Here is a 57,671-nt window from a genome sequence, read left to right as displayed (position 1 = left end):
CACCAGATCCGCACGCGGGTCGTCAGGCTCGTCCATGCCTTCGTCCAGCTCGGGCTCTGGTAGCAACATCCGGCTCTTCATGGCCATGAGGCTAGCGGCCATAACAAAATAATCGCCGGCAACATCGAGCGCCCGCTCTTGCATCGCGTGCAAGTATGCGAGGTACTGCTCAGTGATCCGGGCGATTGGGATATCATAAATGTCGACTTTGTTCTCTTTAATCAGGTGCCACAGAAGGTCAAGTGGGCCGGAGAACTCATCTAGCACGAGTGTTAAGGCCATCGCTACCCCTTCTTCGCTTCTTCCCAGCGCATAATCACTGGAGTAATCGCAATCGAACCCATAATCTTGCTCGGCGCAACCTTGGCACTTAGCTCATCGAGCACCGCGGCGTAATCGGCATCAGTCCGGTTAGACGGCGCCATGTCGAGATGCCGCACCAGCACGAAGTCCGGGCCGGTTTCAATCCCCACGATGCCGCTGAAATTACACTTAATGTCGGCCTCTTCCTTGTACAGATAAAGGGCGTGCCCCTCATCGTTAATGTACAGGTCCAGTTCCGTTTTCAGATTCGCGAGGTCCTTTAAATCGGGTTCAAAAGACAAGAAACCCATCGCGATTTTTTGATAGTCTCGCTTATATCTTACTAGCACTAATATCACCTACTTAAAACAAACTTTACCATATCCGGCCGGCCGCAACAACGTCCAAGCAGTTACCCGTGCGGATGGGTCTTGTGGTACACCTCGGCCACATGTTCGTTGGACAGGTGCGTGTACAGCTGGGTCGTCGAGATATCGGCGTGCCCCAGAATCTCCTGCACCACGCGCAGATCTGCCCCATTTTCGAGCAGACGCGTGGCAAATGAGTGCCGCAACGTGTGCGGCGTCACATCCTTAGTGATCCCCACCGCCGAAATGTAGGCTTTGAGGTTCTTCCAGATGCCTTGCCGGGTTAGCTCGTGCCCGTGAAAGTTCACGAACACATTCTCCGGGCCGCGGCCCCGCACCAGGCGGGAGCGCCCGTCCTGGAGGTAGCGGTCAACCCAACTAGATGCCTGCTCACTAACGGGGACGAGACGTTCCTTGTCCCCCTTACCAATGACCTGAATCAGGTGCAACTGCAAATGCAACTGGCTTAGCTGCAGATTAACCACTTCGGACACCCGCATCCCGGTCGCATACATCAGCTCGAAGATTGCCCGGTCGCGCAGGCCGAGGGGCTTAGCAATATTCGGTGCCGCCAGCAGTTGGTCGATTTCAGCAATCGTCAGCGTGGTCGGCAGGTGGCGGGCGGGCTTGGGCGCATCGATGAGTTCCATCGGGTTCGCGCTAATCACACCTTGGCGGAGCAAAAAGCGGTAGAACTTGCGCAGCGCGGACTGCTCCCGCGCCATACTCGTTGCGGCGAGTTCGGTGGCTTCATGGTCGAAGAATGCCGCCAAGGTTTCCCGGTCTTGTGGCACTGCCTGTAGATGTTCTTCCTGCAGCCAGTGGGCAAAGCGGGTCAAATCCCGCGCATAACTATCCTGCGTGGTCTGCGCCAGTCCCCGTTCGGCATCCAGGTAGTGCACGAAATCTTGAATTAAATCGTCCACTAAATGCCTCCACTCTAGTCCTGCTTATCAACCAACTCGATGTAGCCGTCATGCAGCGTAATCTTGCGTGCCTTCAGCAAATGCCCCACGGCCCGCTTGAATGCGCCCTTGCTGATGTCCAGCATCTTCTTGATGTCATCGGGGCTGGACTTGTCGGTCAAGGTGAGTTTGCCATCACGGCTGTGTTCAAGGACAGCAAGCACCATGCCGGCGTCATCGTCAATTGCTTCAAAAGCACGTGGCTTCAGGGAAATGTTCAATCCCCCATCATCGCGGACGCCAATCACGCGGCCGTGGACAACCTGGCCCAGACGTGGTTCAACGTCGCGTTCACTTGGGTGAATGAAGCCGAGCTGGTGTGCTTCGGTGAAGACAAAAGTCCCCACAATCTTGTTGCGGTACACCGTTGCGGTGACATCTTGATTCAGCATATCAGCCCGGGCACGCCGTGAAAGCTGGCTAATGATACTGCCGTCCGCAATCACCGCCCACATCCGGTCCTTCTTATCGATGGACAACTTAACCATCAGTTGGTCCCCGCGCTGCGGCCACAGGTAGGTTTCAAGGGGCAGCTGGTCCAAACTAACCGCGATATCCTTATCGGGCAAACCTGCGTCCACGAACACCCCAAGTTCCCGGCGCGTCGCAACCACTTCACAGTAGGCGTATTGCGATTCGCTGATCTTTGGCTTCTTGGTCGTCATGCGTGGGTGGTGGTGTTCATCCTCGTACGCAAAACCAGTCACGTCAGCCCCGACAGCCGGCAACTTTGCGTCAAACTCGCTGGCAGCCACTGGCATCGTAATCCCAGCATACTGGACAAATACCGTATCGTCGTTCTTATCCGAGACCTTACCGGTAACGAACTGACCGTTAAATTCCATGTGTGTGTATCCTCCACTATCTTTGCGCCCTTGGGCACGCGTAAACAATTAGCATGGCGGGTGTCACACTGCAACACCCGCCATTTATCCTTTATACATTCTACTAACAAACAACCGGCATAGCAAATATTTTCCCCTTGCCGGCACCAGCAGAAAACGCGGGCACAAAAAAAGCGGGACATAAATGTCCCGCCTTTTTTAACAAAGCTCGGTTAAATCTTAGAGGGCGTTAGTAGCACCCTTGTAGATGATACCGCGACGTGAGTCAACGGTGATAACCTGGCCATCGCTGATAACGGTCGTTGCGTTTTCAGCACCGACAACAACAGGGATACCCATTGCGATACCAACAACAGCAGCGTGGCTGGTAAGGCCACCGGCTTCAACAACAACGGCTGCAGCCTTTTCGATAGCAGGCAGGTAGTCCTTGTCCGTGGTCTTAACAACCAGGACGTCACCCTTCTGCATCTTAGCAACAGCTTCACCGGCGGTAGCTGCAACAACAGCCTTACCAACGGTGGTCTGGTCGCCGACACCGGAACCGGAAGTCAGCTTGGAGCCGATCATCTGCACCTTCATAACGTTGGTCGTGCCGGTTTCGCCGACAGGAACACCAGCGGTGATGAGGATGAGGTCGCCTTCTTCAGCAAAGCCAAGGTCAGTAGCGGTCTTGGTTGCAAGTTCGAACATGTCGTCAGTTGAACCTGGCTTGTCAGCAACAACAGGGTAAACACCCCAGTTGATCATGAGGCCGCGACGAGTAATGTCATCGAAGGTAATTGCAAGGATGTCAGCCTTTGGACGGTACTTGCTAATCATACGGGCAGTGTAACCGGAGTTGGTAGCAGCAACGATGGTCTTAACGCCAAGGTTACGTGCAGTGTGTGCAACTGCCTGGCCAACAGATTCCGTAACGGACTGGTTAGCGTAGTTCTTCAGGGCAAATGCATCCTGGTCGGTCATAGCCTTTTCGGTGTATTCGTCAATGCGAGCCATAGCTGCAACGGATTCTACAGGGTATTCACCGTTAGCAGATTCACCGGAAAGCATGGTAGCGTCGGTACCGTCGAATACGGCGTTAGCAACGTCGTTAACTTCAGCACGGGTAGGACGTGGGTTTTCCTGCATGGAGTCAAGCATCTGGGTAGCAGTGATAACTGGCTTGCCCAGAGCGTTGCACTTGCGGATAAGGGACTTCTGAACGAGTGGTACGTGTTCAAAAGGAATTTCAACACCCATGTCACCACGAGCAACCATCAGACCATCAGAAACCTTCATGATGTCGTCGATGTTGTCGATACCTTCCTGAGATTCAATCTTAGGGAAGATCTGAACGTATTCAGCGTGCTTTTCTTCGAGCAGTTCGCGGATGTCAAGGACGTCCTGAGGCTTACGTACGAAGGAAGCAGCAATGAAGTTGATACCGTTGTCCAGACCGAAACGAATGTCATCAGCATCCTTTTCAGTGATACCAGGCAGGTTGATAGCAACACCAGGTGCGTTAACACCCTTACGGCCACCAAGGATACCATCGTTCTGAACGGTAGTAACGAGTTCGCGGTTAGCTTCGTCCTTTTCGGTGATCAGGCAGTCAAACAGACCGTCATCGAAGAGTACGTGGCCACCAACGTGAGTGTCATCGTAGAGACCTGGGTAGGTAACAGCAATCTTGTCCTTGGTCCCCTTGAGAGATGCATCCATGGAAATACGAACAACGTCGCCGGTGTGGAATTCAATCTTACCAGTTGGGGTGTCCTGGACGGTTGTCCGGATTTCGGCACCCTTCGTGTCAAGCATGATACCAACGGTCTTACCGGTGATCTTTTCAGCTTCGTGAACCATGTTCATACGTGACAAGTGTTCTTCGTGGTCACCGTGTGAGAAGTTAAAACGGAAAACATTTGCACCAGCCTCAATCAACTTAACGATGATGTCGGTAGTGTTACTTGCAGGTCCAAGTGTGCTGACGATCTTGGTCTTTTTCATGAAAGAAAACGCTCCTTTGAAATAATGTTTTTATAAAACAGTAGAACCCAATTTAAAAAGTCGGTTAGAACGCAAGGTCCTTAGCAACCTTGTAGAGATCCATGTCGGCTTCGTGCTTGGAATCAAACAGGTCGAGCATGTTGTGCTGAACCAGCTTGTTGTTCTGAATCCCGATGGCAACCCCACCCTTGTCCTGCATCAGCAGTTCAACGGCGTAGACACCCATCCGGGAAGCAAGCACACGGTCAAACGCGGTAGGAACACCACCACGCTGAACGTGACCGAGAGTGGTTGCACGGAGCTGGAAGTCGCCGTAAGGTTCGAGCTTCTTGGCGAATTCAGCAGCGGACATCACACCTTCAGCCAAAACGATGATGGCGTGCTTCTGGCCACGTGCCCGGCTGCTCTTCAGCTTTGCGGCAACTTCAGCAACGTCAAAGTCCTTTTCAGGAATAATAACGTCTTCAGCTGCGCTTGCAACAGCAGCCCACATTGCGATGTCACCGGCGTTGCGGCCCATGACTTCAACGACGAAGGTCCGTTCGTGACTAGCAGCGGTGTCGCGCAGCTTGTCCATTGCGTCAACCGCAGTGTTCAAAGCCGTGTCGAAACCGATGGTAAAGTCGGTGAATGGAATATCGTTATCAATTGTGCCTGGAAGACCAACAGCGTTGAAGCCGTGTTCGTTCAGACGCAGGGCGCCATGGTAAGAACCATCGCCACCGATAACAATAATTGCGTCGATGCCAAACTTCTTCAGCTGTTCAATCCCCTTAAGCTGAACGGGTTCTTCAGCAAATTCAGGGAAACGAGCTGAGTAGAGGATTGTGCCCCCACGGTTGATAATGTCATCAGCCGTCCGGGAGTCAATCTTGAAGATGTCACCAGCCAGAAGGCCAGCAAAACCGTAGTTGATACCGTATGCTTCGAGGCCTTCGTGTTCGGCCTTACGCGTTACGGCACGAACCGCGGCGTTCATGCCAGGGGCATCCCCGCCGCTGGTCATAATACCAATGCGTTTCATTGTTTCACCTCACGTGATTACTCGTGGATATCTCTTTCGTTCCACACAAATGTTAGCTTAACACTTTTCAGAAATAAAGTCGCCCTTATTTACCACATTTCTAATGGCTTCCTCACTCAATCGCAGGCTTCCGAATTGCGACTGCGTTTTCACCAATCATTGTCCGTAAAATTCCCAGCACATCAGCACTCGCATTCACGGCATACCGTCGATCAAGGAGAACCGACTTTCCCCCGCTGGTGACGTAGACGCGGGTGCTGCCGTGGTTGCGCATTAGGACGCGGAGGACTTCTTTTTTCATATTTACATCTGTTTTCATTCCCAGATTCAGAAATAATAGTGCGGGCAAGGTGGCCACGACTGCCGACGCTGGGCGCACCGACTCCGCAATCATTCGGGGCTCATCATTCGTGCTATTACGGTCAGGCCGGACCCGCATCAGGTACACCGTTCCGGTCTGCAATGCGCCACTTTGGAGATATTGTTGCGGGAATAACGTCACTTCACCGGTCGCGGACTCATCCTGAACGGTCAAAAAGGCCATCTTGGTCCCCTTCTTGGTCATTATAACGTGCATATCCGTCAGTACGACCAGCACGTCACCGCTGCGCCCACTTGCAAGCGGCCCGATGTTGAAGAAACCATTCAGAATGGCAAAGCGGGTCACTGGATGCCCGTGCACATAAAAGCCCAACTGCGCGGCAGTCTGCGCGTCTAACTCGCTATTACTCAGTGGCGGGACGGCGCTCTTGGTGATGGCCAGGGCGATATCCATCCCCGTGGCGTTAGCACCAGCGAACTTGACCCCCTCGATGATCTTTTGCAAATCTGCGGCTAGCTCCGCCCGATTCACAGCTACATGGTCAAAAGCGCCGGCCAGCACCAGCGGCATGATGGCGTCAGTGGTGCGCATCTTGGGGTCCAGCCGCAACAAGAACTCTTGCACCGACTGCACCGGCTCCCGGTTCGCCCGACCCGCAACAATCGCATTAATCAAATCTCGGCGCACACCCTTAATGGCGCTCAGGCCCACCTGAATCTGACCTTTAACCAAACGGTACCCACTGGTAGACAGATTAATATCAGGCGGCAAAATCGTGACTCCAGCCTGCTTGGCTTCGTTCACAAACACCTGTGTCTTGGCCTTGTTGCCCAAGGAATCATTGAGTTGCACGGCAAAAAATGCGGCGGGATAGTGCTGCTTGATGTACGCGAGCCAAAATGCCAGCATCCCGTATGCTACCGCGTGACTGCGATTAAACCCATACCCCGCGAAGTTTTCGATGTCCCCGTAGATGGTTTCGGCATCCGCGGCACTGACACCGCGTTTCTGGGCGCCCGCGACAAATTCTGCCCGCCCCGCATCAATCACGGATTGCTTCTTCTTGCTCATCGCGCGGCGCAGGTCATCCGCGGCGGCCAGGCTCATGCCGCCGACACTACTTGCAACCTGCATCACCTGCTCTTGGTAAACAATGATTCCGTACGTCGACGCAAGAATTGGCGCCAGCAGTGGCGTTAGGTAGGTCACCGGCTGACGTCCGTGCATGCGCGCCGCGAACTCGTCGATGTACTGCATGGGCCCGGGCCGGTACAGCGCTGCGGTCGCCACCACGTCTTCAAAGCTAAGCGGGTGCACTTTGCGCAGCACACTGCGCATCGGGCGGCTTTCGAACTGGAACACGCCTGTGGTTTTGCCGGCCGCAAATAGTGCGAGCGTCGGCTGGTCATCCAGGGGAATCCGGGCCAAGTCGAAGTCGGCGGCAAACTGTTGGCGGACAAAGGCCTGCATCCGCACCAACATGCCGAGATTCCGCAAGCCCAAGACGTCAATCTTGAGCAAACCAAGCTGTTCGACATACTCCTTGGTCACCTGGGTCTGAATGCCGATGCCGACCCCGCTGCGTTGCAGGGCCACCACGTCGAGCATTGGCGGGGCAGATAACACAATCCCCGCCGCGTGCGTCGTAATCGTGCGGGGCAAACCGACCACCTTCGCGGCCACGCGCAACACGTGGGCCACCTGCTGGTCGTCCCGCACCATATCCCGCAGCCGCTGATTCTGCTGCAGGGCCGCCGCAATACTGCTGGCCGCGCCCGGAATCTCCGGTGCGAGCGCGTCAATCGCGTAACTGGCCATCCCCAGCACCTTGGCTACATCACGCACTGCGCGCCGTGGCCCAAACGTGCTGGTCGCCATAATCTGCGCCGTGTGCCCGCGACCGTAGCGCTGCTGAATGTATTCGAGTACCTCACCGCGCCGGTCATCTTGCACGTCGATATCAATGTCGGGCATTTGGCCCCGGTTCGGGTTCAAAAAACGTTCAAACAACAATCCGTATTCCAGGGGGTCAACCGCAGTGATGCCCAGGCTATACGCAACTAGTGACCCCGCCGCAGAACCACGGCCAGGACCGGTCATAATCCCCTGCGCATTGGCCGCCTTGATGACGTCCTGCACAATCAGGAAATAATCGGCAAAACCCATCTGCTCAATCACCTGCAACTCGTAGCGCAAACGTTGCTGGTAATCATCTGGCACCGCCCCATCGAACTTGGCCGCCAAGCCAGTTTGGGCCAGCTGCGTCAGGTACTGCACGGTTGTTGCTCCGGCCGGCACCGGAAATGCGGGCAGCTCGGGGGCTTGCACCGTCAGCGCCACCGAGCAGCGAGCCGTTAGTGCGGCGTTCCCCGCCAGCGCGGGGGCCAAACCAGCAGCCTGCAAGACTCCCGTTACCAGGTCACAATTCGGCAAGGTGTAGTCCGTCGCATCTTCGGCCACCTGGGTTAACCGCACGTCCTGGGCGATTGCCGCGAGCACCCGCCGCGTTTCGTCATCATCTGCCGCAATCTCGCGCACATCCCCCAGCGCAACGGGCGTCCAGTCATGCAGTTGGGCAAAAGCAAGCAAATCCGCGTTGGGCTGCACTCCAGGCACGCCAATATTAATGCTTGCAGGCTGCTTGGCGGCCAACTGCTGCACGGCATTGGCCGCTGCGTTCCCGTCTCCGGCCGCAAATGCGTGGTACATCTGTCCGCGTTCGGTCGTAATCACTGCCAAGCCGGTGAATTCGGGCAACTCAGCCAGGGTTAGGTGGTCGAACTGGACCGCACTACTGATTTTCTGCAACTGCTGATAACCAGTTAGGTTTTCTGCAATTAACACCACGTTGTCATCTGGGAGTGCCAGCTGCATCCCGAGCAGCGGTTTAATGCCCGCCTGAATCGCGGCATGATAAAAAGGCACGAGGTTATAAACGACGTTGACATCCGTCAGCGCCAGCGCCTCGTAGCCGTTATTCTTGGCCGCCGTCACTAAATCAGCCACCCGCGTTGGGCTGGCCAGCAACGTCGCACTTGATATTACCCGTAATTGTGTCAAGCTCATCGCGTTCCACCTCACTAAACATTATAGCATGCAGTCTTCGGCCCCCGACGCACAGATTTGCCCCCGGTGGCCGCAGATATATCCCAAAAGCAACCCACGTCTGGTTGCGAAAACGTTAACTTAATCGTTGTTCATTTGCATTGCCGAAAATCCGTGGTAAGATTGCTGAGAAGTGGAAAAATCCCACAATAGTTTCATGCACAGCACCCTAATTCGGCACTGCTGCGAAGAAAGGACGATTCACATGCGCTACGTAGTTACACTTTTTTGGGGCATTATCTTGGGTCAGCTCACCGGCTTCCTTGCCGGCGCGCTGCTCCAGAACAGCTACGATCCTAAGATGTCGCTCATTTTCAGCGTGATCTTCTGCCTCATCTTGTTCGTAATCCCACCAATTCTCGATCACTTCGACGCTGAAACCAAGTAACTAGCTAGTCACTAGTTGCGCCGAAAACTTTAAAGCTTACAAAAAAATCTTTCACGTGTATGCGTGAAAGATTTTTTTGTGCTCCATTTTACTTGGTCAGGTAAATGTACAGCTTCGTAGTTGAGAACCCAACGTCGAACTTGACCCCATTGCTCTTAATGGTCTTCATCGTCGTCTGGGAATCGTTCTGGTCCTTCACGGCTTTGGCGAACTTCTTCATGACCGTCTTGGCGTTGGCCCCGGCAGCATTCCCCAGCAGTGCAAGTGTCGTGCCGAACTCTTTGGCCTGCTGCTTGTTCTTCATCGCCTTAACGGGAACAATGAGCGCAAACCCAACGACTTTGTTGTCCGCAACGTTCGCGCGAATCACCGCGTTCTTGTTGCTTAACACTTCGGTAATTCCCGTTTTGGCCGTCGCATCAAGCTGCTTATCCTTCGTGGCTGCAGTTGCTTTAGCAAATTCGGCCTTCAGTTCCTTGGCCTTGGTTGCCAGCGCCATCTGCTGAACGGGGGTCATCTGCGCAATCTGGGCCTTGGTTGGCTGCTTAGCCGTCATGGCCTTCTGCACGGATGCTGGCAACGCGCTGCCGATAACAGCCTGGTTGTACTTGGTGGCAACAGCCTTGTAGTTACCCAGCGTCTTCCCCGCCTTAATCTTCACCGTCGCAGTCTTGTCGACCACCTTGAGCTGCACGTTTTGCTGCTTGTCGGTCACGGGGATGGTGATGGCGAAGGTGCCGCCGTTGATTTTGCTCTTCTTAGTCGTGCCGTTAATCTTGTAACTAATCTTGTCACTCCCACTAGCATCGCCCTTGACGACGGCAACGAGGCCGCTTTGCTTGTAAGTGGTCTTCGTGGTGGTGAGCTTGTTGCCACATGCGGTCAAGGTCAGCAGTACCCCGAGCCCCATCATGGCGGTAAATAGTTTCTTCATTTCAATATCCATCCTTCAATTTCGCGCCAACACTGGCACATTCATAGTCTGTGCCCAAGTCTAACGCCCCATCTGTGCCCGCGCAAGCAAAAAGCGACTCAGTGTCACATTTTTAACTTTTCGCTACTTTTTCTCGGGTTTTGCGGGTACAGTCAGCTTCGTCATCGTTTCAACAAGCAACTTCTGGATGACCGCATTGATGGACAGGTTCACCATCGCGCTCTGCACCTTAGTCGTGTCCCCACGGGAGATGCCACTAATGACCACTTCCCCGCGAAAATCGGAGCACGCCTTCTGAATCGCACTGGCAAAGGCCAAAATAAAGGCATCATAGGCCTGGTGCGATTCCCGGTTCAGCAGCTGGTACTTAATGCCGCTCGCAATCGTGTCCAGATTGAACACGGACTTCAGGATGGCCACCACGATGATGTTGGCGAGCTGGCTCCGGGAATACTTCTTCTTGGTTGGCGCCTTGATAATCCCCTTCTTAACGTAATTGTTCACCATGGTCGGCGTGAGTTCGTCCAAGCCGGCGGGAATAATTATTTCGTTGGCGAACTGCACCACTTGATCCATGTACAGGTCGAACTGGGGCAAATCGGACCACCGGGGCCAACTAATGGTCGCTAACCGCGTGAGATACTGATCAAACCGTTCTTCTTCATCCATGATTGAACCTCCTGCTGTTCTTGTTGCCTTCATTATAGCAGACTAGCTAGTTTTTAAAACCACATCATCAGGTGTTAAAGTGACACGCAGCCAAAAAAAGAACACCCCAAACGAATTTGAGGTGTTACCTTTTTTAATTAAGCGTTAGCGTCTGACTTGGTGTCAACAACCTGTTCGCCCTTGTAAAAACCTTTAGGGGAAACGTGGTGGGATACGCGGTATTCGCCGGTGGTAGCATCAAAGTGCAAGTTAGGCACATTAAGCTTGATGTGTCCACGACGCATGCGCTTCTTGGTCTTTGAAGTTCTACGTGCAGGAACTGCCATGTTTATTAACTCCTTTATTACTCGGATTTCCTTTTAACTATACAGGACTTTTGAAAAAATGCAAGGCAAATCCGTGTAAACACGCGGATTAAAGCATTTTTTGCGTGAAACTCACGCCACCCAACTACTGTTCCGTTGCAGTTGTATTATTGGCCTGCGCTTCAAATGATAACGTGTTTGAGGCGTCAACGTCAACCGTTACCGTGCTGTTTGGCAAAATTGTTCCCGCAATAATTTCTTTTGCCAGTGGCGTTTCGACTTTTTCGGTGATTAACCGCTGCAGTGGCCGGGCGCCGTATGTCGGCTGGTAACCCTCTGTTGCCAGCTTGTCGAGGGCCGGATCACTGAATTTGAGCGTAATCTGTTGTTCCTGCAATCTTGATTGCAGACCGGCGACATCCTTGACCACAATCTGGCGAATATCGGACTGCTTGAGCGGGTTGAAAGTGACGATGTCGTCAATCCGGTTGAGGAATTCTGGCTTGAAGTGACTGTGCACGAGAGCCAGCACCTTGTCCTTAGTCGCCTGCGTAATCTGGCCGTCTTCCATCCCGTCGAGCAGCAACTCGCTCCCCAGGTTGGAGGTCATAATGATAATCGTGTTCTTAAAGTCCACGGTGCGCCCCTGACCATCCGTCAAGCGGCCGTCATCCAGCACCTGCAGCAGAATATTGAACACATCCGGGTGCGCTTTTTCCACTTCATCCAGCAGCACAATCGTGTACGGATTGCGGCGCACGGCCTCGGTGAGCTGTCCGCCCTCTTCGTAACCGACATACCCTGGTGCCGCCCCAACTAAGCGGGACACGCTGTATTTTTCCATGTACTCCGACATGTCGATCCGCACCATGTGTTTTTCGGAATCAAAGAGGTTCTCCGCCAGCGCCTTCGCCAGCTCCGTTTTCCCGACCCCAGTGGGGCCGAGGAACATGAAGCTACCAAGTGGCCGGCTCGGGTCCTGGAGGCCCGCACGCGAGCGCAGAACGGCATCACTGACTGCCTGGACCGCTTCATCCTGCCCAATGACCCGTTTGTGCAGGTTATCGCTCAGGTGGAGCAGCTTTTCACGGTCGCCCTCAACCAGCTTGGCCACCGGAATCCCGGTTTGCCGGCTAATAACCTGCGCGATTTCTTCTGGCGTCACTGATTCCTGAACTAACCAGGTGTCCGGCCGGTCCTGCTGTTCCAAATCAGTCAGTTCGTGTTCCAACTGCGGAATTGTGCCGTGCTGCAGGCGGGCCGCCGTTTCGAGATCGTACTTAGACTGTGCGTCAGCGAGTTGCTGCTTGGCTTTTTCGATTTCGGACTTCTTGTCGTTTAACGCGTTGATGTCCTTCTTCTCGGCCTGCCACTGCGCCTTCAGCCGGTTGACCTCTTCCTTGACGTCCGCCAGTTCACTTTGGGTCGTCTTGAGGCGCGCCGCACTAGCCGCATCGGTTTCTTGCTTCAGGGCCTGCTCCTCGATTTCGAGCTGCATCTGCTTCCGTTCGGCCACATCCAGTTCGGTTGGGCGCGAATTCATCTCAACGTTGATGTTGGCACTAGCCTCGTCGACCAAGTCAATCGCCTTGTCGGGCAAGAAACGGTCGGTGATGTAACGGTTGGCTAACGTTGCCGCGGACACTAGCGCCGCGTCGTGAATGCGGACGCCGTGGTAAATTTCGAACCGTTCCTTGAGGCCGCGCAAAATACTGATGGTGGCTTCCACGCTTGGTTCTTGAACCAGCACCTTTTGGAACCGGCGCTCCAGGGCCTTGTCCTTTTCGATGTTCTCGCGGTATTCATCCAGCGTCGTGGCCCCAATCAGGTGCAATTCCCCGCGGGCCAGCATTGGCTTGAGCAGGTTGCCGGCATCCATGGACCCCTCAGTCTTCCCGGCGCCCACAATCGTGTGGATTTCGTCGATGAAGAGTAAAATCTGGCCTTCACTCTTCTTGACTTCATTGAGCACGGACTTCAGGCGCTCTTCGAACTCACCACGGTACTTCGCTCCCGCAATGAGGCCCCCCATATCGAGGCTGATGATGGTCTTGTCCTTGAGGTTGTCCGGCACGTCCTGGCGCACGATACGTTGGGCCAAGCCTTCAACAATCGCGGTTTTCCCGACCCCTGGTTCCCCGATGAGCACGGGGTTGTTCTTGGTCTTGCGGCTCAGAATGCGAATTACATTGCGGATTTCTTCGTCCCGACCGATGATTGGATCCATCTTGCCCGAGCGCGCTTCGGCAACCAGGTCTGTCCCGTACTTCTTGAGCGCCTGGTACTGGTTTTCCGCCGTCTGGCTCGTCACGTGCTGGCCGCCACGAATGCCGTCAATGACCTTCCGTAGTTGCTTCTCGTCCGCCCCGTTTTTGGTCAAAAATTCGGCGATGGGGTTGTACTGCTGGCGCATGAGGGCCAGCACCAACGTATCGGTCGCGATAAACTGGTCCTGTAATTCCGCCCGCACCTTGTCGGCATCCTGGAACAGTTGGTACAGGTTACGGCCCATGTTCTGGCCCCAGTTGGCGACGCCTTCGACCACACTAATCTTGTCCAGTTCCGCATCAATGACGTGATTGAGCTGCGGCAGGTTAATCCCCGACTCCGTGTAGATCTGGGCAGTCAATTCATTCGGCTGCACCAAGGTCCGCCACAAGTGCGGAATGTCGATGTCTTGGTGGTGCCGCGTTTGGGCAATCTGCTGCGCACCGTTCAGTGCTTCGGTAACTGCCTGAGTTAATTTATCTGGATTCATACATTCGTCCTCCTCAAAATCACGAACTGTGGCGCCTGGTGCGCCCATTTACAATGCAAATTATACCAACTTGCATTTGGTCAGTAAAGGTCAAATGGTTAAGTTTCACTCAAAGTTCGGCGCCGGTTGCAGTGCAGCCAAAAAAGAGACCACGCCAAGCGCAGTCTCTCCTTCAGTTGTTTATTTGTCTTCATCCGCAGGGGTTTCAATGACCTGCTTGGCCTTCTTCGGCTGATTGCGCAGGCGGTTAACTTCTTCCTGCAAGCGCGCGGTCGTCTTGCGTGCCGCCGCAATGCTGGACGCTGACAGCAGGAGGGTAATCAAGGCCCCAAGCAGCAGGCTGCCCACAATCACGATAATCAGCGGCCACTGGAAATGCGCCATTAGCGCGTTAACTACGACCGGCTGGCTATTTTGGAGGGCAAAAATCACCACAAGGAGCACAAGCACGAGAATGAGCACAAATCGACGTTGATTTTTCATTTCAATCACTTCCGGTTAAATATTGTTCCAGCCAACCAATCACCCACCCGGGGAACCATCGGGTACGCAATGGCGGCAACGTTCATGATGACGGGCGCATTGATTTCACGGACCCGCCGGCCAAACGCGCCGACGATGCGGGCGGCCAGTTTTTCGGGATCAAGTGTAAACATCGCTACCTTGGCTTCGTAGTCCTCCGCCTTAGCCGTCTTGAAGAAGTTCGTGGCCACGGGTCCAGGGTTAACGGTGGTCACCTCAATCCCGTGTGGCCGCAGTTCAAGGCGCAGCGCGTTGTTGTAGGCAATAACCGCGGACTTGGTTGCCGCATACACCGCCGACTTGGGCGTTGCAATTTTACCGGCCATGGAGGCAATGCTGATGATGTGCCCACTGCCCTGCGCCAGCATCTGCCGGCCCGCCAGGCGGGTCATGTAGATGAGCCCCAAAACGTTGGTGCGGAACATCTTCTCCGTTGTGGCCATTGGCGTGTCCAGTGCTTCGGTGAACACCCCGAAGCCGGCCGCATTAAGCAGCACATCAACGCGCGGCACGGTTTCGAGCACCTGGTGCCAGACCGCATCAATATTCACCGGATCGGACACGTCCAGCTGGAATGCAAACGCGGGCCGGTGCGCCCGGGACTGCGCCGCAACGCGGACTTCTTCCAGCTTCGTCAAGTTGCGCGCCAGGAGCACGATTGTTGCCCCCGCACTTGCAGCCTGCAGTGCTACGGCCCGGCCAATGCCACTGGAGCCGCCAGTAATCACGACAACTTTGCCGCGCAATGAATTATTGGTCATTGTCATCAGTATCCTCCGCATGGGTTTTGATAAACGGAATATCGAATTCGTTCAAGTCCGCAACCACCCGCGTGTTCGCGAAGATCTTGCGGGCTTCCTTCTCCAAGTCGCGGGCCATCTTGCCCACATAACGAGCAGAAATATGGTTCAGCAGCAAGCGGTGAACACCCGCCTGCTTCGCCAGCCGCGCCGCCTGGACGTTCGTGGAATGGTAGTACTGCTTAGCCATCCGGGCCTCTTCGCCCGCAAACGTGCTCTCATGCACCAGGACGTCCGCATCCTTGGCCAGGGCCAATTCGGATTGGGTCTGCCGGGTGTCACCGAAGATGGCCACGGTCCGGCCATGCTGGGCGGGACCGATGAAGTCCTGCCCGTTAAACGTCCGCCCGTCAGCCAAGGTGACCGTCTCGCCCGCCTTCAAGCGTGAGTAGGCGGGACCGGCAGGAATGCCTGCTTCCCGGACCTTATCAATCAGCAGTTCGCCTTCATGGTCCTTCTCGGCAATGCGGAAGCCGAATGCTTCAATCCGGTGGTCCAAGTGATCACAAGTAACCGTGAACGTCTTGTCATCAAGCACCACGCCGGGCTTTAAGACCTCAAACTTAAGGCGGTAGGACAACCGGGTCTGTGTCACCTTGAGGCTTGTCCGGACGAAGTCTTCAATTCCCTTGGGCCCATAAATCGTTAGGGGTTCGGTGCCGCCTTGGTTGGCGCGGCTAGCCAGGAAACCGGGCAAGCCGAAAATGTGGTCCCCGTGGTTGTGGGTGATGAAAATTTTGGTGATTTTACGGGGCCGAATCGTCGTGCGCAAGATTTGGTGTTGGGTTCCTTCACCGCAATCGAACAACCAGATTTCGTTCCGTTCATCGAGCAGTTTCAGAGCCAAGCTACTAACGTTTCGCCCGCGCGCAGGTGAACCAGCGCCGGTGCCTAAAAACAAAATTTCCATTTAAGTATTGCCATCCATTTCTAGGAGTTCCGCGACCAGCCGCGTGGCGCCAGGCCAACGGGCAACGCGCCGCGCGGTTCTTGGCGGCTGCGGAACATTACCATCCTCAGTGCATTTTAGCTTACCCTATATCATAACATACCGAAACAAAAGTACGCGGACGTGATTGCCCCACAGCCAAAAAAATCCGGATTGACCGCACTTACGCGGGCCAATCCGGAGCAAGATATTTATTTATTTGTTGCAGTTCCCACTAAGTTCTTGGCAATAAACGTCGCGTAGTACTTAGCCCCACTCGGTGTCGGGTGGACACGATCCTTATAGAACCATTCATCGTGGCTGTTGGCGTAAGCATACCAATCGATCACGTGCAGGTTCGGATAGTGTGCCGCCCCCGCTTTGAGGGCCGCGTTGGTCGTGTTTTGCCACTGCTTCGTCGGCACGCGGACACTAATCCAGTACACCTGCCGCTTAGGCGTTGCAATGTGCATCACTTGATCCAAGTACTCCTTGGTCAGCGGGCCATTGGTACCCAAACCAACGAGAATCGTGTTCGCCAGTGCGCCCGTCGTCGCATATTTCTTCATTACAGCCACACCGTCGCTGACTTGCCGTGATGGGACGGCATCAACGTAGGCTTTCGGGAAAATCTTCTCGAGCAGCGGTTCGCCGTCCTTCATGACGGAATCCCCAACGGCAACAACCCGCAAGTTCTGTGCCCGCGCCGTCTCCGCCGCGGTCAGGCCCGCCACCGGCTTAGTCTTCTGCGGCTTAGCGCTCGACGAACTGCTTGGCTTAACCGCGCTGCTCGACTGCTTGACCGTACTACTCTTGGTTGAATCAGACTCCTTGAGGGCCTTCTTCATGGCCGCCAATCGTTTGCGGTTAGCAGCCTTATCCTTTTTGGTGTCAGTCAAGCGCTTTTGCAGCGGCGACTCGCCGACCGCCTTTGCAGACGGCGCCTGCATGACGCCGACCAGCCCAATCACCGCGATGAGGGCAAGGACTCCAGTGCGGATGAGCTGCGCGCGGTTAACGCGCACTGCCTGGACGTATTTTTTAAAGCCAGCGAATGAATAATCTGCGTGCGCCAGTGGCTGTTCAACAAAGCGGTACGAGAACTCAGTAATCAAGACAATCAAGATGACTTCAATTACCGGGTACAGGACCGGGTGATCAGCGATGTTCGTGGCCTTAGACTCCATGAACACCATCACCGGCAGTTGGTACAGATACAGTCCGTAACTACGCCGGCCGACCCACGTAAAGACGGGATTACTCAGCAGTCGATTGAACACCGCCCCTGGGTGCGCCACAACGGCCACCAACAGGGTCACGAAGATTGAAAAGATGAACATACCGCCGCGATACAAGAACGGACTCTGGTCGGTGGTGAAAATCACCATTGCCAGCATGCCGATTAGCGATACTGTCCCGATGCCATTTAGCACCATCTTGTCCGTACGCGGTACGTCTTCGGCCAGGCGTGAACTTGGCCACACAAAGGCGAGCGCGGCGCCCAGCAAAATGCTGAATGCCCGCGTGTCCGTCCCGTAATACAGGCGGCTTGGGTCAAACGGAACCCCGGTCTTCGGCTGGTACAAAATCGCCATGAGTAAACCAGAAATCACCGCCAGAATCAGGGCGAGCTGCATGCCCCGCTTCTTGTAATCCTTCTTGGTGCGCCGCAAAATCAACAGCATCAGCAGCGGCCAGATTAGGTAGAACTGCCCCTCAATCGACAGCGTCCATAAGTGGGTGAACGGACTGTCCCCCTGTGCAAACCGCGCAAAGTAGGACTGACCGTTGGCAATTTGCCACCAGTTATAGACGTACAGCAAGTTGCTGAGCACAATCTGGTGCAAATTATGCAGTAATCCCCGCGCAAATAAAGTAATGTACGCGCTTGTTGCCAGCAGCATTAACACCAGTCCTGGATAGAGGCGCTTAATCCGCCGCTGCCAGAACCCGCGGAAGTCGAACCCATTACTGCGGTCGAATTCCATAATCAGCCCGTCCGTAATGAGGTAACCGGACACGACCATAAATATCGGCACACCGAGGTACCCGCCCCGGAAAATGTCCGGACGGATGTGATATAAAATTACCCCCAGTACCCCGATTGTGCGTAACCCATCAAAGCCGGTAATATACCGACGCTTCTTTCGCTGCTCCATGCGCATTACTCACTATCTTCTAAAAATCTGTTACAACGTCACTATTCTTCGAAGGTGAAGGTCAATTCGCCAATCGTAATCTCATCGCCGTTTTCGGCCCCCGCATCACGCAAGGCTTGGTCAATCCCCATAGTCCGCAATGTCTTGGCAAAGCGGATAACCCCATCATCGTGATCCAAGTTAGCCATGGCGACGGCCCGTTCAATGCGTTTCCCAGTTACGGTAAAGCCGTATTCAGAAGGCGTGACTTCGAAGGCATTTTCGTCCTTCAGTGCGTACGTCTTCTCGTCCGCATCGTGGTGGTCATCCGCAATTGCCGGTGCACTGGCCAGTAGTTCCGCCGTCTTGTGCAGCAATTGTTGCAGGTTGCTGTGCGTAACACTGGAGATGGCCATGATGTGGTCTTCAGCAAACCCAGCGGCAATCAACTGGTCGTGAAATTCGGTGAAGCGCTCGTCGGCCCCCGGTGCATCCATCTTGGTTGCCACGATAATCTCGGGCCGGTCCAACATGTTGTCATCGTAAGTCAACAGTTCCTTTTGAATCTGCTGGAAGTCGGTGTACGGGTCGCGCCCGTTCAGGGGATCCATCTCGACCAGGTGCAAGATTACCCGCGTGCGTTCAACGTGGCGCAGGAACTGCATCCCGAGACCCACCCCGGTCGCAGCACCTTCAACCAGCCCAGGCAGATCGGCCATGACAAAGTCAGACCCATCATCCAGGCGTACCATCCCGAGGTTCGGGACCAAGGTGGTGAAGTGGTAAGCCGCAATCTTCGGCTTGGCCCCGGTCACTGCGGCCAGCAAGGTGGACTTACCGACAGAAGGGAACCCAACCAGACCGACGTCCGCGAGCACCTTCAGTTCCAAGGTTACGTAGCGTTCCTGGCCTGGTTCACCATTTTCGGCAATCTCGGGTGCAGTGTTCTTCGGGGAAACAAAGTGAATGTTCCCGCGGCCACCACGGCCACCGCGCGCAACCACGAGCTCCTGCCCGGGTTCCGTCAAATCGCCAATAAATTCACCGGTATCCGCGTCAGTAACGCTGGTGCCGGCAGGAACGGCAACACGGGTGTCCTCCGCGGCCTTCCCGTACATCGCCTTTGCCAACCCGTTGCTACCACGGGTCGCCTTAAAGTGCTTGTGGTAACGGAAATCCATCAGGGTGTTCAGTCCGGAGTCAACATAGAAAATAATGCTCCCCCCACGGCCACCATCACCACCGGATGGGCCACCGAACGGAACGAATTTTTCGTGACGGAAGGCAACGGCACCGTCGCCCCCCTTACCGGCACGTACTTCAACTGTGACTTGATCTACAAACATTTTTTTATGTCCCGCACGCAGCGGGAACTCTCCTTTTAACCAATTTTCAAGGGGTGCGCCCCAGTAACCGTAGTCGGCCGGAATCCCGGCGGTTAAAATCGGCGAAGCGGGCCGCACCCACCGGTTCAGCCTGGTGGATGTGCTCCGCTTCGCAATCGACTGGGAATAATCCCCACAATCTTTCCTAATCTTAGGATACAGACCTAAGCTGCAAAAAGCAATGCAAACCCGCACCATTATGCCATTTCTTCAGACAAACATCTGGTAAAAATAACGGTTAGGTTAGGGCCAATTTGATTGTCTGGGCGGTTGTCTTGCTGATGCCGACCGCCTGCAACTCCGCCACGCTCGCGGCCTTGATGTTGTTAATCGTCTTGAATTCCCGCATCAACTTGGCGCGGGTCTTCGGGCCCACACCCTTAATCTCCTCCAGCCGACTCGTCAGGCTGGTCTTACTGCGCAGCTGGCGGTGGAAGGTGATGGCAAAACGGTGCACCTCATCTTGAATTCGTTCCAGCAGATAGAACCCCTGGCTACGCGGGTCCAGATCAATCGGTTGGTCGAAGTTGCCATATAGCAACGCGGCCGTTTTGTGCTTGTTGTTCTTCACCATCCCCGCCACCGGAATGTCCAAGTTCAACTCGTTTTCGAGCACATCCTTGGCGGCGTTCATTTCAATGGCGCCCCCGTCCATCAGGATTAGGTCGGGGAACGGGTGGTGTTCCTTGAGCAGCCGCGTGTACCGGCGGCGGATGACCTCACGCGTGTTGGCGTCTTCGTTCGCACTGTGGTCACCCTCATCTTGGGCCAACTTGTACTTACGGTAGTTGTTCTTCTCCGGTCGGCCGTCAACGAACTGCACCATGGCACTGACGGGTTCAGCGCCCTGAATGTGACTGTGGTCGAAGGCTTCGATGACGTGGCCGTCCCGGGGCAAGCCCAGAGCCTCCATGATTTCGGCCTGTGCGTCCACCGTCTTGCGGTTGTCCAGTTCCAGTAAGCGAAACTTTTCTTCCAGCGTGATGCGGCTGTTCTTGGCGGCAAGGTCCATGAGGGCGCGCTTTTCACCGCGCTGCGGGGTGCGCACTGGCACGCCAATCACGTCGCTAAGCACGTCGTTGTTCATCCCCGCGGGTACGAGCACTTCCCGCGGTTTCACGTTGTTCTTCCGGTCATAGAATTGCAGGATGAAGGATTCGAATTCTTCTTCTGCCGTGTTCACCACGGGGAACAGCCGTTTTTCGCGTTTCATCAGCCGCGCCTGGCGGATGAAGAACACCTGAATGGAAATCCAGCCCTTATCCATATAAAAATTGAACAGGTCCCGCGTGGTGTGATCCGTCGAGATAATCTTTTGCTTTTCAACGGTGGCTTCGATGTACCGAATCTGGTCGCGAATTTCGCCCGCCCGTTCATACTCTTCCTTATCCGCCGCCACCTGCATCTGCTTGGTCAGTGTGGCCTTCACCTTGGCCGTATTGCCGTTCAAAAAGCTCTTAATGCGGGCAATCTGCCGGTCGTAATCTTTTTGCGGTACGTCCTTGAAGCACGCCCCCAGGCACTGACCCATGTGGTAGTACAAACATGGCCGGCCCTGATAGCCATTGCAGCGGCGCAGTGGGTACACGCGCTGAATGAACTGCAAGGTTTCTTCGGCGGCATACACGTTGGGGTACGGGCCAAAATAATACGCACCATCCTTGCGCACATCACTGACAATCATCGTGCGTGGGTCCTTCTCGTTCGTAATCTTAATGTAGGGGTATCCCGTCCCCTTCTTCAGCTTAATGTTGTAGTACGGCTGGTATTTTTGAATCAGCGTGATTTCGAGGAGGAAGGCCTCCTTGTCCGTACTGGTGACGATGAAGTCAAAGTCGGCGATTTCGGATACCAACTTGGCCGTCTTCCCGTCGTGGCTACTCTTGAAGTACGAGCGTACCCGATTCTTCAGGTTCTTCGCCTTCCCGACGTAGATAATCTTGCCCGTGATGTCCTTCATCTGGTAACTACCAGGCAAATCTGGCAGCAACGCCAGCTTCTGTTCGATGTGTTCCGACGCCATTGCTGCGCCTCCTTGCAAAACGTTTGTTCGTAGTTACATTCTACCGGTAATGCTGGCTAAGTTCAACCTGCACGAACAGCCCAATTGTCCCCCCGTAGACGCAAAAAAGCAGGCAACACACGTGGTGTCCTGCCTGCTTCCTCAGGGGTTTTGTTACTGCTATTACTGGGCCAAGACCTTGCCTAAGAAGTCCTTAGTCCGTTCTTCCTTCGGGTGGTCGAAGAGTTCTTCCGGCTTACCCTTTTCAATAATCTGGCCGCCGTCCATGAACCACACTTCATCGGCAACCTTGTGCGCAAAGCCCATTTCGTGAGTCACCACAACCATGGTCATCCCGGAACTAGCGAGGTCTTGCATAACCTTCAGCACTTCGCCAACCATTTCGGGGTCCAGTGCGGAGGTTGGTTCGTCAAAGAGCATCACGTCTGGTTCCATAGCGAGTGCCCGGGCAATCGCCACACGCTGCTGCTGCCCACCGGAAAGGCTTGCAGGGAATGCGTCCGCCTTGTCTTCAAGCCCAACCTGCTTCAGGAGTTCCTTGGCCTTTTTCTGCGCCGCCGCAACGTCCAGCCCCTTAACCTTGATTGGTGCCAGGGTGATGTTGTCGAGCACGGTCATGTGGGGGAACAAGTTGAACTGCTGGAACACCATGCCCATCTTTTCCCGGATCTTATCGAGCTGCTTTTCGCCCAGGCCCACCAGGTTCGTGCCTTCGAAGAGGATTTCGCCGGAGGTTGGTTCGCCCAACCCGTTCAGGCTCCGCAGGAAGGTACTCTTCCCACCACCAGAAGCACCGATGACAACAATCACGTCACCCTTGTTGATGGTTTCGGTAATCCCGGTCAAAACTTCATTTTCACCAAAGGACTTCTTGAGGTCCTTAATCTCTAACAATGCATTATCCAACATGTTTCATCTTCCCTTCGAAGTGTGACAGAACCTTGCTGAGTGTGAAGGTCATAATGAAGTACAAGACCATCGCAACGGCAATTGGGGCAATCCCCCGGTACGTTGCGGTCTGCACAACCTTCAGCTGGTAAATCAAATCGGAAACCCCGATGATGGAAACAATGGAGCTTTCCTTAATCAGTGAGATGAATTCGTTACCCAGTGCGGGCCAGATGTTCTTCACGGCCTGGGGCAGGATAACACTCTTCATTGTCTGGCCTTGAGACAACCCGAGTGAACGGGCTGCTTCCGTCTGGCCAACTGGGATACTGTTGATCCCCCCACGGATGATTTCGGCAACGTATGCGGAGGAGTTAATCCCAACCGCGATGATCCCGGAAACAAGGGCAGGAATCTGCACAACCATCCCAATCCCGAAGTAAACGAACATGATTTGGACCATCAGCGGTGTGCCCCGAATGAATTCAATGTAGGCAACGGCGATGGCGTGGAGCACCTTGTTCTTACCCAAACGCATGAGGGCAAACAGAATCCCGAGCACAATCCCAAAGATAACGGCAATGGCGGTAATCAGCAGCGTGTAGCCAACCCCGAGGGCGAAGTACTTCCAGTAGTGAATCATGGAGGTGTTCGCCGTGTTGCCAGCCATGTAGTTACCTGCTGTCTTCAGGTAGTCCGTGGTCTTGTCGCCCTTCTTGATCTTGTCCAGGGTCTTGTTTACGGCATTGACCAGGGTCTTGCTCCCCTTGTGGAACCCAACCGCAGTCCCCTGCATGTCATCGCCAAGTTCGTACTTACCGTCGATGGCAACAAGCTGGTTGTCGTTCGCCGCGTAAGCTTCCGCAACTGGCTTTTCCACGTTGACCGCGTCGACCTTGTGGCTCTTCAAGGCCAGAATCAGGTCAGTAACCTTGGACAGGCCCTTAACCTTAGAATCCTTCACCTGCTTCTTCGCCAGCTCGTACTGCAGGCTACCAGTCTGGGCCCCGACGTTCTTGCCCTGCAGTGCAGTGTGGCCCTTGGCGTAGAGCTTAGCGTCGGCCTTGTTGACCAGAATGTCCTGCCCACCAGTGTAGTAAACGTGGGAGAAGTCAACACTCTTGGCCCGTTCGTTGGTTGGACTCATCCCGGAGAGGACCATGTCCACCTTACCCGTCTCGAGCGCAACCAGCAGTTGGTCGAAGTCCATTTGCTTAATCTTGAGCTTCACGCCGAGGTCCTTGGCAATCTGCTTCCCAACTTCAACGTCCATCCCTTCAACGCGGTTCTTACCCCCGACGTTAACCAGGAATTCGTATGGTGCGTAGTCAGGACTGGTCCCCATGATGATGGTGCCCTTATCCTGAATCTTCTGTAAGCTGTCGTCCGTTGCCGCGTTGGTCTGGTTAGCGACGGTAAGGCCCAGCGCCGCAATCAGTCCCAGCATTAGGGCAAGGACGAAATGTTTAATCTTCTTCATGAACAAAATCCCCTTCGATTTCTTTATGTAAATTACTATACACAGAAATCATTATTTATGCAACAAAAAATGTAAGAAAATTCACGATATTCATGAAAAATTCAGCTGCAACCGGTGCCAATTCAAAAAAATTCTGGTGCCACCGGCGTTCGTGCTATAATACTCTCTGAAAACATTCAGCGCGCCAGAAGCCGCCACGAAGGAGAATGCATAATGGGACTAAAAGTTAACCGCCAAACGGATATGGACAAGCTTTTCGACCAGTTCGCATCATTACCTGATGACAAGAACAAAAAGCTGGAAGTAGATCCACGCAAGAAGGAACGCGAGGCTGAGCGGGACGCCGCCTACGCCCGGTTGAAGAAAAATACGGACACCAAAAAGTAACTTAGCGGTACAAAAAGAGCGGAACGTCATGTTCCGCTCTTTTTGTATATATACAGTTAATGTTGCATACTATCTTTTGATTTTTGGATATTTTTTCGCCAAGCTAGCAATGTTGGCCTGCGCAACATCGTCAAAGTCAATGTCCGCCCACAGCGCAATCTGACTGAGGTACCAGAGAACGTCCCCCATCTCGTGCTTGAGGTCGTCCTTATTGAGCTCGGCGCCCTGGAATGTGTACTTCTTAATCAAATCAATGGCCTCGCCAGTCTCACTGGCCAGTCCGAGCGACAAGTTCGTCAGCACGTGCTCGTTCCCCTCAAGTGTCCGGTTCGCAAGGTGTTGGTATTCGTTAAATTCCATGGTATCCGTCCTCTCTTATTGCTGGTCTAAACCACACTGCTGTTCAATCCACGCCCACACTTCGTCATACCCAACTTTGGTTTGGGAAGAAAACGGAATCCACGGGGTGGCCGCATTCAGGTGTAAACCCTTGCGTGCCTGGGACTCGGTTTTGTTCCACTGGTTCTTCTTCACCTTGTCAATCTTGGTGCTGACCACCAGCGTTGGCACCTCGTAGTACTTGAGGTACTGGTACATGGATTCATCCAGTTCCGTTGGTTCACGGCGCCCATCGACCAGCTGCACGACCCCAGCGAGTTGCTTGCGGGTTTGCAAGTACTGCTCAATCATCGTGGCGAACTTGGCCCGATCCGCCTTACTAACCTTCGCGTACCCAAAACCAGGAACATCGACGAAGTGTAGATCCTGGTTCAAGCGGTAAAAGTTAATCGTCTGGGTTTTCCCCGGGACGGAAGACGTCCGCGCGACCTTGTTGCGCTTCAGCAACGTGTTGATCAGTGAGCTCTTCCCCACGTTTGAACGGCCGACAAAGGCAATTTCGGGTAGCCCCGTTTCTGGATACTGTTCAGCGCGCACGGCACTGATAATGATTTCGACATCGTTAACTTGCATAATCTCCGTCCTTTCTACTTGTTACAGTTTACCATACGCACCGGCTCAGTGCCCCGCCCGGCAATTAAATATTCTGCCGGCAAAGGCAAAACAAAAGCGGCCAAACTAATGAAAGTTTGGCCGCTTGCTAGAAGTGCTGCTTAGGATGCCAGAATCAGTTCTGCATCCGCCGTGCCGGCAACGGTGTCGGCAGTAATAACAGCTTTGGTTACGTCCTTACGACTTGGCAGTTCGAACATAATGTCCTGCATTACTTTTTCGATGATGGACCGCAGACCACGCGCCCCAGTATCCCGCTCAATGGCTTCGTGGGCAATCGCGCGCAATGCGTCCGGCGTGAACTCGAGCTGCTTGCCATCGAGTTCCATCAACTTGGTGTACTGCTTGACCAGCGCGTTCTTCGGTTCGGTCAGAATCCGCACGAGGTCATCTTCAGTCAGTTTTTCCAGTGATGCCAGGATTGGAATCCGGCCGATGAATTCAGGGATAATCCCGAACTTCATCAAGTCTTCAGGGATGACCTGCTGCATGAGGCTCTCATCTTCATCGATTTCCTCGTTGCTGTCAGTGCCAAACCCAATTGTCTTCTCGCCGATGCGGTTCTTCACAATTGATTCGATGCCGTCAAAGGCCCCACCAACGATAAACAGGATGTTGGTCGTGTCAATCTGAATGAGTTCCTGCTGCGGGTGCTTACGACCACCCTGTGGCGGAACGGAGGCAATCGTGCCTTCCAGAATCTTCAGCAGCGCCTGCTGAACCCCTTCACCAGAAACGTCACGCGTAATCGACACGTTCTCGCTCTTCTTGGCAATCTTGTCGATTTCGTCGATGTAGATAATCCCCTTCTGCGCGCGTTCAACGTCAAAATCGGCGTTTTGCAAAAGCTTGAGCAGGATGTTTTCTACGTCTTCCCCAACATACCCGGCTTCGGTCAGCGTCGTTGCGTCCGCAATGGCAAATGGCACCTGCAGGATGCGGGCCAGACTCTGCGCCAGGAAAGTTTTCCCACTACCAGTTGGGCCGATAAGTGCAATGTTACTCTTCTGCAGCTCGGTATCGTCCTTCTTGGCAATCGCCATCTGGTTAATGCGCTTGTAGTGGTTGTAAACTGCAACCGCCAGCGCCTTCTTCGCGGCATCCTGGCCAATCACGTAATCATTCAAGATCTTCATGATTTGCAGTGGCTTTGGTACTTCAGTCAGGTTTTTAATTGACTCTTCTTTGAACTCTTCGTCTACGATTTGCTTGCACAAGTCGATACATTCATTACAAATATATACTCCAGGGCCCGCAACGATTCGCTTAACCTGGTCTTGTGACTTGCCGCAGAAAGAACAGGTCACGGTCTCCTTGGTATCTACGTCGTCATACATATAGTTTCACCCCTCAAATTAATCGGAACACATCTGTATCCCCATCGTCAACCAATGCTACCATATGTCCCGGCTAAGCGGAAGCGGACACGCAATTGGGTCTGTCCCGCCGCTGGACACAAGCGGCCAACTGCCTTGTTGACGCAAAAACACCCCGCAACCGCAAAGTCACGAGGTGCTTCAAACACGTGCTAAATTGAATTAAGCTTCAACAGCTGCATCGCGGATGCTTGCAATTGCCTTCTGCATCGTGATGTCGTGTGCCAGCATGTCATCGCTAAGGGCGTTGCGGACAGCGTCCTTTTCCATGCCGTAGTCTGTTGCCAGGTGGTCGATCTCGGCGTTCAGTTCGTCTTCGTCAGCCGTGATGTTGTCAGCAGCAACGATGGCTTCGAGAACCAGGTTGGTCTTAACACGCGTTGCGGCGTTTTCCTTGAACTGGTCGCGCAGGGAGTCTTCGGTCGTACCGGTGAGCTTGAAGTACATGTCAGTGCTGATACCCTGACGCTGCATGTTGCCCAGGTACTGGTCCATCTGCTGCTGCACGTCGGTGTCGATCATTGCGTCCGGAATCTGTTCAACTTCGGCGTTGTCAACAGCGGCCTTAATTGCAGCTTCTTCCTTAGCTTCCTGAGCATCGGCAGTCTTCTTGTCTTCAAGGTCCTTGCGAATCTTAGCCTTGAGTTCATCAAGTGTGTCGACGTCTTCGTCAGCATCCTTAGCAAATTCGTCGTCAAGTTCAGGAAGTTCCTTAACCTTAACTTCGTGGATGGTGGTTGCAAATTCTGCATCCTTACCAGCAAGTTCCTTAGCGTTGTAGTCCTCAGGGAAGGTAACCTTAACCGTTACGTCTTCGCCAGACTTGTGCCCAATGAGCTGGTCTTCAAAGCCAGGGATGAATGAGCCTGAGCCAAGTTCGAGGGAGTAGTTCTTAGCGGAACCACCATCGAATTCCTTGCCGTCAACGGTCCCGGTGTAGTCAATAACAACGGTGTCGCCAGACTTGGCAGCATCTTCGCTAACAACCATTTCAGCAAGATCCTGGCGCTTTGCTTCCAGGTCCTTGTTAACATCTTCATCAGAAACGGCAACGTCCTGCTTAGGTACGGTTACGCCCTTGTATTCGCCAAGCTTAACTTCAGGCTTAACGGTAACAGTGGCCTTGATGCCCCATGGCTTGCCAGCTTCCATGCTTTCGATGTCAATCTTAGGCTGGTCAACAGGTTCGATCCCAGCTTCGTCAACAGCAGCGTCGTAAGCGTCTGGAAGGACGATGTTCAGAGCGTCTTCGTAGAGTGCGGATTCGCCGTACATCTTGTTGAAGATAGCGCGGGTAATCTTACCCTTACGGAAGCCAGGTACGGTGATGTTCCCGCGTACCTTAGCAAATGCCTTGTCCAAGCCATCCTTAATTGTTGCTTCGTCAATTTCAAAAGTCAGGTCGCCAGTGATGGCGTCCGTCTTGTTCCACTTTGCAGTCATGGTATTCCTCCGACATTGGTTGTCAACGTCACCCTGCTGGTAACGTTGCGTTACATACCGTACTAGTTTACATGAAATGCCTGCAATTGTAAAATCATTTTCCCCTTCTAGTAAGGTTTTGAAGAAAGAAATCTGGGGATTACCCACTACTTTAGCCACCACGAATATTTTTTACCCCTTAACGCGGCAAAAATCAGAATCAAAATCTAGGCTAATTGCCCTAAGCAGCAGCCGGCAATCCAAAATATGTAATAAAAAAGCCTCCGCAAATGCGGAAGCTTCTTTAATGGTAACGGTAATGTTAGTCGAGGATTTCGGTAACAACACCGGCACCAACCGTACGGCCACCTTCACGAACGGTGAACTTCGTACCGAGTTCGATAGCAACTGGTGCAATCAAGTCGACTTCGAAGGTCACACGGTCACCAGGCATAACCATTTCAACGCCGTCTGGGAGGGCGATGACACCGGTAACGTCAGTGGTGTGGAAGTAGAACTGAGGACGGTAGTTGGAGAAGAATGGCGTGTGACGGCCACCTTCGTCCTTGGTCAAGATGTAGACTTCACCCTTGAACTTGTTGTGGGTTTCGATGGAACCTGGCTTTGCCAGGACCTGTCCACGTTCAACCTGGTCGCGGCCAATACCACGAAGCAGAACACCGACGTTATCGCCGGCTTCACCAAGGTCAAGCGTCTTACGGAACATTTCAAGACCGGTAACAGTGGACTTAAGAATGTCAGGCTTCAAGCCGACAATCGAAACTTCGTCACCAATCTTAACCTGCCCACGGTCGATACGACCTGAAGCAACAGTACCACGACCAGTGATCGTAAATACGTCTTCAACAGGCATAAGGAAAGGCTTGTCGGTTTCACGAACTGGGGTTGGGATGTATTCGTCAACCGTGTCCATGAGTTCTTCGATAACCTTAACCTGTTCAGGGTCGCCTTCAAGAGCCTTGAGAGCGGAACCCTTGATAACAGGAATGTCATCACCAGGGAAATCGTATTCGGAGAGAAGGTCGCGAACTTCCATCTCAACCAAATCGATCAATTCGTCATCGTCAACAAGGTCAGTCTTGTTAAGGAAGACAACGATGTAGTCAACACCAACCTGACGAGCGAGCAGAATGTGTTCACGAGTCTGTGGCATAGGACCATCAGTTGCGGCAACAACGAGAATAGCACCGTCCATCTGAGCAGCACCGGTGATCATGTTCTTGACATAGTCAGCGTGTCCTGGAGCGTCGATGTGCGCGTAGTGGCGCTTTTCAGTTTCGTATTCAACGTGGGCCGTGTTGATGGTGATACCACGTTCCTTTTCTTCTGGTGCTGCATCGATGCTGGCAAAGTCAGTAGCCTTTGAAAGCCCCTTGTCTGCAAGTACCTTGGAAATAGCAGCGGTCAGAGTGGTCTTACCGTGGTCAACGTGACCAATCGTACCAATGTTAACGTGTGGCTTGGTACGGTCGTAGTGTTCTTTTTCAGCCATGAAAAAACGAACCTCCTGAGTATTTTGTAAGAAACCAGGACAGTCGTCTATCCCGAGAATTCTTTACATTCTAGTGTACTACACATAAGCGGAAATACAAAGTGTAAATCCTGTGTTGGAATCAATATCCGAAAAAGATTATAACTATTTTTCGACGCCGTGTAAACCGGAGCATAGCCGATTTCACACGATTTTCAAGCTAATTATTCACTATTTGGCCCATAATCGTCATTTGCTGGTCCATCCAGGCCTGTAGTGCGGCGTATTTTGTTTCTTTTTGCGGATTGATACTCTGTTCAGCAAACACGTGTGGTTCTTTAATTATTTGGTCAAGCGCCGGATAAATCAGCGAAATCTTGATTGCTTGCACCTGCATGAATGCCAAATCAGCGCCAAATTGTTGTTCATATTCCGTCATAATCTGTGCCATCGTGTTATCTGCAAACGGACTGCGGGTCTTGCTGGGGTTAAATACGTAGAGACCATCATAGACATACACGCTAATCTCCTCGTCTAGGTGCATTCGCTGCAGCCAGCTGGCGAGCGTTGTGCGCATGAGCGGAAACACGTCGGCGTCGGTCAAGGCGCGCTTCACCGCATCCGTAGCCGCGCTAAGGGGAATTCGCGGTAGAATTTCATTCACCACGCGTTCTTGATCCACAAAGGTGCCAGCACCAACGTGGGCAATCTGTTTTTGGGCCTGCGCAATCACGTCCGCGTGTTCCCGGGTGTACTGCGACTCAAACTCAGCGGCGCGCCGCTGCATTGATTCAGCCTGCGCCGTCCCTTGTGCCACTTGCAACGCCGTGTCGATGACGGTGAAGTCCGGGGCCGCAATGCCAGCCGCGAGGATTAATTCCCGACCCGATTCGCTCTTACGCAATTGCTGGCCGTAATCGTCAACCAAAGCGAGCGCATCCCCGAATTGTTTAATGTTGATGTACCCCTGCCCCAGCTGCACCAGGGCTGTTGCATCAATTGGTTCGTTGTTGTTTTCCGCCACCAGCAAGTACTTCTCGTACAACTCAACGGCGGTCTTGTTGTTACCCGCCGCGAACGCCGCAAATGCGCGCTCTTGCATCTCCTTGTTGCTAACCGCGTGCTGCGGAAAGTTGATTACCTTACCCATTTTGATCCTCCATGCGTCGAAAAACAAAAAGAGGCTCTGACCTAGGTCAAAGCCTCAACTGTCAATGTTCTTGTGTTACTGACGTTTTGCGCTGTTCTGGTTTACTTCCATGATTACCGGCAGAATAACTGGCCGGCGCTTCGTCTGGTCGAAGAGGTACCGGGCCAGGCCATCACGAACGTCTTGCTTCAGGTGACTCCAGTCGAATTCCTTGTTGTCCAAGTTCTTCTGCACTGTGTCAGCCACAATCTTGCCACATTCAGCGAGCAAGTCCTTGCTTGTCTTCATGTAGACAAAACCGCGGCTTTGAATCTTCGGCCGGGAAACAATGCGCTTCTTCTTCCGGTCGATGGTCACAACGGCAATCATAATCCCGTCTTCAGAGAGCATCTTGCGGTCGCGCAGAACAATGTTCCCGATGTCGCCAACGCCAATCCCATCAATCATGGTGTTACCGGCTGGGGCGCTCCCGGAAACATGCAGCTGCCCCTTGGTGTAGCTGATGATGTCCCCGAGTGCAGGAATGATTACGTGGTCGGCCGGAATGCCAACTTCTTCGGCAATTTCAGCGTGGGCTGCAAGCTGACGGTATTCACCCTGCACCGGAATCAAGTATTCGGGGTGCAGCAGGTTAATCATCAATTGCAAGTCCTGACGCGCACCGTGTCCAGAAACGTGCTTGTCATCAAAGACGGCCTTCACTTCACCGCCAACCCGGTAAATCATGTCCTTGGTCCGGGCCAGCGTGGTTTCCATCGCGTGGGACGGGGTGGAAACGATGAACACAAGGTCCCCTTCGCCGATGTGAATCAGGCGGTGCCGGGAACTAGCCATCTTCTGCAGGGACTTCAGTGGTTCCCCAATGCGGCCGTTTTCCAGGATGACCGTTTCTTCTGGCGCCAAAGTCTTGAGTTCCTTGGTCGTCGCCAGAATGTCTGGGTTAGGCAGAACCAGGTAGTTCAAGTCCAGGGCCGTACGCACAATCTTCTCGGCATCGTGCCCAGTCAGCACAACGCGCCGGTTGGTGGCTGCAGCGGCGTTCAGCACCTGCTGCACGCGCATGATGTTGCTGGCAACAGTGGCAACGATAATCCGGCCAGTGTGGTACTTGAAGGACTCGTTGATGCTGTCAGCAATTTCGCGTTCACTCGCCATCTGGTATGGGGATTCCGCATTCGCAGAGTCGGAAAGCAGTGCGAGCACTTTGCGGTCACCAATGTGGGCGATGCGGCCAAAGTTGGTCTTGTACATTTCGCTGGCACTCTGGTCAAACTTGAAGTCACCAGTGTAAACAATCTGGCCATTCGGCGTGCCAATCACAATCCCCATTGACCCTGGAATGGAGTGGGTCGTGCGGAAGAAGCTGACGTAGGTCTTGCCGAACTTCAGGTTGGACTTCTCGTCAACGACGTGGAAGTTCTTGAACTTGCGCGTCTTCGGGTTCTGCTTGGTCACAATGCGGGCCAGAGCGATGGTCAGTTCACTACCATAGACGGGGACGTTATGTTCACTCAAGAAGTACGGGAGTGCCCCAATTGCATCTGCGTGCCCGTGGGATAGGAAGATACCAGCTACCTTATCGATATTGTCCACTAGGTAAGTTGTGTCTGGAATAACGATATCGATTCCCATCAAATCATTGTCTGGATATTTCAATCCAAAATCACATACAAAAATTTGGTCGTCTACCTCGACGGCGTACATGTTTTTTCCGTTTTCACGTACCCCCCCGAGGGCGACCAGATTGATCTTAGCCATTATTTCACCTCAGAGATATAATTCCCGTTTTATCGGGCTCGAATCTAAATACTTAGTTTCAGTCTACCACAAGGCGTTATCATTCTAAAGCATAAGTGCATGCAATGATAATAATGACGACACAAAAAAGCCGCCCCAAAATGAGACGGCCTTTTGCACCATTACGGTACAAGGTATTAGAAACGTCAGCTGACGCGTTTAATTACTTGTTGTTAATTGCTGCGAGACGGCTCTTGTCGCGACCAGCCTTGTTGGCGTGGATAAGACCCTTGCTCTTAGCCATGTCGATTGCGCGGGTTGCGGCCTTGAACAGGTCGTTAGCGTTGTCGGCATCGGAAGCCTTCGCGGTCTTGAAGCTCTTAACAGCAGAACGCATTGCGTTGCGCTGTGCAGCGTTACGCTGACGAGCTGCTTCCTGAGTCAAAACGCGCTTCTTAGCGGATTTAATCTGTGGCATGTGATTCACCTCCACACTGAGTGGTTTTTATTAAGTTGCAAACTGCCAAGTTTCAACATACGCCATTATACAGAAGGTTTGCATGACTTGCAACGCTTATGCCGCGATTTAATGAGCTTTCCTTGCAAGAATGCTTGATTTCATGTAAACTAACATCTGTATTGCGAACCCTCACTTAGTTTTACGCTCCACCGGCGTATCACTCAGTCTCGGGCAATAACAAATATTATGTAAGGTGGTAATAGCACAATGGCTATTTCTCAGACACAGAAGAACGAAATCATCGCAAAGTACGCTCGTCACGAAGGCGACACCGGCTCCGTTGAAGTTCAGGTTGCAGTTTTGACTGCTGACATCCTGGCACTTAACGACCACCTCAGCGTACACAAGAAGGACCACCACTCATACGTTGGTCTGATGAAGAAGATCGGTCAGCGTCGTAACTTGCTCCGTTACCTGCGGAACTCCGACGTCGTTCGTTACCGTGACCTCATCAACAGCTTGGGCCTGCGTCACTAGACAACGGTACAACAAAAAAAAGAAGGACTTTTGCGGTCCTTCTTTTTTTATGCTCTTTTTGGGGTTGCTACTTGGCAAACTGCAGGACAAAGAGTTCAAAGCCCAACACCTTGTCGACTGTCCCCCGCTTCATCGCTGCTTCCGTGTTGACCAGCATGACGTACGCCGCATCCATATCTGCCCGGCGCAATTTGCGCACCTCACCCCAGGCCAACTTCACGCGGTACGGATGGACACTGAGCTGCTCGGCCGCCGCCCCCTGCGTGTAACCCCGACTGACATAGGTCTCCACCTGAAGAAGCAGGCGGAATTGGCTCTCAAGCAGACTAATGAGCCGCAGTGGTTCTTCCTTCTGGGCGAGCAGGTCCCGGTACAAACCGAGAGCCTGCGTCACGTCCCGCCGCAGCACCGCACTAACCAGGTCAAAAACACTGTCATTTAGCTGCTTAGGCACCAACCGTTCAACATCGCGGGCAGTCAAGCGACCACTGGACATTGCGTAAGTGCGCAAGATGGGCACCGCTGCGACCATGGCCGAGTAATCGCCCTGCGTACGACTAAACAGCACTGACATGCCGTCTGGATCCAGTTCCACCCCGGACGCCCGCAACTGCTGGGTGATGTTACTGCGCGCCTGCCGTTCGTCAACTGGTCCCGCATCAATGAACTGCGCCACCTTTTTGAGCGCCTTCACGACCTTCTTGCGCGCATCAAGTTTGGCGTAGTCCGCAATCAACACCAGCACGGTTGATTCTGCTGGTGCCTTCAGGTAATTAGTCAGTGCGTCGACATCCCCATCTGCCTTACCACCCCCGGTGAGAAAGTCTGGATTACTTATCATGACTTCGCGAAAGTCACCAAAAAATGGCGGTTCCGCCAGTTCGTTCAGCGCGTTGCCCAGGCTGACTTCGTGCAGGTCATACTGGGCGAAATTCATTGACTGCATGTCTTCCGGAATGATTTGCCGCAGCTGCTCCTGGGCCGCTTGCACAAGGGCGCGTTCTTGTCCCTGCACGACGTATACCGGGGCAATCGTGCCCGCACGCAATGCTTTTGTTAATTGGTTGATGTTCAAATTATTCACTCCCTGCATTTTCCCCGGTCTCCGGGTGCAAAAATGTGTTGACGATGTGGGCCTTGCGATCAGCATCCACCCAAATCATCCCCGCCGAACTCGTCAGGACCAACGGAATATGGGCCTGCGCAAAGGTGGCCAGCGTTTCCTGATGCGGATGCCCATAACGATTATTGGCCCCAACAGAAATGAGGCCCAGTTGCGGCCGAATTTGGTTGATAAATTCTGGCGCCGAGGCGGTTTTCGAACCGTGATGGCCAACCTTGAGCATATCCACCGCCAGATTCTGCGGCAGCAGTTGCTCCTTCTCCACGGTTTGGTCAGCGTCGCCGGTGAACAACCATTTGCTGTCCCCAATTGTACCATAGAGCACGACCGAATTTGGGTTGGTGTCTTCCGTATCCGCGTGATTCGGGGCCACCACCGCCAAATCGAGCGGCCCGTAGCGAAGATGGTCGCCCGCCATCACCAGGTGCATGTGGGTGTGCCCCAGTTTTTGCGCCGCCACAATGGTTTCATCCCCAGCAGAAATCGGCGCGGTAACAATCTCGCGCACCTTAATACCGCCCGTAATCACCGCCGCATCGCCCACGTGATCCGCATCCGGGTGCGTCAACACCAACGCGTCCAGATGGGTGATGCCCCGCGCCGCCAAGTAATTGAGCGTCGCGCGCTTCGCCGGTGGGTTACTGGATTGACCGAAGCCGCGCCCCCCGGTGTCAATCAGCACGCTTGCCCGCTTGAACGGCGCTTCGATTAAGATTGAGTCCCCCTGACCCACATCAATCATCGTCACCCGCCATTTGGGGTGCACATTGACCACCGCAAAACAAACGAGCGCGGTCAGACCGCACAGAACGTATTTGCGTTTCGCCACCGCCCGCACCACTACGTACGTAAAAATCAGCGTGAGCAGAAATGGTAATGCGCCAAACGTCAGGTACCCGGGAAGCTGGGCCAACCAAATTAGACCCGACTCACCCCGCCCGATTAGCCAGTCCAGACCTGACACAAGCGGACAGGTTGGCCAGACACACGCAAACAGCAAGGCCGGCATGAGCACCGATTCAAAGACGGGCATGAGTAGCCAGTTGAACACAAACGTGAGCAGGTGCAAGCCAAACACCGCGTGCAATAGCGGCGGCGCGCTGACCAGTGCCATCCGCAAACTTTGAGCAAATGCGGGGACACTTGGCGCGGCAATCAGCACAAATGTGAGCAGGTAGGTCATCTGGCCGCCGAGCGTCCACAAGACGCGGGGCTGCATTAACAAATTGCCGCTGAAAACCAAACACAGATAATCAAACGTGGAAAATGGCGCGTGCAGTTTGTGGCCCACCACCTGGCTCAGCCGCAGCCAGACCGCGCGGACAATGCCGGCTCCGGGGGGAATGATGATCAGTAGCGCCGGCAAGACAAGCAGCAAGCATAGGTCCGTATACTCCCGCGGGATTTTCAGCCGGTTGGTCAAGGCGTACAGCATGCCGACGATTGCAAAAATGTGCAACCCGGAAACCGAGAACATGTGGATGATTCCTAACCTGCTAAAAGTTGAGCGCAAATCTCCGCCATCATCGATAATGCCCAGCAGCAGCGCCTTTGCGTACAGGGCCACGTGCGCCGGCAGCGTGTCCATCCGCCAAATCAGCCAGCGGCGTAAGTTGTACAGTGCATCAACTAGGCCACGTTTGGCCACCGGCCGCACCACTAGCTGTTTGGCCGTGGCCCGATATGCCTGGTGGTACTGCGCCCACGCAAACGCGGCATAATCAAACTCAGCCAAATTTGTCGGTCCAGCAATCCGGGCATAGCTGCCGGGTGCATCCAGCATGACGGGGCTGGTTAAAGCGGCCAAAACATGCGCGGTCTGTGCATCAACCGTCCCCCCACCAGTGACCGGTACCCCGTTAGCCGCCGTCCCCGTATAGGTCGCAAACCCATTCTTGACCTTAATGGCAGTTGGCTGCACGCGTACGGCACCCTGCGGCACTGGCGGCTGCCTGGTGGCCTGCAGCTCATAGCCTGCCGTTGTCAGGCCCAAGATTGCCGCCACAACCAGCGGCAGTTTGCGGCTGCGCTGACCCTTAAGCACCGCCAGAATCACCAGCGCGCCACCGAGCCACCAGGGTCCCAGCAATAATAACTGCGTCCCAAGCACCATCAACATGGCGGCGAACACCCAGCTCATGGGCTCACCGTTACGCTGGGCGCTAAGTCGGCAAAAATTTTGTCGCCAATGCCACTAATCTCCTTCAACTCGTCGACCGTCTTGAACCCGCCGTGCTGGTCACGGTAATCGATGATGTCCTGCGCGCGCTTGGGGCCAATCCCCGAAATTGTCTGCAAGTCGGTCACAGTTGCCGTGTTGAGATTGATCTGGGTGCTACTGCCACCCGCACTGGCACCGCCAGCGGCCGTCGTTTGCCCGCTGCCACTAACGGGCGCGACTGTCGCGACCGTTTCGCCGCGCACCGGCACCGCCATGTTTTCTTCATCATGGGCAATCTGGGCCAGATTCACCTGCCCCGGATCGGCGTCCTTGGTTAATCCGCCTGCCGCCTGCACCACATCGGCCCAGCGCGTGGTGGGCCCCACGTGGTACAGCCCCGGGTGCTTCACCGCCCCCGACACGTACACGTAGCCACTACTTGGTTTACTGTTGGCGCTCGTACTACCACTGACAGCAGAAGAGCTACTCGTATACACGGACGAATCCGCCACGGACACCGTTGATTCCGCCGGTTTACGTACCGCCGTCAGCCACACGATTGCGGCCGTCAGCGCCAAGAACGCGAGGGCACCATATTGCCAATACGCCAGGACATACTCCTTAATTTTCGCCATAAAATATCACCTCACTATAGATTTCGCCAAAAACCGGCAAAACCCCCGAAAATTGGTGAAATTTTTTGGTATCAGGCCGCTTTTTGTCCCTAGACACAAAAAAATCCGGAACTTTTGGGGGTGTCCCAAAGTTCCGGATGTCTTTATCTTGCCCGCAGTGCTTGCAGCGCGTCGTTCAAGTTGTGCACGGGCACAATCTTCATCTTCGTGCCCAGCTTCTTGGCCGCGCGTTTAGCTTCCACGTAGTTATTCACGTACGTTGGGTCTTCCCGGCGCATCGCCTTGGTGGCCGGCACGTCGGGCGCCAAAAAGATTGTTGCCCCCGCCTTGTTTGCCGCCGCGACCTTCTTATCGATGCCGCCAATGACCCCAACCTTGCCGTTTTCATCAATCGTGCCCGTCCCGGCAATGGTGCGTCCGCGCCGGAGATTCTCCCCCGTAACTTGGCTGTAGACCTGGAGGGTGAACATCAGCCCGGCACTTGGACCGCCGATGCTGCCGGCATTAATCTTGACTCGCGGCTTGCTGGTGACCGTCGTGTGGTCAGTCAGCGTAATGCCGAGCCCCGCACGCTTAGTTTTAGCCAGCGGCACGAGCGCCCGGGTTGCCTGGTGCTTTTTGCCATCGTGCAAATACGTGATGGTGATTTTGGTGCCCGCCGGATACTTCTTGATGGCGTTCACGTAATCGTTCGCACGCACGTAATGCTTGCCGTTCACCGCCGTGATGGTGTCGCCTAAGTGCAACACGCCGCGAAACTTGGAATTCGCCATGATGGACATGACATAAATGCCCGCATACTTAACGGTCACCGGCTTTTGGGCCGCCCGCATCGCCGCCACGACCGCGGAGTTGGCCGCACTCTTGATGTAGAAGTTCTGCAGCTGATTGTATTCCGCCGACGAGGAACTACCCATGAGTGCATCCTTGCTGATGGTATCAGCGAACGGCTGGGTCTTACTCCACAGAATGACCGCCGGGGATGCCGGACCGATAATGCCCACGGTCATGAGGCGAAAACTACCTGCACGCTTGTCCCGCTTGCCGTCAACCTGAACGAACTTACTCAGCGCATCCGCCCCGCCTGGCACTTCAACGTAATACTTTGTCGGGAAGAATACCAGGCCGGCCAACACAACTATCAGCGCCGCTACGAGCCAGAAGCGGCGGGAATGGCGTTTATTTTGCCGTTTGGTCATCAATCACGGTCACCCAGCTTTGCTTGCAGGGCGAGCACAATGTTCTGCGGTACAAACGGGGTCAAGTCGCCCCCGAACGCGGCGATTTCCTTCACGATACTGGAGGATGTCCCCACGTTATTGGGTTCGGCCGGCAGGAGCACCGTCGTAATCTCGGGAGCCATCTTCGCGTTGGCCACAGCAATGGCGCTCTCGAAGGTGTAGTCAGAGGTATCGCGTAGACCCCGAATAATCACGTTCGCCCCCATACTGCGCGCGAAGTCGATGGTCAAACTCCGCGGCGCCGCCACCACCCGGACCCCGGGCATGCCAGCGGTCGCCTGCTCAATTTGCGCCACACGCTCGGTCGCGGTGAACAACGCCTTTTTTTCCGTATTGGTCATGACCGCAATCACCAATTCGTCGACCAGGCGCAACCCTTGGCGAACCGTCGCCAGGTGCCCGAGGGTGAAGGGATCGAAGCTACCCGGAAAAATACCGATGCGTTTCATCTTACTCCGCCTCCAAAATAATGACTTCCGCCACGCCGTACGTCTGCTTCCGTAGCAGCGTGTACCCAGGAATGGTTTCGGGATAGGCTACTTCCAGCCCCGTTTCGATCATGATGCGGCCACCAGGCACTAACAGGTGCCCCGCGCGAATCTGTTCCAGCTGCTTTAAGGCCTGCTGCTTCGCGTAAGGTGGATCCATCATGATGAGGTCAAACTGCTTTTTTTCCGCAATGAATTCGTCGAGTGCGCGCTGCACCGACATCTTCTTGACGGTGAACCGCTCGGCCGCTTTCGTCAATTCCACGTTCGCCTTGATGGTTTTGATGGCCGCAAACGCTGAATCCACGAGCACAGCATGGTCCATCCCCCGCGAGACCGCCTCGATGCCCAGACCGCCGGTACCGGCATAAAAGTCCACGGCCTGACCGCCATCGAAGTACGGGCCAAGCATGTTGAACATCGACTCCTTAACCTTGTCGGCAGTCGGTCTGGTTGTGGTGCCGGGCACCATTGCCAGCCGCCGGCCCCTGAATTCTCCACTAATAACGCGCAGTTTAGACACGTCCTTTCTGTTTGAAGCAAATGCTAGTCGTCATCGTCAGCCCCGGTATGAGCACCGGCAAGAGTTCCGCGCTCAATTGCCTTCCCCGCGTTCGGGTCCAGCTCATTGCGGTGGGACAGCTCCACGCTACGGACAAAGCGTAACTTGCTGATTTTGTCCATCAAATCGGGCGCATCTGCTGCGTTAACATATAACAGCACGTATTTCATTTGCCGCGAAGTGTACAGCACACTCCCATAACGGCGCAGTTGCCGCACCTGGCGCAAGCTGTGCACCCAAACGACGATTTCTTGGCGCTGATTTATTTCCACGATAACCTTCACACTCCTATGTAAACAAATTTGCACCCGCAGACGGTGGGATGCAAATTTGTGGGTCACTATTCTTTGATTTGGGCGAGCAGTTCACCACTAGCGACCAGTGCGCCCGGCTCCACGTAGACGTGGGTCACGGTCCCGGCAACTAGTGCATGGACGGTTGTTTCCATCTTCATGGCTTCAGAAACGAAGAGCTCGTCGCCCTTGTTCACCTTCTGGCCCGGCTTAACTAATACCGTCAGCACCCGACCGGCCATTGGTGCACCGACTTGCTGCGGATCGTTTGGCTCAGCGAGTTGGTGCGTGCCGCTGCTGTGCTTGCTGCCGCGGTCAATCACTTCGATTTCTCGCTTCTGGCCGTTGACCGTGAAGTACAGGTTGCGCAATCCGGTTGCGTCCGCCTCACCAACAGCGTCCAGGCGAATCACGTAGGCCCGGCCCGGTGCAACCGTGATGTTGACCTGTTGGCCCACACGCATACCTTGGAAGTACGTTGGCGTATCCAAATGGGTCACTGGTCCGAACTTTTTCTGATTCTGCAGGTACTTCTTGAAGACGTCGGGGTACAAAACGGCACTCAGAACGTCTTGCTCTGTCGGCTCGAGTAAGCCCAGGTTGCGCAATTGGCTGGCAACCTGATCCAGGTCGACCGGTTCAAGCACTTCACCAGGCCGACTTGTCAGTGGTTCAGCCCCCTTCAGCACCATTTTTTGTAGCTGCTTGGGGAAGCCAAATGGCGGCTGACCCAATTCGCCCTTGAAGAAGTTGACGACGGATTCGGGGAAGTCAAGTTCCGCCCCATGCGCCATCACGTCATCCGCATCCAGGTCGTTTTGCGCCATGAACAGGGCCATGTCGCCGACCACCTTGGAACTTGGCGTTACCTTAATGATATCGCCGAACAGCTTGTTCACTTCGGCGTACTTGGTCATCACCACGTTGAAGTCCGATACCCCAACCCCCTGCGCCTGTTGCTGCAGGTTCGTGTACTGACCACCAGGCATTTCCACATCGTAAATCCGGGTCAGGGGCCCGGAAACGTTGTTGGCAAAGTCCTCGTAGTACGGCCGCACCTGCCGGAAGTAGTCGTTCACGTGCTCGGCCGCCGCAATATCCAACTCTGGCTGCCGCTTATCACCAGCCAAGGCGTGGTACAGACTTTCCATACTTGGCTGACTGGTGGTCCCGGAGAAGCTGGATTGGGCCACGTCCACGACGTCCACGCCCGCATTCGCCGCGGCAATGTACGTCGCCAGCCCAGTACCGGTGGTGTCGTGCGTGTGCAAGTGCACCGGAATCGTCACGGCATCCTTCAACGCCGCAATCAGGACGCTGGCCGCACCTGGGGTGAGCAGTGCCGCCATGTCCTTGACTGCGAGCATGTCCGCACCGGCCTTTTCCAGTTGCTTGGCTAGGTCAACGTAGTATTGCAGCGTGTAGTGCGGGTGAGCGGCACTCAGAATATCACCGGTGTAGCAAATCGTCGCTTCGGCAATCTTGCCGGTTTCCTTCACCGCCGCAATGCTTGGTTCCATCTGTTTGACCCAGTTCAGGCTGTCAAAGATGCGGAAAACGTCAATCCCGGTTTTCGCTGCCTGGTTGATGAATTCCTTAATCACATTGTCTGGGTAGTTCTTGTAACCAACCGCATTACTGCCGCGGAACAGCATCTGGAGCAAGGTGTGTGGCAGGGCCTTACGCATCTGCGCCAGCCGCTGCCATGGGTCTTCGTTCAAGAAACGGTACGCAACGTCAAAGGTCGCCCCACCCCACATTTCGGCAGAAAAGAGGTTTGGCAATGCGTTGCTGTACTCGCCCGCAACCCGCAGCATGTCGTGGGTGCGCATGCGGGTGGCAAAAAGGCTCTGGTGGGCGTCACGGAAACTGGTGTCCGTCAGCAAAAGCTGGGGCTGGTCACTAATCCAATTAGTGACCGCCTTGGCCCCGCCGTCATGCAGCAGCTGCACCAAATCGGTTTTGGGCTGCGTCTGCGGCAGTTCATTCTTAAAGCGCAATTCTGGGTAGACGCGGGGCTTCTTCGGGTCCTTGCCCTGGAACCCGTTGACCGTCACGTCCCCGATGTAGTTGAGCACTTCATTGGACATACTGGTCTGCGGACGGAAAGTGAATAGTTCCGGACTGTTGTCGATGAAGCGGGTTTCGGCCTGCCCGCTGCGAAATACGGGGTGGCTAATCACGGTTTCGAGGAACGGCAGGTTCGTCTTCACGCCAATAATGCGGAATTCATGCAACACGCGATCCATCTTGGCGCACGCGGCGGCGAAGTTGTACCCCGTCACGCTGGCCTTAACGAGCAGTGAGTCAAAGAACGGACTGACAACGGCACCTGCATAGGCATTCCCTACGTCCAGCCGCACACCCAAACCACCTGGGGAACGGTACGTGGTAATCGTCCCGGTGTCGGGCATGAAGTTGTTCAGTGGGTCCTCAGTCGTAATCCGGCACTGAATCGCAGCACCGTGCGCCGTCAGTTCATCCTGGTGCGGCCAGTCGAGGTCGGCAAATAAGTCCGCACCGGCCGCAACCCGTAACTGTGCCTGGACAATGTCGAGTCCAGTGATGGCTTCGGTGACGGTGTGTTCAACCTGAATCCGGGGGTTAACTTCGATAAAGTAAAACTGCCCGTTTTCAACCAGGAACTCAATGGTCCCGGCGTTTTCGTAGCCCATTGCCGCCATGAACTTAGCGGCGGCGTTGCAGATGTCCTGGCGCAGCTTGATGGGCAAGCCAACTGCAGGGGCAATTTCAACTACTTTCTGGTTGCGCCGCTGCACAGAACAGTCACGTTCAAACAGGTGGAGCAGGTGGCCGTGACCATCCCCCATCACCTGCACTTCGATGTGCTTCGCGTGCTCGATGTAACGTTCGATGTACATCCGGTCGTCACCAAAGCTGGTCAGTGCCTCGGACTTGGCCAGTGGGTACACGTGCTCCAGCTCAGTCTGGTTGCGCACCACGCGCATCCCGCGACCACCACCACCACTGGCGGACTTCAGCATCAACGGGAAGCCGTACTTATCGGCAAAGGCCTGGATTTCGGCAAAATCACGGGTGGGTTCTGGTGTCCCCGGAATTACCTGCAGCCCGTTCGCAACGGCCGCTTCCTTAGCGGCAACCTTGTCACCGAAGACCTTAAGCAATTCCGTGCTGGGGCCGACGAAAGTCAGACCGGCTGCACGCACTTTGGCCGCAAATTCGGCATTTTCACTGAGTAGACCGTAACCGGGATGAATTGCATCCGCGCCACTTTCCTTGGCAATGCGAATAATATCGTCCATGTCCAGGTATGCCGCGATGGGTTCCCGGCCCGCACCGACCTGAAATGATTCCTGCGCCTTGAACCGGTGAATCGATAGGCTGTCTTCCTTGGCGTAAATGCCGACAGTTTTGAGTCCTAATTCCTCACACGCACGGAAGATTCGGATGGCAATTTCGCCACGATTAGCAACAAGCACCTTTTGCATTAGTTGTTCGACTCCTTCGCTTCTAATAGTCGCATCCGGTCCCGCGTCTCCGCGGCCGATACGTTCAACACAATCCCAATTGACGCCGCCAGCACCAGCATACTACTCCCACCATAACTGATGAACGGCAGGGTCACCCCGGTGATTGGCAGCAACCCGAGCACTGCCCCGACGTTAACGAACATCTGCACGAAAATCATGGTGGCAATCCCGTACATCAGCATGGTCCGGTACGCACTGTGCGACCGTGCCCCAATCTGAATGATGCGGCACACCAGGAAGACCAGGAGGCAGATCACCGTCATGCCCCCGACCATGCCCAGTTCCTCACTGATAACGGAGAGGATGAAGTCCGTGTACGGTTCGGGCAAGTAACCGAGTTTCATCTGGCTATTCCCCAACCCGACGCCGAACAGGCCGCCGTGGTTGATGGCGTACATCGAGATGACCAGTTGGCGACCCGCCGTCTTCTGCATTTCAAACGGCTGCAAAACTGCCAGCAGCCGCTGCCCCTGATAGGACTTGCTGAGAAAACCCGCGAAGTGCGTCACGACGAAGTAATACAAGGCACCGATGAAGCCAATACCCCCACCGATGAAGCCCAGGCCCCAACCGATATGAAAGCCACTAGCCACCACCATTACGAGCATAATCACGCCAAGGATGAAGAACCCCCCGGTATCAGGTTGAGCAAGCACCAGCAAGGCGATGAACACGAGCAAGCCCAGCGGCCACCCCAGCATCTTAATCGCGGTCGGAAACTTGTAGCGGCCAATCACCCGCTGCCGTCGGTCCAGAATCCGCGCTAAGTACAAAATAATCAATAACTTGGCAATTTCAGATGGTTGAATGTTGAAGCCACCAACCGAAATCCAGGCACTCGCACCGTTGACGGACCGGCCGAAGAACAGCAGGTAAATCAACATCGCCATATCGATGACAATCCCAATTGCTAGTAACCCGGGGCTTTTCCACACCTTTAACTTCGAGAAGTACACCACCGCACACACGGCAAACCCGGCAACGATGAAGATTAATTGCTTAATCAAAATGGTCGTGTTCGTGGCTGATCCGTAGCCACGCAGACCGCTGGCAGAGAAGACCATAATTGCACTTATTAGGCACAGGACCAGGTACGGCACGAGCACGTAATAGTCTATGTAACGGATTTTCCAATTCACCGGAAATCGCCCTTTCGTCAATCGTCTACTGAAAACTAATTAGGTTATATTATAGCATACGCATGGCGGCGACATGTGGCTACAGCGCCCGAGAGCTCCGGGTTATTACTAAAAATTTGGCCAAACAGCCGCTTGTGCTAGTTTCAACACGCAAATTCCGGATAATTAGCCAAAAAAAGCCCCTTGCAATCGGCAAACCAACTGCAAGGGACCCAAAACCGCTACTTATTCCGGGCGGTAAACCGGTGCATTTCGTTTTGCGGCTGCTCCAGCTCATTCAGCAATGCCACTGCTAGTGTGCCGCTGTTTAAAACTGACTGCCCCGCCGCATCCGCGAGCAATTCATCATGGCCCAGCACAAACTCGGTTGCTGGGCCGTGCTGGAACGTCGCGCTAGGTGAAATCGCCGTCCAGCGTACATTGTCCACGTGGCGCAGGAACTCAAGCTCTGCTGCCTGGCTGCGCGGAATGCTGATGAACTGGTCCGCATTCGGCGCCTTAGCGATGTCCTGAACGAAGGCGTGGCCATTATGCTGCAGACTACCCGCACCCGTAATGAAGGCCATGTAGGGTGCCGTCGATTCCCGCAGCTCATGAATCAGGTGCGCTGCTAGATCGACATGCAGGTATGCTTTTGCCGGGGGCGCGCTGATTGCATCCACCACCGCGTCAAACTGCGTTAACTCTTCCCGCCGCAGTGCAAAACCGTCACGGGCCTCAATCTTGGCCTGCGCGCCCAGAACCGCTTGGGCCCGCTGCACGTTGCGGGCAAACCCGGTCACATCATGGCCACGGCGCACCGCCTCTTGATAAATGGCGCTGCCGGCATTCCCCGACGCACCAATAATTGCAATCTTCATCATTTACCTCCATGCTTATCTATTCACTTACTATCAATAAGCATAACACCAATTATAGCCCAAGTGTACGGCCGATTTGCACACAAAAACACCACCAGTGCCAGGCACCAGTGGTGTTCATTAGTAGCGAATATTAGTTGTTGGAAGCCATCTTACGACGCTTGTCCGCCTTGGTCCGTTCGCCGGTGTTCAGAATCTTCTTGCGGAGACGGATGCTCTGTGGCGTTACTTCACAGTATTCGTCTTCGTTCAGGAACTCGATTGCAGATTCAAGCGTCATCTTCTTAGGCGTCTTGATTGCAGCCGCGTGGTCCTTACCTGAAGCACGGGTGTTGGTCAGGTTCTTACCCTTGGTGACGTTGACCGCGATGTCAGCTTCACGGGAGTTCTGCCCAACAATCATCCCTTCGTAAACTTCAGTCTGCGCGTCGATGAACAACTGCCCACGGTCTTCAACAGACTGCAGGGAGTACGTCGTCGCGTTCCCGGCGTTGATGGAAACCAGGGCCCCGTTTTGACGGCCTGGTTCCCAGTTGCGGATAACTGGTCCGTATTTTTCGAAGGTGTGGTTCATGATCCCGTAACCACCGGTAGCGGAAAGAAATTCGGTTGAGTAACCAATCAGACCACGGGAAGGAACGAGGAAGCTCAGACGAGTCTGGCCGTTACCTTCGTTTTCCATGTTCTGCATTTCACCCTTACGCTGAGCCATCGCATCGATGACAGAACCGGTGTACTGTTCTGGGGTGTCAATCTGGACAGCTTCGTATGGTTCGCAGAGCTGACCGTCAATCTCGCGGTAGATAACCTGTGGCCGGCCAAGCTGCAGTTCGTAGTTTTCACGACGAAGTTCTTCAACCAGGATGGACAGGTGCAGTTCACCACGACCAGAAACTTCCCACATGCCGGCAGTGTCGGTGTCTTCAACACGCAGGGAAACGTCGGTCTGGAGCTGCTGCTTCAGACGGTCGCCAAGCTTACGGGCGGTAACGTTCTTCCCTTCGCGACCAGCAAATGGACTGTCGTTCGCAACGAAGAGCATCTGCAGGGTAGGTTCGTCGATACGCAGGATAGGCAGAGCTTCCTGATGGTCCTGTGCGGTCACAGTTTCACCAACGAAGATGTCGTCCATCCCGGAAACAGCGATGAGGTCCCCGGCCTTAGCTTCGTTGATTTCAACCCGGTGCAAACCGAAGAAACCAAAGAGCTTGGTTACACGGAAGTTCTTGGTTGAACCATCGAGCTTCATAACGGTAACGGAATCACCAATCTTGATCTTACCGCGGAAGACACGGCCAATCCCGATACGGCCAACGTAATCGTTGTAGTCAAGCATGGAAACTTGGAACTGCAAAGGTTCGTCGGAGTTGTCGATTGGGGCAGGAATCGTCTTCACGATGGTGTCAAACAGTGGGTCCATGGTGTGCTTCTGGGTGTCAAGGTCTTCATCCAAGCTGGATGTACCGTTGATAGCGGAAGCGTACACGATTGGGAATTCAAGCTGGTCATCGTCAGCGCCAAGTTCGATGAAGAGTTCAAGCACTTCATCAACTACTTCTTCTGGACGAGCACCAGGACGGTCAATCTTGTTGATAACAACGATTGGGGTCAGGTGCTGTTCAAGGGCCTTCTTCAGAACGAAACGCGTCTGAGGCATGGTACCTTCGAATGCGTCGACAACGAGGAGCACCCCGTCAACCATCTTCATGATTCGTTCAACTTCACCACCGAAGTCAGCGTGTCCTGGGGTGTCCAGAATGTTGATGGTCGTGTCCTTGTACTTAACAGCGGTGTTCTTACTAAGGATAGTAATCCCGCGTTCCTTTTCAATCGGGTTTGTATCCATAGCACGATCCCCGATTTGGGTGTGCTGGTCCAGTGTATCGGACTGCTTAAGCATTTCGTTAACCAGGGTTGTCTTCCCGTGGTCGACGTGGGCAATAATCGCAATGTTACGAATGTCGTCGCGTGTTTTCAATGGTGGCCTTCCTCTCAGCGTATCTATTTTCCGTTAATATGGGGTTCGCTGACCCCAACATACAAATTAGCAGTATAGCACAGTCACGGTGAAATGTACTACTTACTGAAAATAATATTACAAATTCACCTGAAACTTTCACTATTTACTGCGGTTTGGTACATGCATGTGTACCGTCGTGCCCGGCGCTGCTTTGCGGGCCGCCTGCACGGTGCGGTACGTGGAGTAGTCAGTTAGTTCTGCAAACTCCTTGTCGTATTGCTTCTCCGTACCCTTGTCGGGGATTACCTGCTTGAACCCATTGTATGCTGCCAGCAAGTTCTCGCGGTTCACCCCCCGCTCATATGCGTCCTCAACGAGCGAATAGAACGTCGTGACCGCAACCATTTCGTCTTTGGTCCAGTCAAAATCCAGCGGGTACGTGTAGTTTGGTTTCACTAATTAACACTCCTTTGATTATAGCGCTTTTACAAGGCCATTTACATGCGGCCCAGCAAAGCCTCTGACCAGCAACATGTTGCTGGTCAGAATAAAGGGCCGCTCAATCACGGCGACCCTAACTTAAACGCAATTAACTTGGTAATGCTGCATGTCTGACGGGCGACGTGGCAATCGTGCCTTGATTTTGCACGAAGGCAACGGCCAAACGTCTACTATCAACGTGCTTGCTGGCAATTGGACCAGCATTCAGTGCTGCAAGCACGTGCTGCACGAGGTGGTGCAGCCGTCCTGCACCCAAGCGCAGGCCGCCAAATACAATGCGGGGCAAAATCATGAGTGGGCTAAACGCCGCAACCAGTGCCCGCAAAACTGCCTGCACGTCTTCCAGTGTCAACGCGTGGCCCTGCACCGTCAGCTGCTGGGCCACTGCGCGGTCGCTGCCAACTGCAACCGCAACGCCAGTGACATTCTGGCGGGCAACACTGCCGGTTAGCAGCACCTTGCCGTTTGCGGCAACATCCACCGGCACAACTTCACCGGCGTGGAGTACCACAACATCACGGACAACCACTTCACCAGCGGTAATCTGGCGTACCAGTCCCGCACGGATAACCTGCACCGGAACTGCGTCGTTGCGAATCACTTTCATTTCCGTAGCGATGCGCTGAGCAACGGCTACGGTGAGCACGCCCAGGGCAATGCTCATTACTACTGCTGCAATCATCCCCAAGAATAGTTCGGTCAGCACGGCAATGCTCACGCCGCAAGCAATTGCGACGGCGAGCACACGCCAAACGTGCACAACCGTAAGTTCGCCGCTGTGCTGTGCGTGTGCGCGCCGAACTTCAGTCTGGGAGAGACCGCTGTTTACAAACTTCAACATCGTCATACCCTCCTTTTACCGGAGGCGTGGCGACGACCGTCTGCCTAATTTAATTGTGTACTACTGCCACATTAAGGCAGGCGGTACAACGCCATTACTTCCGGGATCTGCGTTGTCCGAACTATTTCCAGGCTTGGTTTCATGTGTCATTGTACTCACCTACCTTTCATGTTTGCAGTTGACACACTGCGAACATCTTAAAGTTTCTACTCTGTTATTATAACGCCGAAGTTTTGCCCTGGTCAAACTTTTCGGCGGACAATCCGCATTAGATAGGGCTTTCAAGCGCACAAAATTCGCAGTTCCCCGTTTTTTGTGCTATTCTTGATTACAGAATTTAATGCAGGAGGCAATCGCCGTGTTTTTAATGAAAGATGTCGTCCGTGACCCCAATCCCGTGTTGCGTGCAACCGCAAAAGAATTAACGTTCCCTCTCAGTGACGCCGACAAACAGTTGGCTCACGACCTGATGGAATACCTGGTCATCAGCCAGGACGAAGAGGAAAACAAGAAGTACAAACTGCGTCCCGGTGTCGGCCTGGCTGCACCCCAAGTTGACCGCTCCGTAGCCATGACCGCCGTTTTGATTCCCGACGACGATGGCGGCATCTTCCTGAAAGACGTGTTGGTCAACCCCCGCGTAGTGAGTCATTCCGTGCAGACAGCGGCACTTGCTGAAGGCGAAGGTTGCCTGTCAGTTGACGAGCCCCACCCCGGCTACGTTGTCCGCCACGACCGTGTCACCATCAAGTACAACACGATTGATGGCGAAGAAAAGAAACTGCGGCTGAAGAACTACCCGGCCATCGTGGTTCAGCACGAAATCGACCACCTGAACGGCATCCTCTTTTACGACCATATTCGCAAGGACAAGCCATTCGAACTGGAAGATCCAAACGGCGTACTGCTCGGCTAAACTAATCCAAAAAAGGGTCAGGACATTGTCCTGACCCTTTTTGCTTGCCCGCAAATTACGATAGCCGGTGCAAATCGCGCACGTAGCCCTTGGTCGCCATGTTGAGCATTAAGGCCACGTCCAGGTGCACGTAACCATCGCGAATCCACACATCGGTCAGCTGCAGCAGCTTGTCGTCTTGACTCGCGAATGCCGCCCGGATGGTGCCCACTGAGGTCGCCGTAGTCGCCGGCGTCTTGTAGCTAACCAAAGCGAGGCTGCGACCCCACACGCGGTCCACCGGCTGGCCGGCAACTGGCTGGAGGTGCAACTCGCGGAGAATTGGCCGCACAAGGTTGTTGGCGGTGAGCAACCACTGACGTTCTTGGCGCCGCTGGATTAGCCGCACGCATACGTACGCCACTACCAGCACCAGCACGATTGCAACGATGAAGATAATTTTCCCGCTCATAATCAGCCCCCCATTTCTCTACTTTCATTATCGCACATCGCCATGCCCGGACCCAAGCTACCACCTTGAATTTTAGATAACCTGAACATCTCTGCTCACGGCGAGATTGCGTGCAGCAATTCACCATTTGGCCGTCAGTGGCGCCGGTCATCTGCTCGCCGTGTTTACCGCCTTTTATCCCCCCAAACATTATGATAGAATGGATGTAACGTTTGGCTTTGTGCCAACAATGTGCGGTTATAAACACAAGCATCCTCTCATTGAGGACGATTTTTGTGTATTTGAAAGGAGAACCATTATGATTTACAAAGTACTTTTCCAGCCTAACAAGATTGAAAACCCTCGCCGGGAGAACACCCGCTCAATCTACCTCGAAGCCGAATCTTCAGTCGCTGCACGCGCACTGGTTGAAGAGAAGACCGAATACAACATCGAACTGATTCAGGAAGTCACCGGCGATTTTCTCGAATACGAACAGAAGTCACCCGATTTCAAAATCACGGAGCTCTAGTCTATGAAGCTCAACATTAAGAAAAACGAAACCGCGGCCTTTGCCGTCGGTGGACTAGGTGAAATTGGGAAGAACACGTACGGCATTCAGTACCAGGACGAAATTGTCGTCATCGACGCCGGAATTAAGTTTCCTGAAGACGACCTCCTGGGGATTGATTACGTTATTCCTGACTACTCTTACCTGGTACAAAATAAAGACAAGATTAAAGCCCTCGTTATCACGCACGGGCACGAAGACCACATCGGGGGGATTCCTTACTTCCTGAAGGCCCTGCCTGATGTTCCCGTCTACGCGCCACCACTGGCTGCCGCATTAATCCGTGGGAAGCTCGAAGAACACGGCATTTTGCGTTCAACTAACCTGATTGAAATCGGCGAGGACAGTGTCCTCAAGTTCGACCACATGTCCGTCGACTTCTTCCGCACCACGCACAGTATCCCCGACACGCTCGGGATTGCGGTACACACGCCAAACGGGGTCATCGTTGAAACCGGTGACTTCAAGTTTGACCTCACCCCAGTTGGTGACCAGCCCTCCCCTAACCTGCAGCGCATGGCGCGGCTCGGGGAGGAAGGCGTGCTACTGCTCATGTCAGACAGTACGAACGCCGAAATTCCGAACTTCACGAAGTCTGAACGGTTCGTCGGCCACTCCATCCGCCACATCTTCGAAGGCATTGAAGGACGCATCATCTTTGCCACCTTCGCCTCCAACATCTCGCGTGTGGCGCAGGCTGCTGAGGCCGCAATGAACAACGGTCGTAAAATCGCCGTGTTCGGCCGGTCAATGGAAACGGCGATTGTGAATGGCCGTGAACTTGGTTACCTCGACATCCCCGATGACGTCCTGGTTGACGCGCACGAGCTCAACCGCTTGCCTGCCGACAAGGTCATGATTCTGTGTACCGGTTCGCAAGGTGAACCAATGGCTGCCCTTTCCCGGATTGCCAACGGGACCCACCGCCAGATTAGCATTCAGCCTGGCGACACCGTGGTCTTCTCCAGTAACCCAATTCCTGGGAACACGACCAGCGTTAACGCGGTCATCAACCAGCTTGAGGCTGCCGGGGCCAACGTTATCCACGGTAAGGTCAACAACATTCACACTTCCGGTCACGGTGGTCAAGAAGAACAGAAGCTCATGCTGCGGCTGATCAAGCCAAAGTACTTCATGCCTTGCCACGGTGAATACCGGATGCAGAAGATTCACACCGAACTTGCTGCTCTGTGTGGTGTGCCGCAGGAGAACAGCTTCATCATGGAAAATGGTGACGTGCTCGCGTTGACCGCGAACTCCGCACGGCGCGCCGGCCACTTCCCTGCTAGCGACGTCTACATTGACGGTAGCGGCATTGGGGACATTGGGAACGCGGTTATCCGCGATCGCCGGATGCTTTCTGAAGAAGGGCTGGTCGTGGTTGTGGCCACCATCAACATGCAAAAGCACACTGTCTTGGCGGGTCCCGACTTGCTGTCACGTGGGTTTGTCTACATGCGTGAATCTGGCGAGCTGATCAACCAGGCCCAGCGGCAGATTTACAAGACCATCAAGAACACCTTCAACGATAACGAGAAGATTTCTGAGGCCATGCTGAAGGACGCCATCACGAACTCCTTGTCCGAGTTCCTGTTCAAGCGGACCGAACGCCGGCCAATCATTATTCCAATGCTGATTACACTCTAGTAACCGCACCAAACGGCTCCGTGACATGCACATTTGTCACGGGGCCGTTTTTGTGTGCCTGCTCGGGGCTAAAATTTGGTAAAAGTGGCCCCAATCCGCTTAACCACGCCGTTTCGCGGCTCCGTTACAGTTGTGTTTCAAGCAGATGACAGGTATACTCGTAATTAGAGTTTAAAAAAATCGGAGGTTCATCATGCCCTACCTGTATGTCATTTTTAATCCAGGCGCTGGGTCACGGACAGCGAATTCTGCGTGGCAAGTGGTCAAAGAAAAGTTGGTCGCTACCGGCACTGAGTTCGCGGTGCGCGTCGTCCAGCACCACGGACACACCGAGCAGCTCGCCCAGCAGGTCGGCAAGTTTGCGGCGCACAAAGATGGCGTGATGGTTGTGATTGGTAGGGATGGCACCCTCAACCAGGCAGTTAACGGGCTGCGCAAATCCGGCAACACGATAATGCCTGTTGCCTACATTCCCGCCGGCAACGACATCGACTTCGCTACGGCTGCGGGCATCAGCACCGACGCTGGCGAAGCAATCGACCAGGTCCTCGCAGCTACCACAGCGCGCACGGTGTACATCGGTCATTATAACGAAAAGACCTACAGCTCCTCCGGCTACTTCGTCAGCACCCTGGGCGTCGGACTGGATGCGGCAGTTGTCTATGCCAGCGGCGGCGCAACCAGCATGCGCCTCTTGCACCGCAAGCATTTCCACCGCGGCATCCGCGTGGCGCAGCTGATTAGCGCCTTCTTCAACCGCCAACCATTCTCCGCGGCGATTTACCTCAAGGGCAAAAACGAATTGCTCGGGAACCTGCTCATCTGTACCGCCATGGTGCACCCGTACTACGCGGGCATGAAGCTGAACAACGCCAGTGAGTTGGCCAAACCAGGACTGGACCTACTTACCGTCCAGAACGTTAACCTCATCCACCTGTTGTACCTGCTGCTACGGGTGGTCATTGGCAAGCCCGTCCAAACCAGCGCGGTGCACAAGTACCAGGGCCAGAACCTGCGCTTCACCACCAACACGCTGGAATTCGGCCACGTTGACGGCCACGAACTGGGCAGCCGGCTATTCGATATGGAACTCACCACCGTGCCCCTATTATTATGGCAATAAAATAATCCTGACCCGCAGCGTGCGGATCAGGATTTTTTATTGCTGCATAAACATTTCCGGCGTGATGCCATCCATCCCAATTAAGGGGTCAACGTCGCCACGCGCAACCATTTCGTTCGTCAAGTAGGTGCTGGGGACCTCAGCCTGAATGGGCGTTGGCTGCACTTTGACCACCGCTTCCGGCGCATCATCGTATTCCGGCTCCGCGGTCGTCTGGTCGCCAGCTGCCGCCTTAACGCCGAACGCCTTTTGCAGCTGCTCCACCAGCCCCGTGTTGCGGTTGGCGGCCAGCGTGGTTGCAGCCAGGCTGAAGGCACTGGGTTCGCCCACTAGAATCAGGAAGCGTTTGGCCCGGGTGATGGCCGTGTAGACGAGGTTCCGCTTCAGCATCCGCCGGCTTTGCAGGGTCAGGGGCAAAATGACCATGTCAAACTCGCTCCCCTGTGCCTTGTGGATGCTGGTCGCGTACGCCAGCGTAATTTTCGACCAATCCGCGCGGTCGTACTGCAGTTCGTTCCCGTCAAAATCAAGCGTTAGCGAATCACCGTGGCCCTTTTCGGCCTTAGTGATGCCGACCACCTTCCCGATTTCACCGTTGTAGACGTTCTGCTCCGGATTGTTGACGAGCTGGAGCACCTTATCACCGATGCGAAAGACCATCCCGCTGGCCGTTTCCACCTGCTTGCTGTGGTTTGCAGCGGGGTTGAAAATTTCTTGCACCAACGGGTTGAGCCGGTCAACGCCAGCATTGCCCCGGTACATCGGCGCCAGTACCTGCACCTGCAGCGGGTCGAAATGCTTACGCGCCGCGGCCGCCACCACCTGCTGCACCACTTGCGGTACCTGGTCAGCAGAGCAGGCAAAGAAACTGCGGTCGGGCTTGCGCTGCAGCAAATCTTGCGGTAATTCCCCCTCATTAATCGCGTGCGCCAAGGGCACGATGGAGGAGTGATCATCTTGCCGGTGAATGTGGGTCAACTCCACGCTTGGCACCGCGTGGCTCGCCAAGATATCCGCGAAGACTTGCCCGGGCCCAACTGATGGCAGCTGGTCCTTGTCCCCCACCAGCACAATGGTCACACCGGGGTGGGCAGCATTGAGCAGGGTGCGCAGCAAATACGTGTCCACCATCGAGACCTCGTCCACAATCAGCAAACCGTCGGGCAGGTCCCGTTCTTCATAAGTGGCGTCGTCAATCCCCATCCCGAGCAAGCGGTGAATCGTGCTGGCCGGCAGGTTCGTGGTCTCCGCAATACGCTTAGCGGCGCGGCCGGTTGGCGCGGCGAGCATGATGGGAAAAGTCTCGGAACCCTTGTACTTGTTCGGATTAAGTTCAATGTCGTGCAATTCCGCGAATCCGTGGACAACCGCGTTGATAATGGTGGTTTTCCCGGTTCCGGGGCCCCCAGTGAGTACAAACACAGCGTTCGTGAGTGCCATTTTGATTGCTTCCAGCTGCGTTGCGTCGTACTCCAGGCCCAAGTTCGCTTCAGCGTTCTTAATCGCCTCAGCCACACGCTCCGTACTGGGCACGTGCTCCTTAACGCTGGCCAACCCCGCCAGTTGCCGGGCAATCTGGACTTCGGCATCATATAAGCGCTTCGGGAACAAGTGGCCATTGTGGCTCACGAGACGGTGGTGCTGCACTAGGTCACTAACTGCCTGGAGCAACACGTCATCGCTAACTCCGCGGTTCCCCAGCAGACGCCGCGCTTCGTTGAACAAATCGTCCGGTTCAACGTAGGTGTCGCCCTCCGTTTCGGTGCGCTCATCCAGCGCGGCCAGCAATGCCCCCGCCACTCGTTGCGGTGCATCCGCAGCAAACCCTAAGGCCGCCGCAATCCGGTCCGCGGTGGCAAAGCCAACACCGAGCACGTCACTCACGAGTTGGTACGGATTGGCTTTGATAATTTCCAGCGCGTCCTCGTGGTACTGACTGAACACCTTGCTGGCCAGACTGCCGGTAATCCCGAACTGACCCAGGCCAATAACGACCTGCTCCATCCCCAGGTTTTCCTTCAGTCCGGAGATTAACATCGTTGCCCGTTCCGCCTTCAGGCCCACCTGATCGAGTGCTTTCGGATTTTTGAGGATTTTGTCGATGGCATTCAGGCCCAGCACGTCGACAATCTTCGTCGCCGTTTTCTTCCCGATGCCGGGGAACCGGTCGCTGGCCAGATACCCTATCAGGCCGTCTTTACTGGTCGGTTGCTCGCTCTTGTAGCTAGTCGCGGCGAACTGCTGGCCATACTTCGGGTGGTTTTCCATGTGCCCCGTGAAGCTGTAGGTTTCGTCTTCCTTCATGTCGGCGAAGTCACCCTTGACCACAATCTCAGGTTCCGTCCACTTAACCGAAATGGCGGTGATTTGAATTAACAGGATTTTGAACAGGCCATTGGGACTGGCAAAAAAAATACTCTTCAGTTTCCCGCTAACCGTTTCGCTATCACTGTTCATCATGATGCTCCTGTTCCGTTAAAAAGTGCACTAACTCACGCGCACGCTTGTACGACTCCGGATCCGCCGTTTGCGCCGCATTCAGGTACTGCGAGCCGTCTTCACCCATGGCGCTCACTGCCATCCCGTATGCAAGCAGCACCCGCGCATCCTTAGTCTTCAGCAGTGGGGCCAGCAAATCCTTCACCTGGTCATTCACTCCCTGACCCAGCAATAGGTTAGCCGTGAGCACGGCGGCGTCGATGGCGTCAGGATTCAGGTCGTGGGCGGTGAGAGCAAAGGCGATGGCCCGAATGTTATCACCCAACTCCTGGTAGGCCAGCGCCACCATGTATGCCGCATCCGCGCGCAGTGACCCCGTGATGCTTTTATCGGTGAGCGGCAATAAGCGCGCCAAAGCATCCTTAAAACTGCCCTGCTGGAACGCGGACAAACCCCAGTTGTAACGCAATTCCGGATCATCATGGAACAAACCGAGCGCCTTGACAATCAATTCGTCCGCCTGGTCATACGCCTTCATGTTGATCAGCATTGCCGCGAGCATCCGGTACGCGTCGACCGCGTGTGGGTGCTCATTGATGTAATGCACCGCCGCGCTGATGGCCGCTTCCTTATCGCCCTGATTGAATTGGTCAATAATGTCCTGCATTGTGTCCTCCTAGCTGAATAAGCAAAGCGCAACCAGATGTCCTCCGGTTACGCTTCACCAATCTTGTTGTCCTTAAATCGTGTCTGACGCATCCCGTTTGCCGGGCAGAAAATGCGTGTCGTTCCACTTCACAATCTTGTACGGCAAGTTCGCGCCGTCTGTTGTCTCAACAATCGTCAAGCTGCTATTGGTCAACCCGCCATCCTTACGCAATTGCGCAATCGGCGTGCCAACTAGGTGCTGAATGAGCGCCGCCAGCGAGGCTCCGTGCCCGATGAACAAGAGGTTAGCAACCCCCGTTTCATCGCGCGCAACTGCCTCCTGGATGGCCGGCGTCATCCGCTCGAGTAGTTGCGGGAAGCTTTCGCCGTGCAGTGGCCGCGGGTCGTAATTCGCCGGGTCGTGGCGGAACGCATACAGTTCCTGGGGCCATTTTGCCTCCACGTCCACGAACTTCTGGCCTTCCATGAGGCCCAGATTGAACTCACGCAACGCAGGCATCACCGATAGCGGCACCGTGGTCGCCATATCGTGCAGCAACGTCTTGGCAGTCGTCCGGGTTCGTTGCAGGGGACTAACATACGCATGTGCAAAAGAAGTGCCGTCCAGATACTCCGCTAAAGCATTAATCTGCACGAAGCTTTCAGGAAGCAGCGGTGAATCGCCCGCAGCCCCCTGATACCGGCCTTCAAGGTTCCACTCAGTCTTGCCATGACGAATAAAATATAAACGCGTCAATATCTTTCCCCCTACCTATGTAACTTTCATTATCCCACGCCACTGAAACAAGCTCAATAAAAAGGGTCTACACTTTCTGGTGTTGGAGATTTTTCTCCAACTCAGAGGTGTAGGCC

At 54.4% G+C, this 57,671-nt stretch carries 51 protein-coding genes (1 of these 51 running past the window's edge); 7 read left to right on the top strand and 44 right to left on the bottom strand.

The window, feature by feature from the left end; genetic code table 11:
* The 7 genes from FC18_RS02855 to FC18_RS02825 form a co-directional block, all read right to left on the bottom strand.
* Nucleotides 1-282, bottom strand: partial view of a segregation and condensation protein A gene (locus tag FC18_RS02855; RefSeq protein WP_054676054.1) — the 5' portion only. Its footprint begins 450 nt before the window's first position; 282 of the gene's 732 nt are visible here — the first part of the coding sequence; it begins with the start codon at nucleotides 280-282; its stop codon lies off the left edge, out of view.
* A gap of 2 nt (nucleotides 283-284) precedes the next feature.
* Nucleotides 285-653, bottom strand: coding sequence for an N-acetyltransferase (locus FC18_RS02850; RefSeq protein WP_225353613.1), 369 nt, complete (start codon nucleotides 651-653; stop codon nucleotides 285-287).
* 62 nt (nucleotides 654-715) lie between these two features.
* Nucleotides 716-1,597: a site-specific tyrosine recombinase XerD gene (gene xerD / locus FC18_RS02845; RefSeq protein ID WP_054676051.1), complete on the bottom strand. Its 882-nt coding sequence runs from the start codon at nucleotides 1,595-1,597 to the stop codon at nucleotides 716-718.
* 14 nt (nucleotides 1,598-1,611) lie between these two features.
* Nucleotides 1,612-2,481 (bottom strand): S1-like domain-containing RNA-binding protein, encoded by an 870-nt coding sequence (locus FC18_RS02840; RefSeq protein WP_056975415.1) that lies wholly within the window; start codon nucleotides 2,479-2,481, stop codon nucleotides 1,612-1,614.
* Between the two features lie 219 nt (nucleotides 2,482-2,700).
* A complete protein-coding gene (gene pyk, locus FC18_RS02835; RefSeq protein ID WP_054676048.1) occupies nucleotides 2,701-4,467 on the bottom strand; it encodes a pyruvate kinase in 1,767 nt (588 codons plus the stop codon).
* Between the two features lie 64 nt (nucleotides 4,468-4,531).
* Nucleotides 4,532-5,491 (bottom strand): 6-phosphofructokinase, encoded by a 960-nt coding sequence (gene pfkA, locus FC18_RS02830; RefSeq protein WP_054676045.1) that lies wholly within the window; start codon nucleotides 5,489-5,491, stop codon nucleotides 4,532-4,534.
* A 112-nt stretch (nucleotides 5,492-5,603) separates the two neighbouring features.
* Complete coding sequence (locus FC18_RS02825; RefSeq protein WP_056975414.1) at nucleotides 5,604-8,879, bottom strand: DNA polymerase III subunit alpha; 3,276 nt, start codon at nucleotides 8,877-8,879, stop codon at nucleotides 5,604-5,606.
* Nucleotides 8,880-9,123: 244 nt separating this feature from the next.
* On the opposite strand from FC18_RS02825, the gene FC18_RS02820 reads away from it, so the two are divergent.
* Nucleotides 9,124-9,306: a YjzD family protein gene (locus FC18_RS02820; protein ID WP_054676036.1), complete on the top strand. Its 183-nt coding sequence runs from the start codon at nucleotides 9,124-9,126 to the stop codon at nucleotides 9,304-9,306.
* Between the two features lie 88 nt (nucleotides 9,307-9,394).
* Here FC18_RS02820 and FC18_RS02815 read toward each other — a convergent pair whose 3' ends face one another.
* From FC18_RS02815 to FC18_RS02760, 12 genes are all read right to left on the bottom strand, one after another.
* On the bottom strand, nucleotides 9,395-10,240 hold the full coding sequence (locus FC18_RS02815) for a hypothetical protein (RefSeq protein ID WP_054676035.1): 846 nt from the start codon (nucleotides 10,238-10,240) through the stop codon (nucleotides 9,395-9,397).
* Between the two features lie 123 nt (nucleotides 10,241-10,363).
* Nucleotides 10,364-10,909, bottom strand: a complete 546-nt coding sequence (locus FC18_RS02810) for a DUF1836 domain-containing protein (RefSeq protein WP_054676033.1) — start codon at nucleotides 10,907-10,909, stop codon at nucleotides 10,364-10,366.
* 137 nt (nucleotides 10,910-11,046) lie between these two features.
* Complete coding sequence (rpmF, locus tag FC18_RS02805; protein WP_054676030.1) at nucleotides 11,047-11,235, bottom strand: 50S ribosomal protein L32; 189 nt, start codon at nucleotides 11,233-11,235, stop codon at nucleotides 11,047-11,049.
* A 124-nt stretch (nucleotides 11,236-11,359) separates the two neighbouring features.
* Complete coding sequence (gene clpB / locus FC18_RS02800; protein WP_056975413.1) at nucleotides 11,360-13,972, bottom strand: ATP-dependent chaperone ClpB; 2,613 nt, start codon at nucleotides 13,970-13,972, stop codon at nucleotides 11,360-11,362.
* Between the two features lie 180 nt (nucleotides 13,973-14,152).
* Nucleotides 14,153-14,455: a lipopolysaccharide assembly protein LapA domain-containing protein gene (locus FC18_RS02795; RefSeq protein ID WP_056975412.1), complete on the bottom strand. Its 303-nt coding sequence runs from the start codon at nucleotides 14,453-14,455 to the stop codon at nucleotides 14,153-14,155.
* Between the two features lie 5 nt (nucleotides 14,456-14,460).
* The gene (locus FC18_RS02790) at nucleotides 14,461-15,261 is read right to left on the bottom strand and encodes an SDR family NAD(P)-dependent oxidoreductase (protein WP_169790595.1); all 801 of its coding nucleotides are present in this window, start codon (nucleotides 15,259-15,261) and stop codon (nucleotides 14,461-14,463) included.
* Nucleotides 15,245-16,204 carry a ribonuclease Z gene (gene rnz / locus FC18_RS02785; RefSeq protein WP_054676022.1) on the bottom strand — a complete coding sequence of 320 codons (960 nt, stop codon included), beginning with the start codon at nucleotides 16,202-16,204 and terminating at the stop codon, nucleotides 15,245-15,247. The genes FC18_RS02790 and rnz overlap by 17 nt, the downstream gene beginning before the upstream one ends.
* A gap of 230 nt (nucleotides 16,205-16,434) precedes the next feature.
* On the bottom strand, nucleotides 16,435-18,387 hold the full coding sequence (locus FC18_RS02780) for an acyltransferase family protein (protein WP_056975411.1): 1,953 nt from the start codon (nucleotides 18,385-18,387) through the stop codon (nucleotides 16,435-16,437).
* Between the two features lie 35 nt (nucleotides 18,388-18,422).
* The gene (obgE, locus tag FC18_RS02775) at nucleotides 18,423-19,706 is read right to left on the bottom strand and encodes a GTPase ObgE (protein ID WP_054676344.1); all 1,284 of its coding nucleotides are present in this window, start codon (nucleotides 19,704-19,706) and stop codon (nucleotides 18,423-18,425) included.
* A 277-nt stretch (nucleotides 19,707-19,983) separates the two neighbouring features.
* Nucleotides 19,984-21,768 carry an excinuclease ABC subunit UvrC gene (uvrC, locus tag FC18_RS02770; RefSeq protein WP_056975410.1) on the bottom strand — a complete coding sequence of 595 codons (1,785 nt, stop codon included), beginning with the start codon at nucleotides 21,766-21,768 and terminating at the stop codon, nucleotides 19,984-19,986.
* A 162-nt stretch (nucleotides 21,769-21,930) separates the two neighbouring features.
* The gene (locus FC18_RS02765) at nucleotides 21,931-22,677 is read right to left on the bottom strand and encodes an amino acid ABC transporter ATP-binding protein (protein WP_054676019.1); all 747 of its coding nucleotides are present in this window, start codon (nucleotides 22,675-22,677) and stop codon (nucleotides 21,931-21,933) included.
* Nucleotides 22,667-24,103 (bottom strand): ABC transporter substrate-binding protein/permease, encoded by a 1,437-nt coding sequence (locus tag FC18_RS02760; protein WP_420806081.1) that lies wholly within the window; start codon nucleotides 24,101-24,103, stop codon nucleotides 22,667-22,669. The genes FC18_RS02765 and FC18_RS02760 overlap by 11 nt, the downstream gene beginning before the upstream one ends.
* Nucleotides 24,104-24,349: 246 nt before the next feature.
* Between FC18_RS02760 and FC18_RS12010 the strand changes: the two genes are divergently transcribed.
* Nucleotides 24,350-24,523, top strand: coding sequence for an SPJ_0845 family protein (locus FC18_RS12010; RefSeq protein WP_156300768.1), 174 nt, complete (start codon nucleotides 24,350-24,352; stop codon nucleotides 24,521-24,523).
* Nucleotides 24,524-24,592: 69 nt separating this feature from the next.
* Here FC18_RS12010 and FC18_RS02755 read toward each other — a convergent pair whose 3' ends face one another.
* The 8 genes from FC18_RS02755 to rpsT form a co-directional block, all read right to left on the bottom strand.
* Nucleotides 24,593-24,883: a nucleoside triphosphate pyrophosphohydrolase family protein gene (locus FC18_RS02755; protein WP_054676017.1), complete on the bottom strand. Its 291-nt coding sequence runs from the start codon at nucleotides 24,881-24,883 to the stop codon at nucleotides 24,593-24,595.
* Nucleotides 24,884-24,898: 15 nt separating this feature from the next.
* Complete coding sequence (gene yihA, locus FC18_RS02750; RefSeq protein WP_056975408.1) at nucleotides 24,899-25,495, bottom strand: ribosome biogenesis GTP-binding protein YihA/YsxC; 597 nt, start codon at nucleotides 25,493-25,495, stop codon at nucleotides 24,899-24,901.
* Between the two features lie 140 nt (nucleotides 25,496-25,635).
* Nucleotides 25,636-26,871: an ATP-dependent Clp protease ATP-binding subunit ClpX gene (gene clpX / locus FC18_RS02745; RefSeq protein ID WP_054676014.1), complete on the bottom strand. Its 1,236-nt coding sequence runs from the start codon at nucleotides 26,869-26,871 to the stop codon at nucleotides 25,636-25,638.
* A 201-nt stretch (nucleotides 26,872-27,072) separates the two neighbouring features.
* Nucleotides 27,073-28,353 carry a trigger factor gene (gene tig, locus FC18_RS02740; protein ID WP_054676010.1) on the bottom strand — a complete coding sequence of 427 codons (1,281 nt, stop codon included), beginning with the start codon at nucleotides 28,351-28,353 and terminating at the stop codon, nucleotides 27,073-27,075.
* Between the two features lie 301 nt (nucleotides 28,354-28,654).
* A complete protein-coding gene (gene tuf, locus FC18_RS02735) occupies nucleotides 28,655-29,845 on the bottom strand; it encodes an elongation factor Tu (RefSeq protein ID WP_054676007.1) in 1,191 nt (396 codons plus the stop codon).
* 199 nt (nucleotides 29,846-30,044) lie between these two features.
* Nucleotides 30,045-30,974 carry a hypothetical protein gene (locus FC18_RS02730; RefSeq protein ID WP_054676005.1) on the bottom strand — a complete coding sequence of 310 codons (930 nt, stop codon included), beginning with the start codon at nucleotides 30,972-30,974 and terminating at the stop codon, nucleotides 30,045-30,047.
* A 75-nt stretch (nucleotides 30,975-31,049) separates the two neighbouring features.
* Complete coding sequence (locus FC18_RS02725) at nucleotides 31,050-32,732, bottom strand: ribonuclease J (RefSeq protein ID WP_056975407.1); 1,683 nt, start codon at nucleotides 32,730-32,732, stop codon at nucleotides 31,050-31,052.
* A gap of 202 nt (nucleotides 32,733-32,934) precedes the next feature.
* Complete coding sequence (gene rpsT, locus FC18_RS02720; RefSeq protein WP_054675999.1) at nucleotides 32,935-33,189, bottom strand: 30S ribosomal protein S20; 255 nt, start codon at nucleotides 33,187-33,189, stop codon at nucleotides 32,935-32,937.
* Between the two features lie 249 nt (nucleotides 33,190-33,438).
* Here rpsT and rpsO point away from each other — a divergent pair, with 249 nt between their 5' ends.
* Nucleotides 33,439-33,708, top strand: coding sequence for a 30S ribosomal protein S15 (gene rpsO / locus FC18_RS02715; protein WP_054675997.1), 270 nt, complete (start codon nucleotides 33,439-33,441; stop codon nucleotides 33,706-33,708).
* A 67-nt stretch (nucleotides 33,709-33,775) separates the two neighbouring features.
* Here the strand turns inward: rpsO and holA are convergent, their stop codons facing one another.
* The 13 genes from holA to FC18_RS02650 form a co-directional block, all read right to left on the bottom strand.
* Nucleotides 33,776-34,783, bottom strand: coding sequence for a DNA polymerase III subunit delta (gene holA, locus FC18_RS02710; RefSeq protein WP_056975459.1), 1,008 nt, complete (start codon nucleotides 34,781-34,783; stop codon nucleotides 33,776-33,778).
* A gap of 1 nt (nucleotide 34,784) precedes the next feature.
* Nucleotides 34,785-36,971: a ComEC/Rec2 family competence protein gene (locus FC18_RS02705; RefSeq protein WP_056975406.1), complete on the bottom strand. Its 2,187-nt coding sequence runs from the start codon at nucleotides 36,969-36,971 to the stop codon at nucleotides 34,785-34,787.
* Nucleotides 36,968-37,627, bottom strand: coding sequence for a helix-hairpin-helix domain-containing protein (locus FC18_RS02700; protein WP_156300765.1), 660 nt, complete (start codon nucleotides 37,625-37,627; stop codon nucleotides 36,968-36,970). Before FC18_RS02700 ends, FC18_RS02705 begins: the two co-directional genes overlap by 4 nt.
* 143 nt (nucleotides 37,628-37,770) lie before the next feature.
* Nucleotides 37,771-38,826: a SepM family pheromone-processing serine protease gene (locus tag FC18_RS02695; RefSeq protein ID WP_054675987.1), complete on the bottom strand. Its 1,056-nt coding sequence runs from the start codon at nucleotides 38,824-38,826 to the stop codon at nucleotides 37,771-37,773.
* Nucleotides 38,826-39,317 (bottom strand): pantetheine-phosphate adenylyltransferase, encoded by a 492-nt coding sequence (coaD, locus tag FC18_RS02690; RefSeq protein ID WP_056975405.1) that lies wholly within the window; start codon nucleotides 39,315-39,317, stop codon nucleotides 38,826-38,828. Before coaD ends, FC18_RS02695 begins: the two co-directional genes overlap by 1 nt.
* Nucleotide 39,318: 1 nt before the next feature.
* Nucleotides 39,319-39,879 carry a 16S rRNA (guanine(966)-N(2))-methyltransferase RsmD gene (gene rsmD / locus FC18_RS02685; protein WP_082620453.1) on the bottom strand — a complete coding sequence of 187 codons (561 nt, stop codon included), beginning with the start codon at nucleotides 39,877-39,879 and terminating at the stop codon, nucleotides 39,319-39,321.
* Between the two features lie 23 nt (nucleotides 39,880-39,902).
* Nucleotides 39,903-40,190, bottom strand: coding sequence for a YlbG family protein (locus FC18_RS02680; RefSeq protein WP_054675985.1), 288 nt, complete (start codon nucleotides 40,188-40,190; stop codon nucleotides 39,903-39,905).
* 68 nt (nucleotides 40,191-40,258) lie between these two features.
* Nucleotides 40,259-43,681: a pyruvate carboxylase gene (locus FC18_RS02675; RefSeq protein ID WP_056975404.1), complete on the bottom strand. Its 3,423-nt coding sequence runs from the start codon at nucleotides 43,679-43,681 to the stop codon at nucleotides 40,259-40,261.
* Entirely contained in the window at nucleotides 43,681-44,862 is a 1,182-nt protein-coding gene (locus tag FC18_RS02670; protein ID WP_056975403.1) for an FtsW/RodA/SpoVE family cell cycle protein, read from the bottom strand. The genes FC18_RS02675 and FC18_RS02670 overlap by 1 nt, the downstream gene beginning before the upstream one ends.
* Nucleotides 44,863-45,083: 221 nt before the next feature.
* Nucleotides 45,084-45,722 (bottom strand): NAD(P)-dependent oxidoreductase, encoded by a 639-nt coding sequence (locus FC18_RS02665; protein ID WP_056975402.1) that lies wholly within the window; start codon nucleotides 45,720-45,722, stop codon nucleotides 45,084-45,086.
* Nucleotides 45,723-45,855: 133 nt separating this feature from the next.
* Complete coding sequence (gene typA / locus FC18_RS02660; RefSeq protein ID WP_054675983.1) at nucleotides 45,856-47,700, bottom strand: translational GTPase TypA; 1,845 nt, start codon at nucleotides 47,698-47,700, stop codon at nucleotides 45,856-45,858.
* A gap of 141 nt (nucleotides 47,701-47,841) precedes the next feature.
* Entirely contained in the window at nucleotides 47,842-48,138 is a 297-nt protein-coding gene (locus FC18_RS02655) for a UPF0223 family protein (RefSeq protein ID WP_054675979.1), read from the bottom strand.
* A gap of 133 nt (nucleotides 48,139-48,271) precedes the next feature.
* Nucleotides 48,272-49,024 (bottom strand): hypothetical protein, encoded by a 753-nt coding sequence (locus FC18_RS02650; RefSeq protein WP_054675976.1) that lies wholly within the window; start codon nucleotides 49,022-49,024, stop codon nucleotides 48,272-48,274.
* Between the two features lie 358 nt (nucleotides 49,025-49,382).
* On the opposite strand from FC18_RS02650, the gene def reads away from it, so the two are divergent.
* Nucleotides 49,383-49,940, top strand: a complete 558-nt coding sequence (def, locus tag FC18_RS02645) for a peptide deformylase (RefSeq protein ID WP_056975401.1) — start codon at nucleotides 49,383-49,385, stop codon at nucleotides 49,938-49,940.
* Nucleotides 49,941-49,995: 55 nt separating this feature from the next.
* Here def and FC18_RS02640 read toward each other — a convergent pair whose 3' ends face one another.
* Nucleotides 49,996-50,391 (bottom strand): hypothetical protein, encoded by a 396-nt coding sequence (locus FC18_RS02640; RefSeq protein ID WP_056975400.1) that lies wholly within the window; start codon nucleotides 50,389-50,391, stop codon nucleotides 49,996-49,998.
* Between the two features lie 298 nt (nucleotides 50,392-50,689).
* Between FC18_RS02640 and FC18_RS02635 the strand changes: the two genes are divergently transcribed.
* The 3 genes from FC18_RS02635 (at nucleotide 50,690) to FC18_RS02625 (ending at nucleotide 53,711) form a co-directional block, all read left to right on the top strand.
* Nucleotides 50,690-50,902: a DNA-directed RNA polymerase subunit epsilon gene (locus tag FC18_RS02635; RefSeq protein WP_054675972.1), complete on the top strand. Its 213-nt coding sequence runs from the start codon at nucleotides 50,690-50,692 to the stop codon at nucleotides 50,900-50,902.
* Between the two features lie 3 nt (nucleotides 50,903-50,905).
* The gene (gene rnjA, locus FC18_RS02630) at nucleotides 50,906-52,588 is read left to right on the top strand and encodes a ribonuclease J1 (protein WP_054675970.1); all 1,683 of its coding nucleotides are present in this window, start codon (nucleotides 50,906-50,908) and stop codon (nucleotides 52,586-52,588) included.
* A 193-nt stretch (nucleotides 52,589-52,781) separates the two neighbouring features.
* Nucleotides 52,782-53,711 carry a diacylglycerol/lipid kinase family protein gene (locus tag FC18_RS02625; protein ID WP_054675967.1) on the top strand — a complete coding sequence of 310 codons (930 nt, stop codon included), beginning with the start codon at nucleotides 52,782-52,784 and terminating at the stop codon, nucleotides 53,709-53,711.
* Nucleotides 53,712-53,747: 36 nt separating this feature from the next.
* On the opposite strand, the gene recD2 is transcribed toward FC18_RS02625, so the two are convergent.
* The 3 genes from recD2 to FC18_RS02610 form a co-directional block, all read right to left on the bottom strand.
* The gene (recD2, locus tag FC18_RS02620; protein ID WP_056975399.1) at nucleotides 53,748-56,168 is read right to left on the bottom strand and encodes an SF1B family DNA helicase RecD2; all 2,421 of its coding nucleotides are present in this window, start codon (nucleotides 56,166-56,168) and stop codon (nucleotides 53,748-53,750) included.
* Entirely contained in the window at nucleotides 56,158-56,817 is a 660-nt protein-coding gene (locus tag FC18_RS02615; RefSeq protein ID WP_054675964.1) for a tetratricopeptide repeat protein, read from the bottom strand. Before FC18_RS02615 ends, recD2 begins: the two co-directional genes overlap by 11 nt.
* A 72-nt stretch (nucleotides 56,818-56,889) precedes the next feature.
* Nucleotides 56,890-57,555: a histidine phosphatase family protein gene (locus tag FC18_RS02610; protein ID WP_054675960.1), complete on the bottom strand. Its 666-nt coding sequence runs from the start codon at nucleotides 57,553-57,555 to the stop codon at nucleotides 56,890-56,892.
* Nucleotides 57,556-57,671: the final 116 nt, after the last annotated feature.

Source organism: Lacticaseibacillus sharpeae JCM 1186 = DSM 20505, from assembly GCF_001436225.1.
Lineage (GTDB): Bacteria > Bacillota > Bacilli > Lactobacillales > Lactobacillaceae > Lacticaseibacillus > Lacticaseibacillus sharpeae.
Note: the sequence above shows the minus strand (reverse complement) of the source record. Positions and strands in the feature narration are given on the sequence as shown.

Coding starts and splice junctions, on each gene's coding strand:
- rpsT (WP_054675999.1), bottom strand. CDS start 33,189: ATGCCACAGATTAAATCCGCTAAGAAGCGCGTTTTGACTCAGGAAGCA.
- FC18_RS02650 (WP_054675976.1), bottom strand. CDS start 49,024: ATGTTGAAGTTTGTAAACAGCGGTCTCTCCCAGACTGAAGTTCGGCGC.
- coaD (WP_056975405.1), bottom strand. CDS start 39,317: ATGAAACGCATCGGTATTTTTCCGGGTAGCTTCGATCCCTTCACCCTC.
- FC18_RS02675 (WP_056975404.1), bottom strand. CDS start 43,681: ATGCAAAAGGTGCTTGTTGCTAATCGTGGCGAAATTGCCATCCGAATC.
- FC18_RS02760 (WP_420806081.1), bottom strand. CDS start 24,103: ATGCTGGGACTGATTGCGGCGCTGGGCCTTACCGTCGCTAACCAGACC.
- rpmF (WP_054676030.1), bottom strand. CDS start 11,235: ATGGCAGTTCCTGCACGTAGAACTTCAAAGACCAAGAAGCGCATGCGT.
- pyk (WP_054676048.1), bottom strand. CDS start 4,467: ATGAAAAAGACCAAGATCGTCAGCACACTTGGACCTGCAAGTAACACT.
- FC18_RS02700 (WP_156300765.1), bottom strand. CDS start 37,627: ATGGCGAAAATTAAGGAGTATGTCCTGGCGTATTGGCAATATGGTGCC.
- FC18_RS02810 (WP_054676033.1), bottom strand. CDS start 10,909: ATGGATGAAGAAGAACGGTTTGATCAGTATCTCACGCGGTTAGCGACC.
- obgE (WP_054676344.1), bottom strand. CDS start 19,706: ATGTTTGTAGATCAAGTCACAGTTGAAGTACGTGCCGGTAAGGGGGGC.
- FC18_RS02635 (WP_054675972.1), top strand. CDS start 50,690: ATGATTTACAAAGTACTTTTCCAGCCTAACAAGATTGAAAACCCTCGC.
- rpsO (WP_054675997.1), top strand. CDS start 33,439: ATGGCTATTTCTCAGACACAGAAGAACGAAATCATCGCAAAGTACGCT.
- FC18_RS02840 (WP_056975415.1), bottom strand. CDS start 2,481: ATGGAATTTAACGGTCAGTTCGTTACCGGTAAGGTCTCGGATAAGAAC.
- yihA (WP_056975408.1), bottom strand. CDS start 25,495: ATGCAAGTTAACGATGTCGAAATCATTATCAGTGCCGTGCGCGCTGAA.
- recD2 (WP_056975399.1), bottom strand. CDS start 56,168: ATGAACAGTGATAGCGAAACGGTTAGCGGGAAACTGAAGAGTATTTTT.
- tig (WP_054676010.1), bottom strand. CDS start 28,353: ATGACTGCAAAGTGGAACAAGACGGACGCCATCACTGGCGACCTGACT.
- FC18_RS02795 (WP_056975412.1), bottom strand. CDS start 14,455: ATGAAAAATCAACGTCGATTTGTGCTCATTCTCGTGCTTGTGCTCCTT.
- FC18_RS02765 (WP_054676019.1), bottom strand. CDS start 22,677: ATGTTGGATAATGCATTGTTAGAGATTAAGGACCTCAAGAAGTCCTTT.
- clpX (WP_054676014.1), bottom strand. CDS start 26,871: ATGTATGACGACGTAGATACCAAGGAGACCGTGACCTGTTCTTTCTGC.
- FC18_RS12010 (WP_156300768.1), top strand. CDS start 24,350: ATGGGACTAAAAGTTAACCGCCAAACGGATATGGACAAGCTTTTCGAC.
- FC18_RS02665 (WP_056975402.1), bottom strand. CDS start 45,722: ATGAAGATTGCAATTATTGGTGCGTCGGGGAATGCCGGCAGCGCCATT.
- FC18_RS02625 (WP_054675967.1), top strand. CDS start 52,782: ATGCCCTACCTGTATGTCATTTTTAATCCAGGCGCTGGGTCACGGACA.
- FC18_RS02825 (WP_056975414.1), bottom strand. CDS start 8,879: ATGAGCTTGACACAATTACGGGTAATATCAAGTGCGACGTTGCTGGCC.
- FC18_RS02790 (WP_169790595.1), bottom strand. CDS start 15,261: ATGACAATGACCAATAATTCATTGCGCGGCAAAGTTGTCGTGATTACT.
- FC18_RS02615 (WP_054675964.1), bottom strand. CDS start 56,817: ATGCAGGACATTATTGACCAATTCAATCAGGGCGATAAGGAAGCGGCC.
- FC18_RS02755 (WP_054676017.1), bottom strand. CDS start 24,883: ATGGAATTTAACGAATACCAACACCTTGCGAACCGGACACTTGAGGGG.
- FC18_RS02820 (WP_054676036.1), top strand. CDS start 9,124: ATGCGCTACGTAGTTACACTTTTTTGGGGCATTATCTTGGGTCAGCTC.
- rnjA (WP_054675970.1), top strand. CDS start 50,906: ATGAAGCTCAACATTAAGAAAAACGAAACCGCGGCCTTTGCCGTCGGT.
- pfkA (WP_054676045.1), bottom strand. CDS start 5,491: ATGAAACGCATTGGTATTATGACCAGCGGCGGGGATGCCCCTGGCATG.
- FC18_RS02695 (WP_054675987.1), bottom strand. CDS start 38,826: ATGACCAAACGGCAAAATAAACGCCATTCCCGCCGCTTCTGGCTCGTA.
- clpB (WP_056975413.1), bottom strand. CDS start 13,972: ATGAATCCAGATAAATTAACTCAGGCAGTTACCGAAGCACTGAACGGT.
- FC18_RS02705 (WP_056975406.1), bottom strand. CDS start 36,971: ATGAGCTGGGTGTTCGCCGCCATGTTGATGGTGCTTGGGACGCAGTTA.
- FC18_RS02730 (WP_054676005.1), bottom strand. CDS start 30,974: ATGGGTAAGGTAATCAACTTTCCGCAGCACGCGGTTAGCAACAAGGAG.
- uvrC (WP_056975410.1), bottom strand. CDS start 21,768: ATGGCGTCGGAACACATCGAACAGAAGCTGGCGTTGCTGCCAGATTTG.
- tuf (WP_054676007.1), bottom strand. CDS start 29,845: ATGGCTGAAAAAGAACACTACGACCGTACCAAGCCACACGTTAACATT.
- FC18_RS02725 (WP_056975407.1), bottom strand. CDS start 32,732: ATGGCTAAGATCAATCTGGTCGCCCTCGGGGGGGTACGTGAAAACGGA.
- FC18_RS02815 (WP_054676035.1), bottom strand. CDS start 10,240: ATGAAGAAACTATTTACCGCCATGATGGGGCTCGGGGTACTGCTGACC.
- rnz (WP_054676022.1), bottom strand. CDS start 16,204: ATGGAAATTTTGTTTTTAGGCACCGGCGCTGGTTCACCTGCGCGCGGG.
- FC18_RS02780 (WP_056975411.1), bottom strand. CDS start 18,387: ATGCGCATGGAGCAGCGAAAGAAGCGTCGGTATATTACCGGCTTTGAT.
- FC18_RS02640 (WP_056975400.1), bottom strand. CDS start 50,391: ATGAGCGGGAAAATTATCTTCATCGTTGCAATCGTGCTGGTGCTGGTA.